50 protein-coding genes and 2 tRNA genes (1 of these 52 running past the window's edge) are annotated in these 57,671 nt (G+C 62.6%); 28 read left to right on the top strand and 24 right to left on the bottom strand.

The features are described from left to right. Positions 1–1,168, bottom strand: partial view of a DNA repair protein RecN gene (recN, locus tag ABD654_RS00515; protein WP_344701205.1) — the 5' portion only. Its footprint begins 506 nt before the window's first position; only the first 1,168 of its 1,674 coding nucleotides appear in the window; the start codon lies at positions 1,166–1,168; its stop codon lies off the left edge, out of view. Positions 1,169–1,376: 208 nt separating this feature from the next. Between recN and grpE the strand changes: the two genes are divergently transcribed. The 5 genes from grpE to dapB all read left to right on the top strand — a co-directional run bounded on the left by grpE (position 1,377) and on the right by dapB (position 7,227). After that, positions 1,377–2,039: a nucleotide exchange factor GrpE gene (gene grpE / locus ABD654_RS00510; protein ID WP_344701203.1), complete on the top strand. Its 663-nt coding sequence runs from the start codon at positions 1,377–1,379 to the stop codon at positions 2,037–2,039. 153 nt (positions 2,040–2,192) lie between these two features. Then, positions 2,193–4,121, top strand: a complete 1,929-nt coding sequence (gene dnaK, locus ABD654_RS00505) for a molecular chaperone DnaK (RefSeq protein WP_344701201.1) — start codon at positions 2,193–2,195, stop codon at positions 4,119–4,121. Between the two features lie 123 nt (positions 4,122–4,244). Continuing rightward, on the top strand, positions 4,245–5,393 hold the full coding sequence (gene dnaJ, locus ABD654_RS00500) for a molecular chaperone DnaJ (RefSeq protein WP_344701199.1): 1,149 nt from the start codon (positions 4,245–4,247) through the stop codon (positions 5,391–5,393). Between the two features lie 92 nt (positions 5,394–5,485). After that, positions 5,486–6,367 (top strand): EamA family transporter, encoded by an 882-nt coding sequence (locus ABD654_RS00495; RefSeq protein WP_344701197.1) that lies wholly within the window; start codon positions 5,486–5,488, stop codon positions 6,365–6,367. A gap of 50 nt (positions 6,368–6,417) precedes the next feature. Next, positions 6,418–7,227, top strand: a complete 810-nt coding sequence (gene dapB / locus ABD654_RS00490) for a 4-hydroxy-tetrahydrodipicolinate reductase (protein ID WP_344701195.1) — start codon at positions 6,418–6,420, stop codon at positions 7,225–7,227. A gap of 38 nt (positions 7,228–7,265) precedes the next feature. On the opposite strand, the gene ABD654_RS00485 is transcribed toward dapB, so the two are convergent. From ABD654_RS00485 to ABD654_RS00475, 3 genes are all read right to left on the bottom strand, one after another. Next, complete coding sequence (locus ABD654_RS00485; protein ID WP_344701193.1) at positions 7,266–7,730, bottom strand: hypothetical protein; 465 nt, start codon at positions 7,728–7,730, stop codon at positions 7,266–7,268. Between the two features lie 292 nt (positions 7,731–8,022). Beyond that, positions 8,023–9,678, bottom strand: a complete 1,656-nt coding sequence (locus ABD654_RS00480) for a DUF2357 domain-containing protein (protein ID WP_344701191.1) — start codon at positions 9,676–9,678, stop codon at positions 8,023–8,025. A gap of 16 nt (positions 9,679–9,694) precedes the next feature. Further along, the gene (locus ABD654_RS00475) at positions 9,695–11,548 is read right to left on the bottom strand and encodes an MrcB family domain-containing protein (RefSeq protein ID WP_344701189.1); all 1,854 of its coding nucleotides are present in this window, start codon (positions 11,546–11,548) and stop codon (positions 9,695–9,697) included. Between the two features lie 425 nt (positions 11,549–11,973). Between ABD654_RS00475 and carA the strand changes: the two genes are divergently transcribed. The 3 genes from carA (at position 11,974) to greA (ending at position 16,887) form a co-directional block, all read left to right on the top strand. Continuing rightward, the gene (gene carA, locus ABD654_RS00470) at positions 11,974–13,119 is read left to right on the top strand and encodes a glutamine-hydrolyzing carbamoyl-phosphate synthase small subunit (protein WP_344701221.1); all 1,146 of its coding nucleotides are present in this window, start codon (positions 11,974–11,976) and stop codon (positions 13,117–13,119) included. Positions 13,120–13,183: 64 nt separating this feature from the next. Beyond that, positions 13,184–16,414, top strand: a complete 3,231-nt coding sequence (carB, locus tag ABD654_RS00465) for a carbamoyl-phosphate synthase large subunit (RefSeq protein WP_344701187.1) — start codon at positions 13,184–13,186, stop codon at positions 16,412–16,414. Then, complete coding sequence (gene greA / locus ABD654_RS00460) at positions 16,411–16,887, top strand: transcription elongation factor GreA (protein ID WP_344701185.1); 477 nt, start codon at positions 16,411–16,413, stop codon at positions 16,885–16,887. Before carB ends, greA begins: the two co-directional genes overlap by 4 nt. A gap of 74 nt (positions 16,888–16,961) precedes the next feature. Here the strand turns inward: greA and yhbY are convergent, their stop codons facing one another. Beyond that, positions 16,962–17,288: a ribosome assembly RNA-binding protein YhbY gene (gene yhbY, locus ABD654_RS00455; protein ID WP_344701183.1), complete on the bottom strand. Its 327-nt coding sequence runs from the start codon at positions 17,286–17,288 to the stop codon at positions 16,962–16,964. 117 nt (positions 17,289–17,405) lie between these two features. Between yhbY and rlmE the strand changes: the two genes are divergently transcribed. The 15 genes from rlmE (at position 17,406) to pnp (ending at position 33,314) form a co-directional block, all read left to right on the top strand. Continuing rightward, positions 17,406–18,053, top strand: a complete 648-nt coding sequence (gene rlmE, locus ABD654_RS00450) for a 23S rRNA (uridine(2552)-2'-O)-methyltransferase RlmE (protein ID WP_344701181.1) — start codon at positions 17,406–17,408, stop codon at positions 18,051–18,053. A 266-nt stretch (positions 18,054–18,319) separates the two neighbouring features. Further along, on the top strand, positions 18,320–20,317 hold the full coding sequence (gene ftsH / locus ABD654_RS00445; protein WP_344701179.1) for an ATP-dependent zinc metalloprotease FtsH: 1,998 nt from the start codon (positions 18,320–18,322) through the stop codon (positions 20,315–20,317). Between the two features lie 101 nt (positions 20,318–20,418). Continuing rightward, a complete protein-coding gene (folP, locus tag ABD654_RS00440; protein WP_344701177.1) occupies positions 20,419–21,318 on the top strand; it encodes a dihydropteroate synthase in 900 nt (299 codons plus the stop codon). Next, positions 21,315–22,664: a phosphoglucosamine mutase gene (glmM, locus tag ABD654_RS00435; protein ID WP_344701175.1), complete on the top strand. Its 1,350-nt coding sequence runs from the start codon at positions 21,315–21,317 to the stop codon at positions 22,662–22,664. Before folP ends, glmM begins: the two co-directional genes overlap by 4 nt. A 74-nt stretch (positions 22,665–22,738) precedes the next feature. Continuing rightward, entirely contained in the window at positions 22,739–23,488 is a 750-nt protein-coding gene (gene tpiA, locus ABD654_RS00430) for a triose-phosphate isomerase (RefSeq protein ID WP_344701173.1), read from the top strand. A gap of 4 nt (positions 23,489–23,492) precedes the next feature. Then, positions 23,493–23,864: a preprotein translocase subunit SecG gene (secG, locus tag ABD654_RS00425; protein WP_344701171.1), complete on the top strand. Its 372-nt coding sequence runs from the start codon at positions 23,493–23,495 to the stop codon at positions 23,862–23,864. A 48-nt stretch (positions 23,865–23,912) separates the two neighbouring features. Then, a tRNA-Leu gene (locus ABD654_RS00420) sits at positions 23,913–23,999 on the top strand. 150 nt (positions 24,000–24,149) lie between these two features. Continuing rightward, positions 24,150–24,226 (top strand) — tRNA-Met (locus ABD654_RS00415). A gap of 279 nt (positions 24,227–24,505) precedes the next feature. Continuing rightward, entirely contained in the window at positions 24,506–24,967 is a 462-nt protein-coding gene (gene rimP / locus ABD654_RS00410; RefSeq protein WP_344701169.1) for a ribosome maturation factor RimP, read from the top strand. 66 nt (positions 24,968–25,033) lie between these two features. Beyond that, the gene (gene nusA / locus ABD654_RS00405) at positions 25,034–26,548 is read left to right on the top strand and encodes a transcription termination factor NusA (RefSeq protein WP_344701167.1); all 1,515 of its coding nucleotides are present in this window, start codon (positions 25,034–25,036) and stop codon (positions 26,546–26,548) included. 27 nt (positions 26,549–26,575) lie between these two features. Next, on the top strand, positions 26,576–29,095 hold the full coding sequence (infB, locus tag ABD654_RS00400) for a translation initiation factor IF-2 (protein ID WP_344701165.1): 2,520 nt from the start codon (positions 26,576–26,578) through the stop codon (positions 29,093–29,095). 18 nt (positions 29,096–29,113) lie between these two features. Further along, positions 29,114–29,527 (top strand): 30S ribosome-binding factor RbfA, encoded by a 414-nt coding sequence (rbfA, locus tag ABD654_RS00395; RefSeq protein ID WP_344701163.1) that lies wholly within the window; start codon positions 29,114–29,116, stop codon positions 29,525–29,527. Next, positions 29,527–30,477: a tRNA pseudouridine(55) synthase TruB gene (truB, locus tag ABD654_RS00390; RefSeq protein ID WP_344701161.1), complete on the top strand. Its 951-nt coding sequence runs from the start codon at positions 29,527–29,529 to the stop codon at positions 30,475–30,477. The genes rbfA and truB overlap by 1 nt, the downstream gene beginning before the upstream one ends. Positions 30,478–30,575: 98 nt before the next feature. Then, the gene (gene rpsO, locus ABD654_RS00385; protein ID WP_344701159.1) at positions 30,576–30,845 is read left to right on the top strand and encodes a 30S ribosomal protein S15; all 270 of its coding nucleotides are present in this window, start codon (positions 30,576–30,578) and stop codon (positions 30,843–30,845) included. Between the two features lie 246 nt (positions 30,846–31,091). Beyond that, positions 31,092–33,314 carry a polyribonucleotide nucleotidyltransferase gene (gene pnp, locus ABD654_RS00380; RefSeq protein WP_344701157.1) on the top strand — a complete coding sequence of 741 codons (2,223 nt, stop codon included), beginning with the start codon at positions 31,092–31,094 and terminating at the stop codon, positions 33,312–33,314. Positions 33,315–33,441: 127 nt separating this feature from the next. Here the strand turns inward: pnp and ABD654_RS00375 are convergent, their stop codons facing one another. The 11 genes from ABD654_RS00375 to dksA form a co-directional block, all read right to left on the bottom strand. After that, on the bottom strand, positions 33,442–34,632 hold the full coding sequence (locus ABD654_RS00375; RefSeq protein ID WP_344701154.1) for an acetyl-CoA C-acetyltransferase: 1,191 nt from the start codon (positions 34,630–34,632) through the stop codon (positions 33,442–33,444). A gap of 73 nt (positions 34,633–34,705) precedes the next feature. Further along, positions 34,706–35,086 (bottom strand): aspartate 1-decarboxylase, encoded by a 381-nt coding sequence (gene panD / locus ABD654_RS00370; RefSeq protein ID WP_344701152.1) that lies wholly within the window; start codon positions 35,084–35,086, stop codon positions 34,706–34,708. Positions 35,087–35,212: 126 nt separating this feature from the next. Then, positions 35,213–36,064: a pantoate--beta-alanine ligase gene (gene panC, locus ABD654_RS00365; protein WP_344701150.1), complete on the bottom strand. Its 852-nt coding sequence runs from the start codon at positions 36,062–36,064 to the stop codon at positions 35,213–35,215. Between the two features lie 73 nt (positions 36,065–36,137). Further along, a complete protein-coding gene (gene panB, locus ABD654_RS00360) occupies positions 36,138–36,929 on the bottom strand; it encodes a 3-methyl-2-oxobutanoate hydroxymethyltransferase (RefSeq protein WP_344701148.1) in 792 nt (263 codons plus the stop codon). Positions 36,930–36,996: 67 nt separating this feature from the next. After that, a complete protein-coding gene (gene folK / locus ABD654_RS00355) occupies positions 36,997–37,491 on the bottom strand; it encodes a 2-amino-4-hydroxy-6-hydroxymethyldihydropteridine diphosphokinase (RefSeq protein ID WP_344701146.1) in 495 nt (164 codons plus the stop codon). Positions 37,492–37,499: 8 nt separating this feature from the next. Continuing rightward, on the bottom strand, positions 37,500–38,831 hold the full coding sequence (gene pcnB / locus ABD654_RS00350; RefSeq protein WP_344701144.1) for a polynucleotide adenylyltransferase PcnB: 1,332 nt from the start codon (positions 38,829–38,831) through the stop codon (positions 37,500–37,502). A gap of 917 nt (positions 38,832–39,748) precedes the next feature. Then, complete coding sequence (locus tag ABD654_RS00345) at positions 39,749–41,143, bottom strand: sigma-54-dependent transcriptional regulator (protein ID WP_344701142.1); 1,395 nt, start codon at positions 41,141–41,143, stop codon at positions 39,749–39,751. Then, positions 41,121–44,057: an ATP-binding protein gene (locus ABD654_RS00340; protein ID WP_344701140.1), complete on the bottom strand. Its 2,937-nt coding sequence runs from the start codon at positions 44,055–44,057 to the stop codon at positions 41,121–41,123. Before ABD654_RS00340 ends, ABD654_RS00345 begins: the two co-directional genes overlap by 23 nt. Then, the gene (locus ABD654_RS00335) at positions 44,047–44,223 is read right to left on the bottom strand and encodes a hypothetical protein (protein WP_344701138.1); all 177 of its coding nucleotides are present in this window, start codon (positions 44,221–44,223) and stop codon (positions 44,047–44,049) included. Before ABD654_RS00335 ends, ABD654_RS00340 begins: the two co-directional genes overlap by 11 nt. 2 nt (positions 44,224–44,225) lie before the next feature. Then, positions 44,226–45,140: a tRNA glutamyl-Q(34) synthetase GluQRS gene (gluQRS, locus tag ABD654_RS00330; RefSeq protein ID WP_344701135.1), complete on the bottom strand. Its 915-nt coding sequence runs from the start codon at positions 45,138–45,140 to the stop codon at positions 44,226–44,228. An 83-nt stretch (positions 45,141–45,223) separates the two neighbouring features. After that, complete coding sequence (gene dksA / locus ABD654_RS00325; RefSeq protein WP_344701133.1) at positions 45,224–45,661, bottom strand: RNA polymerase-binding protein DksA; 438 nt, start codon at positions 45,659–45,661, stop codon at positions 45,224–45,226. A gap of 174 nt (positions 45,662–45,835) precedes the next feature. Here dksA and sfsA point away from each other — a divergent pair, with 174 nt between their 5' ends. Beyond that, a complete protein-coding gene (gene sfsA, locus ABD654_RS00320; protein WP_344701131.1) occupies positions 45,836–46,594 on the top strand; it encodes a DNA/RNA nuclease SfsA in 759 nt (252 codons plus the stop codon). A 34-nt stretch (positions 46,595–46,628) separates the two neighbouring features. Here the strand turns inward: sfsA and ABD654_RS00315 are convergent, their stop codons facing one another. The 6 genes from ABD654_RS00315 to ABD654_RS00290 are packed head-to-tail and all read right to left on the bottom strand — an operon-like array spanning position 46,629 to position 51,184. Further along, complete coding sequence (locus ABD654_RS00315; RefSeq protein WP_344701129.1) at positions 46,629–47,078, bottom strand: DUF4426 domain-containing protein; 450 nt, start codon at positions 47,076–47,078, stop codon at positions 46,629–46,631. Positions 47,079–47,135: 57 nt separating this feature from the next. After that, entirely contained in the window at positions 47,136–47,732 is a 597-nt protein-coding gene (gene metW, locus ABD654_RS00310; protein ID WP_344701219.1) for a methionine biosynthesis protein MetW, read from the bottom strand. Beyond that, positions 47,732–48,931: a homoserine O-succinyltransferase MetX gene (gene metX / locus ABD654_RS00305; RefSeq protein ID WP_344701127.1), complete on the bottom strand. Its 1,200-nt coding sequence runs from the start codon at positions 48,929–48,931 to the stop codon at positions 47,732–47,734. The genes metW and metX overlap by 1 nt, the downstream gene beginning before the upstream one ends. A gap of 42 nt (positions 48,932–48,973) precedes the next feature. Next, a complete protein-coding gene (locus tag ABD654_RS00300; RefSeq protein ID WP_344701125.1) occupies positions 48,974–49,567 on the bottom strand; it encodes a YggT family protein in 594 nt (197 codons plus the stop codon). Positions 49,568–49,613: 46 nt separating this feature from the next. Further along, positions 49,614–50,441: a pyrroline-5-carboxylate reductase gene (gene proC / locus ABD654_RS00295; protein WP_344701123.1), complete on the bottom strand. Its 828-nt coding sequence runs from the start codon at positions 50,439–50,441 to the stop codon at positions 49,614–49,616. Between the two features lie 32 nt (positions 50,442–50,473). Beyond that, a complete protein-coding gene (locus ABD654_RS00290) occupies positions 50,474–51,184 on the bottom strand; it encodes a YggS family pyridoxal phosphate-dependent enzyme (RefSeq protein WP_344701121.1) in 711 nt (236 codons plus the stop codon). A gap of 31 nt (positions 51,185–51,215) precedes the next feature. Between ABD654_RS00290 and ABD654_RS00285 the strand changes: the two genes are divergently transcribed. Beyond that, positions 51,216–52,250: a type IV pilus twitching motility protein PilT gene (locus ABD654_RS00285; protein ID WP_344701119.1), complete on the top strand. Its 1,035-nt coding sequence runs from the start codon at positions 51,216–51,218 to the stop codon at positions 52,248–52,250. Positions 52,251–52,296: 46 nt separating this feature from the next. Continuing rightward, the gene (locus ABD654_RS00280) at positions 52,297–53,466 is read left to right on the top strand and encodes a PilT/PilU family type 4a pilus ATPase (protein ID WP_344701117.1); all 1,170 of its coding nucleotides are present in this window, start codon (positions 52,297–52,299) and stop codon (positions 53,464–53,466) included. A gap of 21 nt (positions 53,467–53,487) precedes the next feature. On the opposite strand, the gene ABD654_RS00275 is transcribed toward ABD654_RS00280, so the two are convergent. Beyond that, positions 53,488–54,612: an anhydro-N-acetylmuramic acid kinase gene (locus ABD654_RS00275; protein ID WP_344701115.1), complete on the bottom strand. Its 1,125-nt coding sequence runs from the start codon at positions 54,610–54,612 to the stop codon at positions 53,488–53,490. 175 nt (positions 54,613–54,787) lie between these two features. On the opposite strand from ABD654_RS00275, the gene ABD654_RS00270 reads away from it, so the two are divergent. Both ABD654_RS00270 and tyrS read left to right on the top strand, forming a co-directional pair. Beyond that, entirely contained in the window at positions 54,788–55,912 is a 1,125-nt protein-coding gene (locus ABD654_RS00270) for an RNA-guided endonuclease InsQ/TnpB family protein (RefSeq protein WP_344701113.1), read from the top strand. 160 nt (positions 55,913–56,072) lie between these two features. Continuing rightward, complete coding sequence (gene tyrS / locus ABD654_RS00265) at positions 56,073–57,272, top strand: tyrosine--tRNA ligase (protein ID WP_344701111.1); 1,200 nt, start codon at positions 56,073–56,075, stop codon at positions 57,270–57,272. A gap of 183 nt (positions 57,273–57,455) precedes the next feature. On the opposite strand, the gene ABD654_RS00260 is transcribed toward tyrS, so the two are convergent. Further along, positions 57,456–57,671 (bottom strand): hypothetical protein (locus ABD654_RS00260; protein WP_344701109.1); only part of this gene is annotated, 216 nt, incomplete at its 5' end.

Raw genomic sequence — 57,671 nt, 5'->3', positions numbered from 1 at the left:
CTTTTTCCATGGCCAGAAACGCCAGCTGCTGCTGCACTTCGCTGGCAAACGCGCCCGCCGCGCGCCGCCGCGCCGCGCCCAGCGCCTTGGCCAGCTGCCGATAGTGCTCACCGCGCGCGTTGGCGGCTTCGTGCAGGCGATCCAGGCTGTTATCGCCGGCGTCGAGCCGGTTCAGCTCGGCGCTGAGTTTGGCATGAAGCCGGGGAATCTCTTCCGGGGCGACCTGATGTTTACGCGCAATGCGATGCGCGTCGCTCAAACGGTTTTCAACAAACGCCAGCCGTTCGGGGTCAAGCTCGGTATTGGCGGCTATATGGTTGAGCTCGCTGGCGGCTTCTTCCAGCTGGATGCGAGCGTCACCCAGCATGGTCAAGGTGTTGGCCAGCGCTCCTTTTTCGCTGCCGGGCAGCTCGCTTAGCCGGCCGTGGGCCTGCCGCAGCAGGGTGAGCGCGCCGCCGCTGTCACTTTCGCAGCAGTCGGCGGCAAACTGCGTATCGCGCAGAATATCCTCGGCGTGGGCCAGGGTTTGCTGTTCGTCTTCAAGGGCTGGCAGCTCGTCGTCGGCCAGTGCGAGCTGGTCGAGCTCTTCGACCTGATAGCGCAAAAGCTGGCGCCGAGCCTGAATTTCATCACCCTGATCGCGGAATCTCTTGAGCCGGCGCCGGGCGTGCTGCCAGTCGCGAAAAGCCGCGGCCAGCGCGTCGGCGTCGTCATTGAGACCGGCGTAGTCGTCGAGCAGCGCCAGGTGAGTGTCTTCGCGCAGCAGCGCCTGATGGGCGTGCTGGCCGTGAATCTGAATCAGCCGTTCGCCCAGCGCCTTCAGGTCGCTGATGGCGGCCGGCCGGCCGTTGATCCAGGCCTTGCTGCGCCCGGCGGCGCTGACCACGCGGCGCAGCAGGCATTCGTCAGTGGGCAGTTCGCGTTCGGCAAGCCAGGCCCGGGCGGCGGGCAGGCGCGCAATATCAAAGCGCGCGGAAAGATCGGCCCGCTGGCAGCCGTGGCGCACGCTGCCGGCATCGGCGCGGCTGCCCAAACACAGGCCAAGCGCGCCGAGCAAAATGGATTTACCCGCCCCGGTTTCCCCGGTGATGGCGGTCATGCCGCTTTGGAGGTCGAGCTCCAGGCCATCCACGATGGCGAAGTCCTGGATGGCGAGCTGCGTCAGCATAGGGCCTCCGGATGGTGTCAGTGCGCCAGTGTGAGACGCGCAAAAGAAAAGAGGAAGAAAGCGTAAGTCTTTGTTTTTTTATACAGTAGATGGCGCCGGCTCGCAATACCACAATGTGGCACTTGAGATGACGCATACCATCCCCATATAACGCCCAGACCCGATACGCCAACAAGTGACATCACAGCCGCTTTTTCAGGAGATACCCATGGCGAAAGATCCCCAGACCCCGCTCGACGACGAGCAGGCACGCCACGCCGCAGAAGACGCCCAGACGCCCGAAGGGGAGCAGCAAGCCGCCGCGGAAAAGGCAGAAGAGCGTTTGGCGGAAGGTGAACTGGAAAGCCTGATCGACGATGAAGGCGACACCGTCAGCACCGAGGCGGAAAGTGACAACCCCGAAGCAGAAATGCTCGCCGCCAAGGTAGAAGAGCTGGAACAGGAGCTTTCCGACACCAAAGACCAGGCGATGCGCACCGCCGCGGAGGCGCAAAACGTGCGCCGCCGAGCCGAGCAGGACGCCGAAAAGGCGCGCAAGTTTGCCCTGGAAAAGTTCGTCAAAGAGCTTTTGCCGGTGATCGACAGCCTGGAAAAAGCGCTTGACGCCATGGGCGAAGACGCCACTGAAGCCCATCGCGAAGGCGTCTCCATGACGCTGAAAATGCAGCTGGACGTGCTGGGCAAGTTCGGCGTGGAGCAGATCGACCCTCACGGCGAGCCCTTTGACCCGCAGGTCCACGAGGCCATGACCATGGTGCCCAACCCGGAACTGGAGCCCAACACGGTCATGGAAGTGATGCAGAAAGGGTACCGGCTCAACGGCCGCCTGGTGCGCCCGGCTATGGTCGTGGTGAGCAAAAAAGCCGAATAGAACCGCGATAAACCCCCTTGAAATGCCGCCGGCAACCCCCAGATAACGTGGCAACCCGGCGGTAAACGCCAACACGCGATTTGGCAGACGCCATTGTTTTGTCACGACGCCGTCCGCCCGGGCGGCACGTCACCAACAAATTCGAGGTTTCTTATGGGACGCATTATCGGAATTGACCTGGGTACGACGAACTCCTGCCTGTCGGTACTCGACGGCGACAGCCCCAAGGTCATCGAAAACGCTGAAGGCGGCCGCACAACGCCGTCCGTCATCGCCTACGCCGAAGACGGCGAGATTCTGGTCGGTCAGGCGGCCAAGCGCCAGGCCGTGACCAACCCGGAAAACACCATCTACGCCATCAAGCGCCTGATCGGCCGCCGTTTTGACGACGATGTCGTGCAAAAAGACATCAAGATGGTGCCCTACAAGATCGCCAAGGCCGATAACGGCGATGCCTGGGTGGAAGTGAAGGGCAACAAGATGGCGCCGCCCCAGGCCAGCGCGGAAATCCTCAAGAAGATGAAGTCCACCGCCGAAGACTACTTGGGCGAAGACGTCACCGAAGCGGTCATTACCGTGCCGGCCTACTTCAACGACAGCCAGCGCCAGGCCACCAAGGATGCCGGCCGCATTGCCGGTCTGGAAGTCAAGCGCATCATCAACGAGCCCACGGCGGCAGCACTTGCCTACGGCATGGACAAGTCCCGCGGCGATCGCACCATCGCGGTGTACGACCTGGGCGGCGGCACCTTCGATATCTCCATTATCGAAGTCGCCGACGTTGACGGCGAAACCCAGTTCGAGGTGCTGGCCACCAACGGCGACACCTTCCTCGGCGGCGAAGACTTTGATCTGGCCCTGATCAACTATCTGGTTGAGCAGTTCAAGTCCGACAGCGGCATGGACCTTTCCGGCGATAACCTGGCCATGCAGCGCCTCAAGGAAGCCGCCGAGAAAGCCAAGATCGAGCTTTCCAGCGCCCAGCAGACCGACGTTAACCTGCCCTACATCACCGCAGACAACACCGGTCCCAAGCACCTTAACGTCAAGGTGACCCGCGCCAAGCTGGAAGCGCTGGTCGAAGAGCTGGTTACGCGCTCGCTGGAGCCGTGCAAGACCTCGCTGAAGGATGCCGGCCTGTCCGCGTCTGAAGTCGACGACGTGATTCTCGTCGGCGGCCAGACCCGCATGCCCAAGGTGCAGGAAAAAGTCGCCGAATTCTTCGGCAAGGATGCCCGCAAGGACGTCAACCCGGACGAAGCCGTGGCCGTGGGTGCTGCCATTCAGGGCGGCGTGCTCGGCGGCGACGTGAAAGACGTGCTGCTGCTTGATGTCACCCCGCTCACCCTGGGCATCGAAACCATGGGTGGCGTAATGACGCCGCTGATCGAGAAAAACACCACCATCCCCACGAAGAAGACGCAAACCTTCTCCACCGCGGATGACAACCAGACTGCCGTGACCATTCACGCGGTACAGGGTGAGCGCAAGCAGGTATCGCAGAACAAGTCGCTGGGCCGTTTTGACCTGGCCGACATTCCGCCGGCACCCCGCGGCGTGCCGCAGATTGAAGTGGCCTTTGACCTTGACGCCAACGGCATTCTCAACGTCTCAGCCAAGGACAAGGCGACCGGCAAGGAGCAGTCCATCGTCATCAAGGCCTCCAGCGGTCTGACCGAGGAAGAAATCGAGCAGATGGAGCGCGATGCCGAAGCGCACGCCGAGGAAGACAAGAAGTTCGAAGAGCTGGTGACGCTGCGCAACCAGGCCGACGGCATGATCCACGCCACGAAGAAGACGCTGGAAGAAGCCGGTGACAAGGCCACCGACGACGAGAAGCAAAAGATCGAAACGGCGATCACCGAGCTTGAAGAAGCGGTCAAGGGCGACGACGCCGAAGACATCCAGAAAAAGCTGGATGCGCTGACCGAAGCATCCGGCGGTCTGGCGCAGAAGATGTACGCCGAGCAGGAAGGCCAGCAGGCCGGCGCTGAAGGCGGCGAAGACGCCAGCGCCAAGCAGGAAGACGACGTGGTTGACGCCGAGTACGAAGAAGTCAACGACGACCAGAAAAAGCAATAACGCACTTTCTGTGACGGCAAGCGGTGACGCGGGGGGCAACTCCCGCGTTGCTGTTTGCGCAGGCCGCGCTTTAGTAGCGTCCAGGCCAACCACTGCTCACGCTAACCAGGAGGCGTAGGACCCATGTCCAAACGCGATTATTATGACGTCCTGGGGGTCGATAAAGGGGCCGATCAAAAAGAGATCAAAAAGGCCTACCGCCGCCTGGCGCAAAAGTATCACCCCGATCGAAACCCGGACGACGACACGGCCGCGGAGAAATTCCGCGAGGTATCCGAAGCCTACGAAGTGCTGTCCGACAGCGAAAAGCGCGGCGCCTACGACCAGTTCGGCCATGCCGGCGTAGACGGCCAGGCCGGCGGCTTTGGCGGCGGCGGCTTCGGCGGCGGTGGCGGCGACTTCAGCGATATTTTCGGCGACGTGTTCGGCGATATCTTTGGCGGCGGCGGCCGGCGTCGCGGCCCCAACGCCCCGGCGCGCGGCTCTGATCTGCGCTATAACCTTGAGCTGGATCTCGAACAGGCCGTGGCCGGCACCAGCGTGGATATCCGCGTGCCGCGCCATATCAACTGTGACCGCTGCGACGGCGACGGCGCCGAGCCGGGCTCCACCAAGGAAACCTGCCCCACCTGTCAGGGCATCGGCCAGGTGCGCATGCAGCAGGGCTTTTTTGCCGTGCAGCAAACCTGCCCGACCTGTCACGGCGGCGGCGAGCACATCAAGGTGCCGTGTCACAAGTGTAACGGCGAAGGCCGCGTGCGCGAGACCCGCACGCTGTCGGTGAAAATTCCCGCCGGCGTGGATACCGGAGACCGCATCCGCCTCAACGCCGAAGGCGAAGCCGGCATTAACGGCGGCCCGCCGGGGGATCTCTATGTTCAGGTGGCGATCAAGCCGCACCCGATTTTCGAGCGCGACGGCCGCCACCTGCAGTGCGAGGTGCCGATCAACTTTGTCGACGCCGCACTCGGCGGCGAGCTGGAAGTGCCTACGCTGGAAGGCCGGGTGAAGCTCAAGGTGCCCGCTGAAACCCAGACCGGAAAGCTGTTCCGCATGCGCGGCAAGGGCATCAAGCCGGTACGCGGCGGCGCCCAGGGTGATCTGCTGTGCAAGGTGGTGGTGGAAACCCCGGTCAACCTCAATGAAGAGCAGAAAGATTTGCTGGGCAAGCTTCAGGAAAGCCTGAATAGCAGCAACAGCCAGCATCACTCGCCGAAGAAGACCAATTTCTTCGACGGCGTGAAAAAGTTCTTCGAAGATATGAAGTCCTGAAGGTAGCCCATTGCGCTACTCTTGGATGCCGGCACTGCGCGTGCCGGCATTTTTTTGTCTTTTTTACCGGACGTTGATGCAGGGAGCCGCGGATGCGTGAACATGTGGGGATGCTGCTGTGGGCTCTGCTGGTGGGCCTTTCTTTTCCCGTGGTCGGGCTGGTTGAGACACTGCCGCCGCTTTTGCTGACCGCGCTGCGCTTTGCCGTTGCCTGCGCTGGGCTTTGGTGGCTGGCCCGGCGCTCGCCGCATTTCTGGCCGGCGTGGCGCGCACTTCCGCTCTACGCCGGGATGGGCCTTTGTTTGGCGGGGTTTTTCAGCGCCATGTTCTGGGCGGCCCACCACGCCACGGCGCTTTCCATGGCCACGCTTTACGTGACCGTGCCGCTTTTGGCCTACGTCATGGGGCTTTTGCTGGGCGTGGAGCGCCGTGCCTGGCGCATGGCGGCGGTACTTTTGCTGGGGGCCGGCGGGGCACTGCTGCTGGCGTTGGCTGAAGCCGTGGTGCAGGGCGGCGCGCTGCAGTTTGGCCGGGGCGAGGCGGTGTTCTTCCTCGGCTGTGTGGCCTCGGCGCTGTACCCGGTCATCAGCAAATGGGGGCTTGCCAGCGGCCGGCTGGCCGACTCCGCCGCGGTGCGTACCTTTTGGAGCCTGGCAGCGGGCGGGATGCTGATCGGCGCGCTCGGGCTTGCAGTTGAACCCGTCAACGGGCTTGCCGCCATGGGCATAAAGGATGCACTGCTGCTGGTGTATCTGGGGCTGGGCTCCAGCGCGCTGACGTTTTGGCTGATGCAGCGCGCCACCGCCGCGCTGACGCCGGGCGCGGTGACCGCCTACAGCTACCTGGTGCCGTTTGTCTCCATGCTGCTGCTGTTTGTTCGTACGCCGGAGGCCATCGGCTGGGTGTGGCTGCCCGGCAGCGCCCTGGTGATGCTGGCGATTGCGCTTTTGGCCAGCGGCCGGGCCGGTCGCTGAGCGGCTTTTGCTATACTGGGCGCCCTGGTTTATTTTTTGCAGGAGCTTACATGACTCGTATTGCCATTGTCGGCGTTGCCGGCCGCATGGGCCGCACGCTGGTCCACGCCGTAGCGCAAAACGCCGAGACCACCCTGGCCGCCGGCATCGTCGCTCCCGGCAGCTCGCTGGCCGGCGCGGATATCGGCGAGCTGGCCGGGCTGGGCAAAAAAGGCGTGACGGCCGTAGACAGCCCGGCCGCCTGCGTTGACGACTTCGACGTGCTGATCGACTTCACCACGCCCGCCGTGACGCTGGAGAACCTGGCGTTCTGTGCCGAGCACGGCAAGCGCATCGTCATCGGCACCACCGGCATGAGCGACGCGGAAATCGAAACGCTGGACGGCTACCGCGAGCGCCTGCCCATGGTGTTTGCCCCGAACATGAGCGTTGGCGTCAATCTCACGCTCAAGCTTCTGGAAACCGCGGCCAAGGCGCTGGGCGATGAAGGCTACGACATCGAAGTGATCGAGTCTCATCACCGCCACAAGGTCGACGCCCCCTCCGGCACCGCGCTGAGAATGGGCGAAGTCATGGCCGATGCGCTGGGCCGCAACCTGAAAGAGCACGGCGTGTTCGAGCGCGTCGGCCAGTGCGGCCCGCGCAGCGACAAGGAAATCGGCTTTGCTACCGTGCGCGCCGGCGACATCGTCGGCGAGCACACCGTGATGTTTGCCACCGAAGGCGAACGCATCGAAATCACCCACAAGGCCTCCAGCCGCATGACCTTTGCCAGGGGCGCCGTCCGCGCCGCCCGCTGGGTGGCCGGCCAGCCCAACGGCCGCTACGGCATGCAGGATGTGCTTGATCTGGACACATAACGACGCCGCTTGGCGAGAGGAAGTGGTAAGAGGCCGATTTATAGCTTTTTAGCGGGCGCTAAGGCGTTTTGATAGACCGACTCGATATCACAAAATTCTTTCGCCTGCTCCAAGCGGGAAAGCGTGGTTAAGCGCATGGTATTGCGTATAGGGCGGTGGGGTACATGGGTAATCGGCTGCGGTAGCGTAAGCGGTTTGCCCAGCTCAAATAAATAGTAAAGCTCGGTAGAGTCGCTAACCTTGCCAGCGTGCTTTGCGTTTAGTTCATTGAGAGGTCGCAGCGTGACTTTCTTGACCGGCCATAGCTTATCTAGCTGTTTGGTGTGAGGAGTGTCGGCTGAGGTAGTGGCAAGTGCTAAAAAGCGGATTTCTTCGACGACGTGCTGTCGATATTGACCGTGAAAAGTGCGCTGTGGCATGTGGTACCACTGAGCACTGCCGTTGGCGAAAGCATCGAAGTAAGCCGAGTCGCGCCCGCTGGCCCCGCCTACGGCGGCGGTCATAGTGAGATCAGGATAGAAGATTTGCGTCATTCCGTAATGGGGGATGCGCGCAGCTTTCTGAACTAGCAGCTGCTCCTGAGTAAGCTGTCGATCGTTTTGCGATGCCTGTGTGCCAATTTGCTGCTGTAGAAACTGGGTCAGCCAATGGCGGCCGGCCGTATCGTGCTGGGACGGGAGCAGGGCAAAGGCGCCGATGCCAATTTCGTCAATGGCGTGGGCATAGGGGTTGTCTTCCTGCAGCTGGTTAAAATGTCCGGGATAGAGCGCAAATGCGGCGCATACCGGGCGATGCTTATGCGTTGCGTGCGGGGCCTGAAGCGGTACCGATCAGCGCGTCGCGGTAGCGGTGCATCTGATTAATCGCATCGTCAGGCACGTAATCTGTGTTATCGGTGCTTTTGCCACAGCGGTCAAGTGTATGGCGAATGCGATACTTAGCATCGAATACCCATAAATATCGCCGAGCATCCGGTCCCGGAAAAGTGACTTCTAGCACAATATCCGGTTTTTGATTGACAAGATACGTTTTGGGGTTTGTTGTGCTTTTCTGGAATAGCGGCTCATGAGCAAGCCGCGCGCTGATGCCGTCGGCCCGCTCAAACTCGAAGGCGCCGGCAAAGCCGTCTTTGAAGCGATATTCAAAAAGCTCGCTACGCTTTAGCCTATTTAGAGCACGAGGTTTCTCCGTGAAGCCGAGCACATCGACGACTATCTGGTGTATGGATAAAAAGCACCATATCTCGTAAATGTCCGCGACGGACTTCATGGAAATGTGAGTCATACCGTCGAATACATCGAGGTATAGTTTAAGCTTTTGCCATATCCGATAGACGGCGCTGTACCCTGCCTTTTGCTGCAGTACCAGTGATTCTTGCTGCAGCCGTGGTGAAGGGCGAACCTCGCTAAGAAAAGACTGGCCGAGCATTTTCTGCAGCGGCCGCTGCCACTGCTGTAACTCTTGCAAAAAGCTGTCTGAAATACGTTGGTTATCCGGTGCTTTATTGTGCTGGCGTAAGCGGTTTTCGAAGTGGCGCAGCCGCTTATGGCTTTGTTCAACAATGCTTTTAATGAAACGATTTTCCGGCGTATCCACGCATAAGCGGCTGCGCTGTACGCGGTAACGCTTGTAGGTTAAGCCGGCAGCTATGTTTTCTCTTACCCTTTCTGCCTGCTTGGGCGGTAGGGAGCCCTTTAGGCGGTCTGCCCGCTGAGAGACGGTATGCGGCTGTAGCCGGCGGTGAGGCGCGCGGGTGATGACGTTCAGTCCTTGCACAAACTGTTCGCGAAGCTGTGCAAAGTTGGCCAGCCACAGCAAAGGAAAATCGCCGTGCCGAGGGCTTTGCGTAGCCCCTTGCTGGGTTTTTTCGGCCAGGCTAAAGCGCCAGAGTGGAAAAGTGCGGTCAATGGCTGAATACATCACGGCCAGATCACCGTGCAGATCCATCTTGGTGGGTAAAATCTCCAAGGAAAAGCTCTGGGTGTGCGTCGTGCCATTGAGCGACGTATATGCCAACGGCAGTTTGAGCCATCCTACATGGTTGCCGGTGTGGATGCTGCCTGAAAGCATAGCCGGTATAGGGCCGCGTTTTGCGGTAAAACGAAAGCCGTTGTTGATCGAATTCAAACGGTGAAACAGCCGCGCATCTTGTATTTCGTTAAAAAATATCCATTCAAAATGGTACTGCAGGTTTTCAAAGAACAGTGGTTTTCCGAGTAGCAGCTGGCTGGCTATACCGGCTCTATCGGGCTGAGGAATGCCGATAATTGCCGCCTGCGCAAGAGATAACTCAGGTGAAAATCGAATAGCCGGTGCCGGCGTTTCGCCGTCGTTGGCGTTGACTAAGCGCTGGCGTAAAGTTTTGGCGTAGGCTTGCTGGCGCGGGGTAATGTCTTTGCACCAAACGGAAAAGGCAAAATCTTCGGTTTGCAGATGTAATAGCTCCTGCATGTTCTCTCCGCGCGCCTTAAGGCCAAAAGCTGGTAAAGCCGGTATCGTTTAGCCGGCGCTGCATCCACGCGAGTTTTTGCTGGGTGCGGCAAGCAATCGCAACCTCGCTGCGATAAAAGTCCGGGCGCGTGCTGCGGGCGACATCGCTAGCCCAAATATCCACAAGCTGCGTTGCCAAGACGCTGTGTAACTCGCTGAGCAGCGAGTCGCTGTCGAACGTTTGCCGCAGTTTTTCGGCATCGCCGTCGATGCGCGGCAGTACCTTTTGCATGAGCACGTCATCCCAAACGGCCTGTAGCTCCACCGCGTTTTGGGGCTGCTGGCAGGCCACAGCGAGCAAAAGCTCGTTTAGCGTGCGGTAGGCGAGCTCAAACGGCGTGCCAACGAAAGGAGCGTTGACGCGCTTAGCAAACTCGATAGTGGCCTTGCCGTCGGGGTCGGCGGCGCCAAAATGGGATACGTCTCTAGCGTCAGAAAGCGTGGGATAGCCCAGTGCTTCATGGGTAAAGCCGCCCTGAAAGAAACAGTCAAAATCGTTGGGGAAAAACTCGCCAAAATCGAGTGTTAGCGCCCTGTCAATCACTTTGCGCGAGAAGCCGTGGGTGGTTTCATCCATGTTGACCGTGCCGGCGACCAGCAGATTGAAAGGAATGCTAATGCCGCTGTCGAGAAAGTGCTGCCAAAGATCCTCATATTCTGCGTGGGCGAGGCCTAAGCGGCTGCGCAGCTGCTCGGGTGCATCCAGCTCTTGCAGCTGACCGCTTTTCAGCAGCGCATCGCAGGAATAGGCAAAGTCATTGCCGTTCCACTGCCAGCGGCGGGTTTCGATGACGGATAAATAATCGGCGAAATACTGCTCCACCGGTGCCAAGTTCATTTCGTCTAAACACAGCCAGTAAGGGGCCGCGGTTTTTAGCATAGCCTGAGTGCCTGTGGCAGTAGAGCGGCCGTTCTTGCCATCAACGGCTATGCCGTTATCGACTAACGCCTTCCAGGCAGCGACGATAAATCTGAGTGTATCGGTTGCCACATAGCTGACGGTGCCACTTAAGCGGGATATATAGCCCAGTAGGTCGCTAGGCTCGTGCCAGTCCGGACGCACTGACACAAGACAGTAGTTATCCAGCGAAACACCGCCGGTAGCTATAGCCTGTTCGCGCACAAAGCGAGATTTTCCTGTGCCGGAGATTCCTGCAAGCAAAATAAAAGGGTTGGGCAGTGATCTGACAGGTAACGGTGCTATGTAAGCCGCGGTATCAGTCACCTCTCCTATAATTTCTTTTTTCACTTGAAGGTAGAGAGGGGATATTTGGCGATAAGCGGTAAGTATATCCCGTAAATCGCGCTCTAACGTAATGTTGTCAGGTAGGGCGTCTGCCGGGTAGTGCTTAGCGACGATAGTAAAATCTTCGTAAGATCTGCCGCGATTGCTGTTGGCATTCAAATTGAGTTTTTCACTACTCCACTCATCGCTTAATGGGATGCGCTTGTTGATGACAGATTTTATATGCTCTGAGTGCTTTTTAGCATAGTGATGGTCAAATTTTTTCTCAAGAGATGTAACCCCTTGCATAAGAGATAAAAAGATGCCAGCGCCATCTGCCTGGAAGAGGTAAGCCGGGTAAATGCCGTCTTGAGTGGTGGTTGTTATTTCGGGGTCTAAGATAGAGAGCCAGGCTACGTCAGCCCAATTTCCTGCGCCTACGCTCGGCGTTGTCACATAGCGAGTGTCAAAATCGTTGACAATAGTGTCAACTTCTTTTTTGAAGTCGCGCTTAAAGAAAACTGCTACGGGATGTTTGGCAAATTGCTGATTTTTTGCAGATGACCAATCAGATAAAATTGTGGCTAGCGTATCGCGTAAACTCATTCTTCCCTCGGTCGTAGGCAGTTTTCCTATCTGAAAAAGCAAAAAAGGCGTTACAGCATTATTCCTCATGCAGAAGGCTCTGCATACCATTGCCGGCCAAGTGCTCCGTGTGCGTGGCAGCGAGGCCTAAGCGGCCCCTAGCCACCGCTATCCATATCCTGTAACATCCCTAAGATTTTGGTCGAGTGGTTCCAAAAGCCGCGCTTGTTGCGCAGGCCGGCCCGAACGGCAGGGGTGAGCGCCGTCGGCCAGGGCCGTTTTGGCGAAGAACAGCAGGCGGGATGAAACCGGTTTTTCCAATCGGCTTCGTCCCGCTTTTTTACGACCCGACGTTTGCACGCAAACGCCGCTAAGAATGACGGATGCCGCTGTCGTGACAGGGGTGTTAACCAGCCTTGGGAGGATTTGTCTTGAATAACCCCGCTTTGCACCAACCCGCGATTCTGGCGCTGGAAGACGGAAGCGTGTTCCACGGCATCGCCATCGGCGCTGAGGGGCTCACCAGCGGCGAGGTGGTGTTCAATACGGCCATGACCGGCTATCAGGAAATCCTCACCGATCCTTCTTATACCCGCCAGATTGTCACGCTGACCTATCCGCACATCGGCAATACCGGCGTCAACAGCGACGACGTGGAATCTGACGGCGTGGCGGCGGCAGGGCTGGTGATTCGCGATCTGCCGCTGGTGGCGAGCAGCTTTCGCTGTGAACAGAGCCTTTCCGACTACCTGAAAAGCCAGAACGTGCTGGGCATCGCCGAGATCGACACTCGCCGGCTGACGCGGCTGCTGCGGGACAAGGGGGCGCAAAACGGCGCGATTCTGGCCGGCCGCGAAGCCGAGGGCGACGATGCCGAAGCGCGCGCCGTTGCCGCGGCCAGGGGCTTTCCCGGCCTGGCCGGCATGGACCTGGCCAAGGTCGCCAGCTGCCAGACGCCCTACGAGTGGAACGAAGGCGAGTGGATCCTGGGGCAGGGCTATCAGTCCGGCGATGACATCGAGCGGCCCTTCCACGTGGTGGCCTACGACTACGGCGTCAAGCGCAACATTCTGCGCATGCTGGTATCCCGCGGCTGCCGGGTGACCGTGGTGCCGGCGCAGACGCCGGCCTCCGAGGCGCTGGCGCTCAACCCGGACGGCATCTTTTTATCCAACGGCCCGGGGGACCCGGAGCCCTGCGACTACGCCATTCAGGCCATTACCGAGCTGCTCAGGGCAAATATTCCGCTGTTTGGCATCTGCCTGGGCCACCAGCTGCTGGCGCTGGCCAGCGGCGCGCGTTCGATGAAAATGAATCACGGCCACCACGGCGCCAATCATCCGGTGCAGGATCTGGACACCGGGCGGGTGATGATTACCAGCCAAAACCACGGCTTTGCCTCGGATGAAGCCACGCTGCCGGAGACTCTGCGCGCCACGCACCGTTCACTGTTTGACGGCACGCTGCAAGGCGTTGAACGCACCGACGGCCCGGCGTTCAGCTTTCAAGGCCACCCGGAAGCGAGCCCCGGCCCGTGCGACGTGGCACCGCTTTTTGATCGCTTTATCGCCATGATGCAGGCGCGCCGCTAGGGCCGGCAGCACCGCCGTTTACGCCGTTTCTTGTTGCTCATCGTCATTTTTTGCGGGAACCGTTATGCCCAAGCGTACCGATATTAAAAGCATCCTGATTATTGGCGCTGGCCCGATCGTCATCGGCCAGGCCTGTGAATTCGACTATTCCGGCGCTCAGGCGTGCAAGGCGCTGCGTGAGGAGGGCTACCGGGTCATTCTGGTCAACTCCAACCCGGCCACCATCATGACCGACCCGGTCATGGCCGACGCCACCTACATCGAGCCGATTACCTGGCCGGCGGTGGAAAAAATCATCGAGGCTGAGCGCCCGGATGCGATTTTGCCCACCATGGGCGGCCAGACCGCGCTGAACTGCGCGCTGGAGCTGGATAAGCACGGCGTTTTGGAACGCTACGGCGTGGAGATGATCGGTGCCAACGCCGATGCCATCAACAAGGCCGAAGACCGCGACCTGTTTGACAAGGCGATGAAAAACATCGGCCTTGAGTGCCCCAAGGCCAAGGTGGCGCACACGATGGACGAAGCCTGGGAGATCCAGGCAGAGCTGGGTTTTCCCACCATCATCCGCCCGTCCTACACCATGGGCGGCTCCGGCGGCGGCGTGGCCTACAACAAAGAAGAGTTCAAGGAGATCTGCGCCCGCGGGTTTGACCTTTCCAACAACCACGAGCTTTTGATCGACGAGTCGCTTTTGGGCTGGAAAGAGTACGAGATGGAGGTGGTGCGCGATAAAAACGATAACTGCATCATCGTCTGCTCGATTGAAAACTTCGATCCCATGGGCGTACATACCGGCGACTCCATCACTGTGGCGCCGGCGCAAACGCTGACCGATAAAGAATATCAGGCCATGCGCAACGCAAGCCTGGCGGTGCTGCGCGAGATCGGCGTGGAAACCGGCGGCTCCAACGTCCAGTTCGGCGTGGATCCGGACACTGGGCGCGTGGTGGTCATCGAGATGAACCCGCGGGTGTCGCGCTCCTCGGCGCTGGCCTCCAAGGCGACGGGCTTTCCCATTGCCAAGATCGCCGCGAAGCTGGCGGTGGGCTACACCCTGGACGAGCTTTCCAACGACATTACCGGCGGGCGCACGCCGGCGTCGTTTGAGCCGTCCATCGACTACGTCGTGACCAAGATTCCGCGCTTTACCTTCGAAAAATTCCCCCAGGCCAACGACCGGCTGACCACGCAGATGAAGTCGGTGGGTGAAGTCATGGCCATCGGCCGGACGTTTCAGGAATCCCTGCAGAAGGCGCTGCGCGGGCTGGAAACCGGCGTCGACGGCCTCGACCCCATCGTCACAAACTTTACTGACGAAGCCATTGCACGGATCAAAGGCGAGCTGCAGGCGGCGGGGGCCGACCGTATCTTCTACGCGGCCGATGCCCTGCGCGCCGGGCTTAGCGTCGACGAGCTGTTTGCGCTGACCCATATCGATCGCTGGTTTTTGGTGCAGCTTGACGATTTGATCGCCGCGGAAGCGGCGCTGGCCAAGCGTTCGCTGTCTGAGCTGTCCGCGCAGGAAATTTTCCGCCTCAAGCGCAAGGGGTTTGCCGATGCGCGGCTGGCCAGGCTGCTCGGCGTGTCGGAAAAAGAGTTCCGCAAAACGCGCCAGAAAGCCGGCATCCGTCCGGTGTACAAGCGGGTGGATACCTGCGCCGCCGAGTTTGCCTCGGATACCGCTTACATGTACTCCACCTACGAGGAGGAGTGCGAGGCAGAGGTGTCCGACAAGCCCAAGATCATGGTGCTGGGCGGCGGGCCCAACCGCATCGGCCAGGGCATCGAATTTGACTATTGCTGCGTGCACGCCGCGTTTGCCATGCACGACGACGGCTATGAAACCATCATGGTCAACTGCAACCCGGAAACCGTCTCCACCGACTACGACACCTCCGACCGCCTGTATTTCGAGCCGGTGACGCTGGAAGACGTGCTGGAAATCGCCGACAAGGAGCAGCCGGTCGGCGTGATCGTACAGTTCGGCGGGCAAACGCCGCTGAAGCTGGCCCGCGAGCTGGAAGCCGCCGGGGTGCCGATCATCGGCACCACGCCGGACGCCATCGACCGCGCCGAAGACCGCGAGCGTTTCCAGCAGATGATCAACAAGCTGGGCCTCAAGCAGCCGCCCAACGCCACCGCGAGAAGCTTCGACGAGGCGTTTGCCAAGGCCGAGGCCATCGGCTACCCGCTGGTGGTGCGCCCCAGCTACGTGCTCGGCGGGCGGGCGATGGAAATCGTCTATGACGCCTCGGAGCTTGAGAGCTACATGACCCACGCGGTCAAGGTCTCCAACGACTCGCCGGTGCTGCTGGATCACTTTCTCAACGCCGCCGTCGAAATCGACGTGGATGCGGTCTCCGACGGCCAGCAGGTGGTCATCGGCGGCATCATGCAGCACATCGAGCAGGCCGGCGTTCACTCCGGCGATTCGGCGTGCTCGCTGCCGCCGTATTCGCTGCCGGCCGACGTGCAGGATGAAATGCGCGATCAGATCAAGCGCATGGCGGTGGAGCTTGGGGTAAAGGGCCTGATGAACGTGCAGCTGGCCTGGCAGGACGGCGAGATCTACGTCATCGAGGTCAACCCCCGCGCCTCGCGCACCGTGCCGTTCGTGTCCAAGTGCATCGGCACCTCACTGGCGCAAATCGCCGCGCGCTGCATGGCGGGCGTCAGCCTGGCCGAGCAGGGTTTCGAGCGCGAAATCGTACCGCGCTGCTATAGCGTCAAAGAAGCGGTGTTCCCGTTCAATAAATTCCCCGGGGTCGACCCGATTTTGTCGCCGGAGATGAAGTCTACCGGCGAGGTCATGGGCTCGGGCGATACCTTCGCCGAGGCCTTCTACAAGGCCCAGCTGGGGGCCGGTGAGGCTATTCCGCCGGTCGAGGGGCCGCGCAAGGCGTTTCTTTCCGTGCGCGAGCCGGACAAGGAAGGGATTATCGAGGTGGGGCGTTCTCTGCTAACATTAGGCTTTACGCTATGCGCCACACGCGGCACGGCGGCGGCATTGGAAGCTGCCGGGCTCGACGTTGAGCGCGTCAATAAAGTCTATGAAGGACGCCCGCACATCGTCGATTTGCTCAAAAACGACGATATTGCCTATATCGTGAATACCACCGAAGGTCGCCAGGCAATCCTTGACTCTTCGGTTATCCGCCGTACCGCCCTTGCCCGCAAGGTGGCCTATGCGACCACCCTGGCGGGGGCTAATGCCGTTTGCATGGCGCTGGCGTACGGTCGGGAAATTACGGTGCGGCGCCTTCAGGAATTGCACGCAGGAGCCAGTGAATGAACAAGGTCCCGATGACGGTTGCGGGAGAAAAGCAGCTTCGCCAAGAGCTTGAAGAGCTGAAAAGCGAAGCGCGCCCCCGGGTGATTGCGGCCATCGCGGATGCGCGTGAGCACGGCGACCTGAAGGAAAACGCCGAATATCACGCCGCGCGCGAGCAGCAGGGCTTTATCGAAGGGCGCATCCAGGAAATTGAAAACAAGCTTTCCGGCGCTCAGGTGATTGATGTCACCAAACTGCCCAAAACGGGCAAGGTCATCTTTGGCGTGACCGTTGCGCTGCTGCATCTGGACGAAGACAAGCAGGTCACCTATCGCATCGTCGGTGAAGACGAGGCGGACATCAAGGAAGGCCGTATTTCGGTGACCTCGCCCATTGCCCGGGCGCTGATCGGCAAGGAAGAAGGGGACGTTGTTCTGGTGAAAACCCCCGGCGGCGATGTCGAGTATGAAATTGAAAGCGTCGAGCATCTGTAGCGTGATGCCGGTATTCGCCCATAAAAAAACGCCCCGATCGGGGCGTTTTTTTGTGCGGTGGCCACAGCTTGATATTAGCGCCGGCCGTGATGATGCTCAAAACGCACGATGTTGGAAAGCTTGGGGTTGGCCTCGGGGTTTTGGCGGTAGAGCAGCGCCGTTTTGCCGATCGTCTGTACCGGCTCGGCGCGGCCGCCGGCGGTGAGCTGTTCCAGTGTGCGCGCACGGTCGTCGCGGTCAGGCAGGGCCAGCTTGACCTTGACCAGTTCGTGATCGCGCAGGGCGCGGTCCAGCTCGGCGAGCAGACTGTCCGAGACGCCGTTTTCCGACACCGTCACAATTGGGTTGAGGTGATGGCCGATGCTGCGTAGTGCTTTCTTTTGTGCCTGTGACAAGCTCATGGTATCTTGCGGTATCCCAAGTTTGCGCTTAACGCTCCATCTTACGGCGAAACGCCGCTGGGGGAAAGCGCTCGCCTTGCCCATTCATTTTCTCTTTCATGCGCCAGATTTCCTTACATGCAGCAAAAGCCCCAAAGCCGCAAGCGCCAGGCCAGCAAGTCCAGCGGCAGCTGGATGCAAGAGCATTTTGATGATCCCTACGTCAAGCAGCGCTGGGCCGACGGCTATCGCAGCCGGGCAAGCTATAAGCTGCTGGCGCTGGACGAAAAGGATCGATTGTTTCGCCCCGGCATGACCGTTGTGGATCTGGGGGCGGCCCCCGGCGGCTGGAGCCAGGTTGCCGCGGAAAAAGTAGGGCCTGAAGGCAAGGTCATCGCCTCGGATATTCTTGCCATGGACGCGCTGGCCGGGGTGGACTTTATCCAGGGCGACTTCACCGAAGACGAGGTGCTCAACGCGCTGCTGGAGCGGCTGGGCGGGCAGACGGCCGACCTTGTGATGTCGGATATGGCCCCCAACATGAGCGGAATGGCCGGTATTGATCAGCCCCGGGCCATGTATCTGGTGGAACTGGCGCTGGATCTGGCACAGCAGACGCTTTCCCCCGGCGGCTGCCTGGTTGCCAAGGTCTTTCAGGGGGAAGGGTTTGACGCCTATCTGAAAACCCTGCGCGAGAACTTTACCCGGGTGGTGACGCGTAAGCCGGACGCCTCACGCGCGCGCTCCCGGGAAGTGTATTTGCTGGCCGGCGGGTTTCGCGGCTGACGTTTCTGAATGGCTACCGGGCCGGGCAGGCGCTGCAGCCCCCGGGGCAGGTATAGTCGGGATTTATCATGGTCATTGCCGGACAGTCCGCGGCAAGGTGTGCCACAGTAGACAGCAAACACGCGCAAGAGCGCCACCGCGTCGGACAGCGCGATCGATTCAGCACGCGCGGGCCTTGCGCTCTAAAAACGAATGAACGCATGCTGCGCAGACGATGTCTTATGTAGCGACGTTAACTGACGGATTCTTGTAATGAGGGTAGCCCCTTGAACGATATGGCAAAGAACCTGGTTCTGTGGTTGGTCATCGCGGCGGTTCTGCTGACCGTGTTCAACAACTTCAGTACGGAAAGCTCGCCTCAATCCATGAACTACTCACAGTTTGTGGAGCAGGTGCAAAACCAAGAAGTGCGCAGCGTCACCATTGATGGCTACACCATCAAGGGTGAGCGTTCGGACGGCTCGCGGTTTCAGACCGTGCGGCCCGCCGCCGAAGATCCCAAGCTGATGGATGACCTGCTGGCCAACGACGTGACCGTGGTAGGCAAGGAGCCCGAGCAGCAAAGCATCTGGTCGCGGCTTTTGATCGCCAGCTTCCCGATTTTGCTGATACTGGCCATTTTCATGTTTTTCATGCGCCAGATGCAGGGCGGCGGTGGCGGCAGCAAAGGCGGCCCCATGAGCTTTGGCAAGTCCAAGGCGAAGCTTTTGTCCAACGACCAGATCAAGACCACGTTTGCCGACGTGGCCGGCTGTGACGAGGCCAAGGAAGAGGTCGAAGAGCTTGTCGACTTTCTCAAGGATCCAAGCAAGTTCGAACGTCTGGGCGGCACCATCCCCCGCGGCGTTTTGATGGTGGGCCCGCCGGGTACGGGTAAAACCCTGCTCGCCAAGTCCATCGCCGGCGAGGCCAAGGTGCCGTTTTTCTCCATTTCCGGCTCCGACTTCGTTGAAATGTTCGTCGGCGTGGGCGCCTCACGCGTGCGCGATATGTTCGAGCAGGCCAAAAAACAGGCGCCCTGCATTATTTTCATCGACGAGATTGACGCGGTGGGCCGTTCGCGCGGCGCCGGCATGGGCGGCGGCAACGACGAGCGCGAACAGACGCTCAACCAGCTGCTGGTGGAAATGGACGGCTTTGAAGCCAACGAAGGCGTCATCGTCATCGCCGCTACCAACCGCCCGGACGTGCTCGACCCGGCGCTTCTGCGCCCGGGCCGCTTTGACCGCCAGGTGACCGTGCCCCTGCCCGACATCCGCGGCCGCGAACATATCCTCGGCGTGCATCTGCGCAAGGTGCCGCTGGCCGAAGACGTCAAGGCATCGCTGATTGCCCGCGGCACGCCGGGCTTCTCCGGGGCTGACCTGGCCAACCTGGTCAACGAAGCGGCGCTGTTTGCCGCGCGCGGAGACAAGCGCCTTGTCGGCATGGACGAGCTGGAAGCGGCCAAGGACAAGATCATGATGGGCTCCGAGCGCAAGTCCATGGTCATGACCGACAAGGAAAAGCTCAACACGGCCTATCACGAGTCCGGCCACGCCATCATCGGCCTGGTCATGCCCGAGCACGACCCGGTGTACAAGGTCACCATCATTCCCCGGGGCCGCGCGCTGGGTGTGACCATGTTCCTGCCGGAAGAAGATCGCTATAGCCTTTCCCGCCAGCAGATCATCAGCCAGATCTGCTCGCTGTTTGGCGGCCGCATCGCAGAGGAAATGACGCTTGGGCCCAACGGCGTGACTACCGGTGCGTCCAACGACATCAAGCGCGCCACCGAGCTTGCCCACAACATGGTGGCCAAGTGGGGGCTGTCCGAGGAAATGGGCCCGATCATGTACGATGAGGACGACTCCCATCAGTTCATGGGCGGCGGCCAGAGCAGCGGCATGCTCAAATCCGGTGAGACCACCACGCGGCTGGATAAAGAGGTCCGCAAGATCATCGACGGCTGCTACCAGCAGGCCTATCAGATTCTTGAGGACAACCGTGACAAGCTGGATGCCATGACCGAGGCGCTGATGAAGTACGAAACCATCGATGCCCATCAGCTCAAGGACATCATGGAAGGCCGTGATCCGCGCCCGCCCGAGGGCTGGAATGACGACGGCTCCTCCGACGGCGGCTCGCCGGTGGATAACCGTACGCCCGCCGCCGGGACTGCCGGCGAGGCGCCCAAGGCAACCGGCGACAGCGACGGCGATGACGACGACGATAGCCGCCGGCGCCGCCCGTCCGACCCGCTGGGCGGTCCGGCAGGCTCGTAGCCGCGGCAAATTGTGTGTCAGGCGCCTCACCCTGGGGCGCCTTTTTTGCTATTCTGCCGGCCATCATTGCGCCTTATCCACCCTGCTGACTGAGCCTTTCCATGCAACCACCCTTTGCCGCGCCGCCCGGCAACGGCGCCCCGATTGTTTGCGGGCCCCACCGGCTTGACCTTTCCGTTCCCCGCGTTATGGGCATTCTCAACGTGACGCCGGACTCCTTTTCCGACGGCGGTCGCTATACCGCGCTGGATGAAGCGCGGCGTCAGGCCGAGCGCATGCTGGCCGAGGGGGCGGCGATCATCGATGTGGGCGGCGAGTCCACGCGCCCCGGTGCTGCACCGGTAACGGCCCAGCAGGAGCTGGATCGCGTGGCCCCGGTGGTCGAGGCGCTGTCCTATGAGCTGGGCGCGCTGGTCTCGGTGGATACCAGCAGTGCGGCGGTGATGCGTGAAGCAAAAGCGCTGGGCGCCGGCATGCTCAACGACGTGCGCGCGCTTGAGCGCGAAGGGGCGCTTGAGGCTGCCGCCCAAAGCGGTCTTGCCGTGTGTTTGATGCACCGTCAGGGCGAGCCGCAGACTATGCAGGACGCGCCGCACTACGAAGGCCCCGTGGAAGATGGCGTTAGCGACTTTTTGCTCCGGCGCATCGCCGCCTGTGAAGGGGCGGGCCTTGAGCGCCGGAGGCTGCTGTTGGATCCCGGCTTTGGCTTTGGCAAGACAGTCGAGCACAACTTGCGCCTGCTCAACCGCCTGCAGGCGATTGGCGAGCTGGGGCTGCCGCTGCTGGTGGGGATGTCGCGCAAAAGCATGATCGGCAAGGTGCTGGGCCGCCCGGTTGACGAACGGCTCGCCGGCGGGCTGGCGCTGTCGGCGATGGCCGTGGAGCGCGGCGCGAAAATCCTGCGCGTGCACGACGTCGCGGCAACGGTCGATGCCGTCAACATGGCCCGGGCGGTCATCAACGAAGGCGGCCAGGATGCGGCCGCGGAGGTGGGCTTGTGAGTCGGCGTTATTTCGGTACTGACGGTATTCGCGGCAGGGTAGGGCGTGCGCCGATTACCGCCGAATTTATGCTTAAGCTGGGCTGGGCGGCCGGCCAGGTGCTGCGCCGCGATGCCGACCGTGCGCGGGTGCTGATCGGCAAGGACACGCGGATTTCCGGCTACATGTTTGAATCCGCGCTGGAGGCCGGATTTTCCGCAGCGGGGGTGGACGTAGCGCTGCTGGGCCCTATGCCCACGCCGGGCATTGCGTACTTGACGCGCACGTTCCGCGCGGAAGCCGGCGTGGTGATTTCCGCCTCGCACAACCCGTTTGACGACAACGGCATCAAGTTTTTTGACGCCGACGGCACCAAGCTGCCCGACGCCGTGGAAGAGCGCATTGAGGCCATGCTGGACGAGCCGCTGACCACCGCCGATGCGGCGGCGCTGGGCAAAGCGATGCGCATTGACGATGCGCCCGGGCGCTACATCGAGTTCTGCAAGTCAACGCTGCCTGAACGGCTTAGTCTGCACGGGCTGCGCATCGTTCTCGACTGCGCCCACGGGGCGACGTATCACATCGCGCCTAACGTGTTTCGCGAACTGGGCGCTGAGGTCAGCGTGATCGGTGCCGAGCCGGACGGCATGAACATCAACCGCGATGTGGGCTCTACGCACACGGCGTCGCTGCGCGCGGCGGTGATTCATCGCGGCGCCGATCTGGGCATTGCCTTCGACGGTGACGGCGATCGAGTGCTGCTGGTAGATCCTGACGGTCACGAAGTCGACGGCGACGACATCCTTTACCTGATCGCGCGGGATCGCAAGCGGCGCGGCGTGCTCAACGGCGGGGTGGTAGGCACGCTGATGAGCAACTTCGGGCTGGCGGTGGCCCTGGAAAAGCTGGATATTCCCTTTGAGCGCGCCCAGGTCGGTGACCGCTTTGTCATGGAGCGCATGGCGGCCAACGGCTGGAAGCTGGGCGGCGAGCCTTCCGGGCATGTGGTGTGCGCTCACGCCCAGACCACCGGCGACGGCATTGTCTCGGCGCTGCAGGTCGTGGCCATCATGATGTGCGAGAAAGCGACGCTGCCCGCACTGCTGAGCGCGCTGGAAAAGGTGCCCCAGGTGCTGGTGAACGTGCGCCTGCCCGAAGGCACGAATGCGCGTCAGGTGCTGGCCGCGCCGGCCGTTATGCAGGCCGTAGCCGATACCGAAGCTCAGCTGGGCGAAGAAGGCCGGGTGCTGCTGCGCCCGTCGGGCACCGAGCCGCTGATTCGCATTATGGTAGAAGGCCGTGCGCACCTGGACGTGGAAGGTCTGGCAGATGCGCTTGCCCGGCAGGTGCAGGCGCTGCTGGCCTGACGTTGAGGCGGCTAGCGGTTGTCTTGCTCTGGCCGCTCCTATACCATTTTGCGCAATCTCGAAAAGGAGCCTTGATGCGTACGCCACTGATCGCCGGTAACTGGAAGATGAACGGCTCTGCCGAGCGTGTTCGCGCGTTTGGCGAAGCCTTTGCCGGTGACCGGCTGCCCGCCTCACTGGATGTCGCGGTTATTCCCCCGTTTCCCTACCTTGATCAAGCCCGGCGGGCCTTTGCCCGTACGCCGCTGGCGCTGGGGGCGCAGACGCTGAGCCCGGAGCCTGCCGGCGCGCACACCGGTGAGGTAAGTGCCGCCATGCTTGCCGAGTTTGGCGTTGCCTATGTGCTGGTGGGGCATTCCGAGCGCCGCCAGCATCACGGCGAAACCGATGCCGACGCCTACCGCCGGGTATGCGCGGCGCTGCACGCCGGCCTGGTGCCGGTGCTGTGCGTAGGTGAAACCCTGAAACAGCGCGAGGCCGGGGCGACCCGGGACGCGGTGCTGGGGCAGCTGGCCGCGGTGCTAAAGCCGCTGGACGCCGACCGGCGCCGGCGGCTGGTTATTGCCTACGAGCCGGTATGGGCGATCGGTACCGGGCGTACGGCAACGCCGGAACAGGCCCAGGCCACGATGAAAGACATACGCACCTGGCTTGAATCGCTGGACAGCGACCTGGCTCAGACGCTGCGGCTGCTGTACGGCGGCAGCATGAAGGCCGACAACGCAGCCGAGCTGCTGGCGCAGCCGGATATCGACGGCGGTCTGGTGGGCGGCGCCTCGCTCCAGGTCGATGAATTTTTCGCTATATGCCAATCAGCAGGATAACTCCATGCAAGCTGCAATACTCATGATTCACGTGGTGGTGGCGATCGCTCTGGTCGTTTTGATCCTGCTTCAGCAGGGCAAGGGTGCCGATGCCGGCGCCTCCTTTGGCGGCGGCTCGTCGCAAACGGTATTCGGCGCCCAGGGGAGCGGCAACTTTCTGTCGCGCTTTACCGGTGTGCTGGCGGCAAGCTTTTTTGTGACATCGCTGGCGCTTGCCTACTTTGCCAGCCAGGCCGGCGACGCACCCGATGCCGGCATTCCCGATGCCAAACTTGTAGAGCAGCAAAATACCCAAGGCAGCTCGGTAAAATCCCTTGACGAAAGCGAAGAGGGTATGGATAATGCAGCGCCAGTGCTAGAGGAGAGCGGCGAATAGCCTGTCACAACAGGCCGGCTGATATCCGCTTTGCTAGCCTCCCCTGTTGCCGAAGTGGTGGAATTGGTAGACACGCTATCTTGAGGGGGTAGTGACCTCACGGTCGTGCGGGTTCAAGTCCCGCCTTCGGCACCATCGCAAGCGTTTCGCGGCATTTTTTACCGCATGTTGCAATGGTAGACAGAACGGCAAGGCCGCACTGATAACGACACGCGCAAGCGTGTGAGAGGCGAAAGTGGCTTGACGCAAGCCGAGCAAACACTTATTATCGCACTCTCAGATTGATGCGGGGTGGAGCAGTCTGGTAGCTCGTCGGGCTCATAACCCGAAGGTCATCGGTTCAAATCCGGTCCCCGCTACCATTTTCAAGCGTGCTGCGCTGTAAAATGGTACTACAGGTTTTCTTGCAAAAAGCCCCTTCCTGTGAAGGGGCTTTTTGTTAGCCGCTCCTTTTATCGCGCTCGCCGTTTGCGGCGACAGCGATGCTACCTGCCGCACCGGCAAGCGATAAGGGGCGTCTCACTAGCGAATGTCTACCGGGTTGCCGGAGGCACGTTTCCGGTTAACGCCCATCAGCCACCTAGCTTTATTCTGTGACTCCTGGCCAGGTGCCTGATGCAACGGCTATAGGAGCCTTGTCTGTGGCCACAAAACACGCCGCACTTCACGCGCTGATCGAGCCGGTCGTTGCCGCCATGGGCTTTGAGCTATGGGGCATTGACTATCTTTCCCAGGGCAAGCACTCGCGCCTGGTCGTCTATATCGAGGGCGACAACGGCGTTAGCGTAGACGACTGTGCCGACATCAGCCGTCAGATTAGTGCGGTGCTGGATGTGGAAGACCCTATCACCGAGGCGTACCGTCTGGAAGTTTCTTCGCCGGGCATGGCACGTCCGCTCTATACCCTGGATCATTTCCGCCGCTTCAAAGGACATCAGGTAGCGCTCAAGCTGCGCTCGGCGTTTGACGGACGGCGCAAGTTTTCCGGTCTGCTTGCCGGTATTGAAGGCGACGAGGTGCTCTTGCAGCTGGACGGTGAGGAGTACTGCTTTCCCATCGAAAGCATTGACAAGGCGAACATCGTGCCTCGGTTTGACAAGTAACCGAGCGAGGCAACCGGCGCTTGGCCGGCTTGGGCACATAAGGACAGGTTTTGGCGAGGCAAATGCATGAGTAAAGAAATCTTGATGGTCGTGGACGCGATCTCGAACGAAAAAGGCGTCCCCCGGGGGGTCATCTTCGAGGCGGTCGAAGCGGCGCTGGCCAGCGCCTCGCGCAAGCGCTTTGAGCGCGAAGAGGCAAGCGTGCGGGTGCGCATCGACCGCCGCACGGGGGAATACGAAACCTTTCGCTACTGGACGGTCGTGGAAGACGACGAGTTCGAATCGCCCGATTACGAAATCAAGCAGAGCATTGCCGAGCAGCGCACGCCGCCGCTGGCGCTGGGTGATGAAGTTGAAAAGCCGATTGAAAACGCCGAGTTTGGCCGCATTGCCGCCCAGACCGCCAAGCAGGTGATCGTGCAGAAAGTGCGCGAAGCCGAACGGGCCGAGGTGGTGCGCCAGTACACCGATCGCGAAGGCGAACTGGTCGCCGGCATCGTCAAGCGCACCACCCGCGACGGGCTGGTGATTGACCTGGGTGATAACGCCGAGGCGTTTTTGCCGCGCAGCGAAATGATCCACGGCGAGCGCTACCGCATGAACGAACGAGTGCGGGCGCTGCTGGTCAACGTTGACCCGGAGGCCAAGGGCGCACAGCTGCAGCTTTCGCGCACCTGCCCGGAGCTGATCATTGAGCTGTTCAAGATCGAGGTGCCAGAAATCGCCGAGCAGCTGATCGACATCAAGGGAGCGGCGCGCGACCCGGGCTCACGGGCCAAGATTGCGGTCAAGACCAACGACCGGCGTATCGACCCGGTGGGAGCCTGTGTCGGCATGCGCGGCTCGCGCGTACAGGCGGTCTCCAGCGAGCTGGAAAACGAGCGCGTGGATATCGTGCTGTGGGATGACAACCCCGCTCAGCTGGTGATCAACGCCATGGCGCCGGCCGATGTGGTCTCCATCGTCGTGGATGAAGAGGCCGGCTCGATGGACGTTGCCGTCGCCGAAGACAATCTGGCTCAGGCCATCGGCCGCAGCGGGCAGAACGTGCGGCTGGCATCCGAGCTGACCGGCTGGCACATCAACGTGATGACCGAAGACGAGGCCGACGCCAAGCACGAACAGGAAATCGACAGCCTGGTGGACTTTTTTGTCCAACATCTTGGCGTGGACGACGACGTGGCGCGCCTGCTGGTCGATGAAGGCTTTACCACCCTGGAAGAGGTGGCCTATGTACCCCTTGACGAAATTCGCGAGATTGACGATTTCGACGAAGAGCTTATCGAAGCGCTACGCGCACGAGCAAAAGACGAGCTGCTGACGCTGGCAATTGCCTCAGAAGAAGCGCTGGACGGCGCCCAGCCGGCCGACGATCTGCTCAACATGGATGGCATGGAGCGGCACCTGGCCTTTACGCTGGCCAGCCGCGGCATTGTTACCATGGAAGACCTTGCCGAGCAGTCTGTCGACGATCTGGTCGATATCGAAGAGTTGGACGACGCGCGCGCAGCGGCATTGATCATGACTGCCCGTGCGCCCTGGTTCGAAGACGACAGCAAATCCGATTCGAGCACACAGTAAACAGGTCACGGGCTGAGGAGGGTCATCATGTCAGACATGACAGTAAAAGATTTTGCAGCAAAGGTGGGTCGCGATGCGTCCCGTCTGCTAGAGCAGATGAAAGAAGCAGGGCTTAGCCACACCTCGGAAAGCGATGCGGTGTCGGAAAGCGATAAGCAAACTCTGCTGAACTCGCTGAAAAAGCACCACGGCGGTGACGAGCCCAACAAAAACCGCATTACCTTGACGCGCAAAACCCGCAGCCGCATCAAAACCGGCGAGCGGGGCAAGACCATCGACGTTCAGGTACGCAAAAAGCGCACCTACGTTAAGCGCGCCGAAGACAAAAAGCCCGAGCAGCCGGAGCCGAGCTACACCGGCCCGCGCCAGCTGGTCGGCGACATGGCCGAAGCCGAAGCGGAACGCAAAGCCCACGAAGCAGAAGAGCAGAAGGCCGCAGAAGCCCAGCGCGCCGCCGACGAAGAGGCGCGCAAGCTCGCCGAGGAAAAAGCCAAGAGCGCCGATGTGCCGACCGAGCTTGAAATTCCAGTGCCTGAGCTCGACGAAAGCAGCAGTGCCGGCGACAACATGCCCCCGGCGCCGCCCAAGGAAGGCCGTACCGATCGCCGCTCGGCGCCGGCGAAAAAAGCCGCCAAGAAAAAGGGCCGCCGCGACGAGCAGGATTCTCGCGGCGAGCGCGAGGAGCGCCGCCGCGGCGGCAAGAAGGCCAAGCGCGCCGAGCGTCGCGGTGGCAGCCGTCGAGGCGGCAGCCAGGGCGGCGGCAAGCACGGCTTCCAAAAGCCCACGCAGCCGATCGTGCGCGAAGTCTCGATCCCCGAGTCGATCAGCGTCGCCGAGCTTGCCGACAAGATGTCGATCAAGGCCAACGAAGTGATCAAGGCCATGTTCAACATGGGGGCTGCGGTCACCATCAACCAGACCATCGACCAAGAAACCGCGGTAATCGTGGTCGAGGAAATGGGCCACACGCCCAAGCTTGTCAAGGACGACGCGCTGGAATCCGAAGTGCTGGAGAGCATTTCCTACGAAGGCGAAGAAATCGTCCGTGCCCCGGTCGTCACCGTCATGGGCCACGTCGACCACGGTAAAACCTCGCTTTTGGACTACATCCGCAAGGCCAAGGTGGCCACGGGCGAAGCCGGCGGCATTACCCAGCACATCGGCGCCTACCACGTCGAAGGCAGCCACGGCGGTGCGACCTTCCTGGATACCCCGGGTCACGCGGCGTTTACCGCCATGCGTGCGCGCGGCGCCAAGGCCACCGACGTGGTCATTCTGGTCGTCGCCGCCGATGACGGTGTGATGCCCCAGACCATCGAGGCCATCGAGCACTCCAAGGCAGCGGAAGTGCCCATGGTCGTGGCGGTCAACAAGATCGACAAGCCGGCGGCCGATCCGGACCGGGTGAAAAACGAACTCTCCCAGTACGGCGTCATCTCCGAGGAGTGGGGCGGCGATACCCAGTTCGTCCACGTCTCGGCGAAAAGCGGCGAAGGCATCGACGCGCTCATTGAAGGGGTGCAGCTGGTGGCCGAAGTGCTTGAGCTCAAGGCGGTGCCCGAGGCCCCCGGCAAGGGCGTGGTCGTGGAATCGCGCCTGGACAAGGGCCGCGGCCCGGTGGCCACGGTGCTGGTACAAAACGGTACGCTGAGAAAAGGCGACATCGTGCTGGCCGGGCTGCACTACGGCCGCGTGCGCGCGCTGACCAACGAGCTGGGCAAGCAGGTTGACGAGGTGGCCCCGGCGATGCCCGTGGAAATCCAGGGGCTGGACGGCACGCCCGAAGCCGGCGATGACTTCATGGTGGTGGCCGACGAGAAGAAGGCGCGCGAAGTCGCCAACTTCCGTCAGGGCAAGTACCGCGAAGTGCGCCTGGCTCGCCAGCAGAAAGCCAAGCTGGAAAACATGTTCACCCAGATGGAGAAAGACGAGGCGGCCAAGGTCAACATCGTACTCAAGGCCGACGTTCAGGGCTCGCTGGAAGCGATCAAGAGCGCGCTTGAAGAGCTCTCCACCGACGAGGTCGAAGTGGCCGTGGTGTCCTCCGGCGTGGGCGGCATTACCGGCACCGATGCCAACCTGGCGCTGGCCAGCGAGGCGATCGTGATCGGCTTTAATGTCCGGGCCGACGTCGCCGCGCGCGATATTATCGAGCGCGAAGGGCTGGATCTGCGCTATTACAGCGTCATCTACCAGCTGATCGACGAGGTCAAGCAGGCCATGAGCGGCAAGCTGGCCCCGGACTGGAAAGAAGAGATCGTGGGCGTCGCCGAAGTTCGCGATGTCTTCCGCGCGCCGAAGATCGGTGCGGTGGCCGGCTGTATGGTCATCGAAGGCACCGTGCATCGCCACAAAAAGATCCGCGTACTGCGCGACAACGTGGTGATCTACGAAGGTGAACTTGAGTCCTTGCGCCGCTTCAAAGACGACGTCCAGGAAGTGCGCAGCGGCATCGAGTGCGGCATCGGCGTGAAAAACTACGACGATGTCCAGATCGGTGACAAGATCGAGGTCTTTGACCAGGTCAAGGTCGAGCGCACCCTCTAAGGCCGTTCAGGAGTCCACATGCGGGAATTCAAGCGCACCGACCGGGTGGCCGACCAGCTGCAAAAAGAGCTGGCGGTGCTCATCCAGCGCGAGGTGAAAGACCCTCGCCTGGGCATGATTACGCTAAGCGGCGTCACCGTTAGCCGGGATTTGGGCTACGCCGACGTGTATTTCACCCTGCTCGGCGAGCAGGATCCCGAACGGGTGAAGGAAAACCGCCAAGTGCTCAAACGCGCGGCGGGGTTTCTGCGCAGCCAGGTGGCGCGGCGGATCAAGCTGCGCCACGTGCCTGAGCTGCGCTTTCACTACGATGAAAGCACTGTCCGGGGGCAGGCGCTGTCGTCGCTGATTGACCAGGCGGTGCAGTCTGATCGCCAGCGCGACACCGGCGACGAGGAAAACGCCCCGGATAGCGACGAGGTGTCGCACTAATGGCGCGTCGCCGTCGTGGCCTGCCGGTTAACGGCGTGGTGCTGTTGGACAAGCCTCAGGGCGTGTCCAGCAACCATGCGCTGCAGCGCGTGCGCCGGCTGTTTCAGGCGCAAAAGGCCGGCCACACCGGCACCCTTGACCCTATGGCAACCGGGCTTTTGCCGATTTGCCTGGGCGAGGCGACCAAGTTTTCTGCCCACCTGCTGGAGGCCGACAAGGTCTACCGCGCGCGGGTAGAGCTTGGCGTGATCACCGACACCGGCGATGCCGAAGGCCACGTCATCGAGCGTCGCCAGGTGCCGGTGCTCGATCAGGCCGGCATCGAGGCGATACTTGCGCGTTTTCGCGGCGGGATCGATCAGGTGCCGCCGATGTATTCAGCGCTCAAGCACCAGGGCCGCAAGCTCTACGAGCTGGCCCGGGAGGGCAAGCACGTGGAGCGTGCAGCCCGGCGTATAAGCGTGTATGATGCGCGCCTCACGGCAGTGGATGTCGATGCCTTTACGCTTGAAGTCCACTGCAGTAAAGGCACCTATATTCGCACCCTGGCCGAAGATATCGGCCTGGCGCTGGGCTGCGGGGCGCATATTTCGGCGCTCCGGCGGCTGGCTACCGGGCCGTTTACAGCGGCCGGGATGTGGACGTTGGACGCGCTGGAAGCGCTTGACGGCCAGGCCGCAAAAGAGGCCGAGCTGATGGCGCCGGATGTGCTGGTAGCGCATCTACCGGCCCTGTCGCTGGATGACGAAGCCTATCGGCGGCTGTCCTGCGGCCAGCAGGCGACGCTTGCCGGCCATTTATACGAGGATGCCTTGCCCGATGACGGCGAGGCGATCGTCAGGCTGTACCACGCGACAACCTTTGCCGGACTGGGGCGTATCGTGGAGAAAGCCGGCGGCGCGATGACCGTCGCGCCCAAGCGGCTGCTTGCCAGCGCCGCTGCTGCGTAGGGCAGGCCAGGACCTGCGCTGCGCGTGTTACCCGAGACTGCAAATATGCGTGGTCTCACCCATGCATTTTTCAGGCATATTGCTTATTGGAGAGACAGATGGCACTTACCGCTGAACAGAAAGCCGAAATCGTCAACGAATACGGCCGTGGCGAAAACGACACCGGTTCCCCTGAGGTGCAGGTTGCCCTGCTGAGCGCCAACATCAACGGCCTGCAGAGCCACTTCAAGACCAACAGCCAGGATCACCACTCGCGTCGGGGTCTGATCCGCATGGTCAACCAGCGCCGCAAGCTGCTGGACTACCTCAAGCGCAAGGACTACGGTCGCTACCAGACGATTATTCAGCGTCTGGGCCTGCGCCGCTAAGCACACCGGCTAAAAGAAAGGCCGCGCGGCGAACGGCGGCTTTTGCGCTACGGCAAAACGGGCAGCCCTTGAGGCTGCCCGTTTTGTGTTTCTGCCCCGGCCTTGGTGAGGGCCGGGTTTTTATCGGCCAGTGGAAGAGAAAGTGGAAGAGAAGCGGTGGTCGTCGCGCGGTTCAGTGCCTAGAATGGCCGCAGTGAAAACGACACGCTCGCCCCGACAAGTTGCCCAACGTGAAAGGAAGTTGCCGTGAATCCGGTTAAAAAAACGTTTCAATACGGTCGCAGCACCGTAACGCTGGAAACCGGGCGTATTGCCCGCCAGGCCACCGGTGCCGTGATGGTCACCATGGAGGACACCGTGGTGCTCTGCACCGTGGTGGCCAAAAAGGACGCCAACCCTGCACAGCCGTTTTTTCCGCTGTCGGTGCACTACCAGGAAAAAACCTACGCCGCGGGCCGGATTCCCGGCGGCTTTTTCAAGCGTGAAGGCCGCCCCACCGAGAAAGAAACCCTCACCTCGCGGCTGATCGACCGGCCTATTCGCCCGCTGTTTCCCAAAGGCTTCATGAACGAAGTGCAGGTGGTGTGCACGGTGCTTTCTGCCGAGCGCAACCAGAATCCGGATATCGCCGCCATGCTGGGCACCTCAGCGGCGCTGGGCATTGCCGGGGTGCCGTTCAACGGCCCCATCGGTGCTGCGCGCGTGGGCCTCAACGAAGAGCAGGGCTATTTTCTTAACCCCACCGTGGATGAGCTGGCCGACTCCGAGCTGAACATGGTGGTGGCGGGCACCGCCAACGCGGTGCTGATGGTGGAGTCCGAAGCCCAGGAGCTTTTGGAAGACGAAATGCTCGGCGCGGTGCTCTACGGCCATCAGGAAATGCAGGTGGCCATCGATGCCATCAACGAGCTGGTGGCCCAGGCCGGCAAGCCGCGCTGGAGCTGGCAGCCGGTGTCGGGCAACCGTCAGCTTGCCGCAGCGCTGGCGGACAGCTTCCGCGATAAAATCGGCGATGCCTATCGCATTACCGACAAGATGGCGCGTCAAGAGACGCTGAGCGAGTTGAAAGAAGAGGCCGTAGCAGCGCTGGGTGAGCGCGCTGACGCACCGGCAGACGCCCACTTTGCCGCAGACGCGATCAAAGGCGCCTTTGCCGCGCTGGAAAAGCGCGTGGTGCGCGCCCGGGTGCTTGACGGCGAGCCGCGCATTGACGGCCGTGATCATCAGACCGTACGCCCGCTGTCCATTGAAGTAGGCGCGCTGCCCAAAACGCACGGCTCGGCGATTTTCACACGCGGCGAAACCCAGGCCATTGCCGTGGCGACCCTGGGCACCCTGCGCGACGCCCAGCTGATCGAGTCGCTGGAAGGCGAGCGCAAGGATCGCTTCATGCTGCACTACAACTTCCCGCCGTACTGCGTGGGCGAGGCCGGTTTTATCGGCGGGCCCAAGCGCCGCGAAATCGGCCACGGCCGGCTGGCTCGCCGCGGCATTCAGGCCGTGCTGCCCGGGGAAGACAGTTTTCCCTACACCATTCGCCTGGTTTCCGAGATTACCGAGTCCAACGGCTCAAGCTCCATGGCCTCGGTGTGCGGGGCCTCGCTTGCGCTGATGGACGCCGGCGTGCCGCTCAAGGCGCCGGTGGCGGGCATCGCCATGGGGCTGGTCAAAGACGGTGACCGCTGTGCGGTGCTCACCGATATTCTTGGCGACGAAGATCACCTGGGTGACATGGACTTCAAGGTGGCCGGCTCTGCAGAAGGCGTCACCGCCCTGCAGATGGACATCAAGATCGAAGGCATCGACGAAGACATCATGGAGACTGCGCTGCAGCAGGCTTACAGCGCGCGCCTTGAGATTCTAAAGCAGATGAATGCGGTGATGGGCGCCAGCCGCGAGGAAGTCTCCGGCAACGCCCCGGCCATGCGCACGCTGAAAATCGCGCCGAAGAAGGTGCGCGACGTTATCGGCAAGGGGGGTGCTACCATTCGCCGGATCTGTGAGGAGACCGGTGCGTCCATTGACCTGGACGACGACGGCACCGTACGCATCTACGCCGAGGACAAAACGGCGGCCCAGGCAGCGGAAAAAACCGTGCTGGACATTACCGCCGAGGCCGAAATCGGCAAGCTGTATGCCGGCAAGGTGGTGCGCATCGCCGACTTTGGCGCCTTCGTCAACTTCATGCCCGGCCGGGACGGGCTGGTGCATATTTCCCAGATTGTGCCTGAACGGGTGGAAAACGTCCGCGACTACCTCAACGAAAACGACGAAGTCGTGGTCAAGGTGCTGGATGTGGATAACCGCAACCGGGTAAAGCTTACGCTCAAGGAAATTACCGAAGAGGAAAAGGCAGCGTTTGTGGCAGCTCAGGGCCAGAGTGAAGATCTGCCGCAAAAAGCCCCGAGCCACCAGACGCCGGCTGCCGAGCCGCCGCAGACCGAAAAAGACGCAGCCTCTGGCGACTGATTTTTCTGCTGAAATCGCGCAGCCCCGCCGCCTAGAGGTGCGGGGCTGCGCGGTGACGGTGTTTCAACGTCTTTTCGCCGGCATCACAGCGCCTTGCAGGCCGAGCAAACGGCCCGAGCACGCGGGGTTATCTGCGCTCAATGGCCAGCGCCACGCCCTGGCCGCCGCCGATGCACAGCGTAGCGAGCCCTTTGTGGGCGTTTCGCGCGAGCATCTCATGCACCAGGGTGACCAGTATGCGACAGCCCGAGGCGCCGATGGGGTGGCCCAGCGCAATGGCGCCGCCGTTGACGTTGATGCGTGAGGTGTCCCAGCCCAGCGCGCGGTTAACGGCAATGGCCTGAGCGGCAAAGGCCTCGTTGGCCTCGATCAGGTCAAGCTCGCCTGTCTGCCAGCCGGCTTTGTCCAGGCAGCGCCGGGTCGCCGGTATTGGCCCTGTGCCCATGAGCGCCGGGTTTACCCCGGCGCTTGCATAGCCGGCAATGCGCGCAAGGGGCGTAAGCCCAAGCGCTTCGGCCTTGGCCGCCGAGCACAGCATGACAACGGCCGCGCCGTCGTTGATGCCCGAGGCGTTGCCCGCGGTCACGCGGCCATCAGCCTTGAATGCCGGGCGCAGGCCGGCGAGCTTCTCGGCGGTCAGCGCTCGTGGGCCCTCGTCGGTGTCGAAGACGTGGGTGTGGCCTTTGCGCCCGGGCACGTTAATGGGCGTGATTTCGCCGCTGAAGCGGCCTTGCGCTACGGCGTCGACGGCCTTGCGCTGGGATTCGGCGGCAAAGGCGTCCATCTCCTCCCGGCTGATGCCATAGTGCTCGGCCAGATTTTCCGCGGTTATGCCCATATGGTAGTCGTTGAACGCATCCCACAGGCCGTCGTGGATCATCGAGTCCACAGCGGTCCAGTTCCCCATGCGCTGGCCGTGGCGGGAATGGGGCAGCAGATGCGGGGCGGCGGACATGCTTTCCTGGCCGCCGGCCAGCACCACCTCGGCATCGCCGCAGCGAATGGCCTGCGTTGCCAGGTGCAGCGCCTTGAGCCCGGAGCCGCAGACCTTGTTGACGGTCATTGCCGGTACGCCCTCGGGCAGCCCGCCGCCGATGGCGGCCTGCCGCGCGGGGTTTTGTCCGCAGCCGGCGGTCAGTACCTGGCCCAGCAGCACTTCGTCGACTTCGCTCGGGGCGACGCCGGCGGTGCGCATTACGTCTTCAATGACCTGAGCGCCCAGCTCGCTTGCCGGCATGCCGGCAAGCGAGCCGCCGAACGTGCCGATGGCGCTGCGCTTGGCGGCAACAATGACGACGTCTTGATGACCCGATGACATTCTGGCACCTCCTGCTCAATGCGATGATAGCGGCCAGCCGGCAAGAGCGCCGCGGGCCCGGTGGCGTCCGGTATCAGCTTAGCTGTACGGGAATGGCGTTGCTGGTGTGGCTGACCTCGTTGCCCTCTTTTAGATAAACCAGCGAAGGCTTGTGCTCGGCAAGCTCGCTTTGCTCGTAGTGCGCGTAGCTGCAAATGATGATGCGCTGCCCCGGACTTCCGTGGTGGGCGGCAGCTCCGTTGATGGAGATCATCCGCGAGCCTTCCTCGCCGCGAATAGCATAGGTGGTAAAGCGTGCGCCGTTGGCGACGTTGTAGATCTGGATCTGTTCGTTTTCGCGAATGCCGGCCAAGTCGAGAAGCTCGCCGTCGATGGCGCAGGAGCCTTCATAGTGGAGCACGGCGTGCGTAACGCGCGCCATGTGAAGCTTGGCCTTGAGCATAACGGTATGCATGGGGAAATCCTTTCAAGCAGGACAGGCCCCCGGCAAGAAGTGCCGGGAGGCTATCAAAAACGCAGTATAAACAATCGGCTCGCCGGCATAAAAGCCGCGTGGCCGGCGGGTTTTGAACGTCAACGATTACCGGTGAGGAAGCGTAAGCGTCAGGTTGTCGATCAGCCGGGCTGGCCCCAGCTGAGCGGCGGCCAGCAGTACGGCTTCTCGGGTGTCTGCGACTACCGGATTCAGCTGGCGGTCGCGCAGGGCTATATAGTCCGGCATAAAGCCTGCGGCCTGCAGCGCCCGGTGGCCGTCTAGCAGTACGGCATCGCCGTCGTCTCCAGCCGATAGCCGTTCACCCATGGCGCAAAGCGTTCGGTACAGCGCCGGCGCCTGGGCGCGCTCCTCGGCGCTTAGATAGCCGTTGCGCGATGAAAGCGCCAGGCCGTCGTCGGCGCGCACAATCGGCACGCCCTCGATATCAACAGGCAGGTGCAGATCAGCGACCATTTTACGAATCACCGCCAGCTGCTGGTAGTCTTTTTCGCCGAAGCAGGCAAGATTCGGGGCGACCAGGTGGAACAGCATGCTGACCACTGTGGCCACGCCGTCGAAGTGCCCGGGGCGCGAGCCGCCGCACAGCCCTTCGCTGACGCCGGGGACGTGAACGCGGGTGGCGGTTTCAAGCCCGCTGGGGTAAAGATCCGCCGCGCCGGGGGCAAACAGCAGATCACAGCCGGCGCTTTCCAGCGCCGCCTGGTCTGCGGCAAAGGTGCGCGGGTAGGCATCGAGGTCTTCCCCCGGGCCGAACTGCAGCGGGTTGATGAACAGGCTCGCCACCACAACGTCGGCACGGGCGCGGGCATGCTGGACAAGCGCCAGGTGCCCGGCATGCAGGTTGCCCATGGTGGGCACAAGAGCCACGGTTTGCCCTTGCTGCCGCGATGGAGTAAGCGCCGCGTTGAGCGCCTCGACGGTATACAGGGTGTGCATGATAAAACGGCCTGCCGATTAGAAGCGAGAGTATCGGTGATAAATAGCGTACCGGTTACGAATAGCGTACCGGTTAAAAACAGTGCGCCGGCGTGGGGAAGGCACGCTGTTTGACGTCCTGATGATAGCGGGCAAAAGCGTCCTGGATGCTGTCTGCCTCGGCCATGTAGTTTTTCACAAAACGCGGCGTGTGTCCGGTGCTGACCCCCAGCACGTCGTGCATGACCAGTATCTGACCGTCGGTATCCGGCCCGGCGCCGATACCGATAACCGGCACGTTCAGCGCCTCGGTAACCGCCCGGCCAAGGCTTGCGGGAACGCATTCCAGCAAAATGACCGAAGCCCCGGCATCGACCAGGGTGCGGGCGTCTGCAAGAATGCGCTCGGCCTGCTCGGCATCGCGGCCCTGCACCTTGTAGCCGCCGAGTTGATAGACGGTTTGCGGCGTCAGCCCCAGGTGCGCGCACACCGGCACGCCGCGGCGGGTCAGCTCGCGCACGCCGTCGGCCATCCACGCCTCGCCTTCTACCTTGATGATTTCGGCCCCGGCGCGCATCAGCGCGGCGGCGTCGTTGAGCGTGCGCTCGACGGTTGCGTTGCTCATGAAGGGCAGATCCGCCATGAGCAGGCTGGCCCCCTTGCCTGCCGCCGCCGCTCGGGTGTGATAGCAGATATCGTCAAGCGTTACCGGCAGCGTGCTTGAGTGCCCGTGGAGTACCATCCCCAAAGAGTCCCCCACCAGCAGCACGTCAATGCCGGCCTGGCTTGCAGCGTTGGCAAAGGAGGCGTCGTAGGCGGTCAGGCAGCTGAACGTTTCCCCGCTGTGCTTTAGCGCGCGCAGGGTGCTCAGAGTGACGGTTTTCATGGTGTGGCCTCGCGGTTGGTTGCGTAAAGAGTAACAAAACGGGCGTGGGTGAGGCGGGCAGCACCCGTTAGCCTAGCGGCGTGACGTCGTCGGCCAGAGGTGCCAGCCAGTGGTCGAGCGGTTTGCCATACAGCAACAGATCAGGGGCCACCTCGCGCAGCGGCCGCAGGGCAAATGCCCGTTCGTGCAGATAAGGGTGCGGCACCTGCAGCCTTGGGTGCGCCATCGAGAGCGCGCTGAACAGCAGCACGTCAAGATCCAGCGTGCGCGGCCCCCAGCGGCGCTCGCGCCGGCGGCGGTGACGCTGTTCCAGCGCCTGCAGCTGATCGAGCAGCGCAAGCGGGGAAAGCGCCGTTTCAAGCACGGCCACGGCGTTGACGAAGTCGGGCTGGTCCTGGGGGCCGACCGGCCGGCTGGCGTACAGCCCGGACGCCCCGACCAGGCGGCACAGTGCCAGCCCGTCAAGCGCGACCAGCGCTGTGGCAACCTGGCGGCGCGGATCGGCCAGGTTGCTGCCCAGGCCCACGTAGGCAAGCGAGGTGGATAAAGCGAAAGCCGGCATGCTGCGTTTTACTCCGAGGGAGACGGTGCGCGCCGGCGCTTGCTTCGCTTGCCCCGGCTGGCCGGGTCGCTGCCGATTTTGCTGAGCAGGCGGCGCTGCTCGTGCTCGTCGCCCTGCTGAAAGGCCGTCCACCACTCGCCCAGGCCTGAAGAAATTTCGCCGGCCTGTTCGCGCAGCAGCAGCAGGTCATAGGCGGCGCGAAAGCGCGGGTGTTCTCGGGTTTGAAAGGCGCGCTTGCCCTGGCGCTTGGCCAGGCGCTCCTGCAGATCCCAGATATCGCGTACGGGCATGGCAAAACGCTTGGGAATCGAGACGTGCTGGAGCTGGCGCGAGATGACCTGCTGGGCGGCGGCCTGCATGGCCGGTATTCCGGGCATGCCGTCCTGCTCGAACGCGGCTTTGCGCTGCATAACCGCCGGCCACAGAAAAGCCGCCAGCAGAAAGGCCGGCGTTACCGGGCGGCCCTCGGCGATGCGCCGGTCGGTATTGGCCAGCGCCGCTTCGATCAGCTGTTCAGCCCAGGCGGCATCGGCCATGGTCTCTTCGGCTTCGGGAAACAGCATGCCGAACAGCTCGTAGTGGCTGAGCAGGCGAAACGTCATCAGCCCGTGACCGGCCATGAACAGTTTGAGCACTTCGTCAAACAGCCGCGCCGGCGGAATCTGCAGCAGCAGCGGCGCCAGCTCGTAGATGGGGGCTTCGGTGGCGGCGTCCAGCAAAAAGTCCAGCTTGGCGGCAAAGCGCACCGCGCGCAGCATGCGCACCGGATCTTCGCGGTAGCGGGTTTCCGGATCGCCGATCAGCCGCAGGGTGCGCGTTTCGATATCGCGGGCGCCGTCGGCAAAATCATGCAGGCTGAAATCGGCAATGCTGTAGTACAGCGCGTTGACGGTAAAGTCGCGGCGCAGCGCATCTTCCTCGATGCGGCCCCAGACGTTGTCGCGCAGCAGCAGCCCGGCATCGGACTGCTGGGCAATGTGGTCGGCGTGGCTTTCCTGGGGCTTGCCGCGAAACGTGGTGACTTCAATGATTTCGCGGCCAAAGCGCACATGGACAATGCGAAAGCGCCGGCCGATCAGGCGTGCGTTGCGAAACAGCTCGCGCACCTGCTCCGGGGTGGCGTTGGTGGCCACGTCGAAGTCCTTGGGCATTTTGCCCAGCAGGGCATCGCGAATACAGCCGCCCACGAGATAGGCGTCAAAGCCCGCGCCGTCCAGACGATAGAGGACCTTCAGCGCGGCGTCGCTGATGTGCTGGCGCGAGATGGGGTGTTCAGCGCGCGGAATAATGCGGGGGGCAGGCAGGCCGGGCCGGCCGTCTTCATGGTGGGGGGATTTCAAATGCTCTCCGGAAATTAACAAGCAGGACAGGTTCTGCGAACACGGCAGTGGGGCAACGGGCCCCTTTGAACATGCGACGATTTTAACTTGCGTACCACAAGACACGACATGACAAATGCCCGAGTGTAGCCGACGCCCCGAGCCTTGCAAAGCGCCACCGCCAAGACAAAAAAGGGGAGCCCGGCGGGCTCCCCTTGAAAATAGGCGGTTTGCAATGGGTCATTTGGCGTCTGTGCCGCTCTTTTTTTCGTGTTGGCGCATCGCCCTGAATACGCACCGCAGTCGGCAGGCGTGAGGTGTAAACGTTTCCAACCGCCTCGTATTCAAAACAATCATCCAAGCGCGAACTTCACTCCCGGCGGTTGTTATTGTTGCCGGGGGCACGTCAATGGCCGTAGTTGCTTTTGTTGTTGTGCATGGCCTGCGTGCGTCGCGTTTTCTACCGGGCTCTTGCTTGCCGGCACCCGTTGTTATTGTTGGCGGTGCCGGCGCAAGTCGAGAACGTCTCCGTTGTTGTTGTTATGCGGGGATGTCTCTTGTTTCTCTGGCGATTGTTCTGCCGGGTTGTTGTTGTTCGGGGCAGAAGCGAGGGCGGTGATGGCACGATTGTTGTTGTGGTCTGTGCTGTTCCGCCGGGCCCAGTGTGTCCGTTTGTTTTTCTTGCTTTATGTATTGCATACTGCGTGCCAGTTCTATAAAAAATGATATTTATCAAATAGATATGAAAATATTGGGGCGTCAGAAAAAAGCCGCTACGGGTAAGTGTTACCGCTTTGTGGCCCGGTAGATACGATGACTGTGTGTCTGGGTAACAGTGCGCCACGGCCGCCGCTGCGAGAACGAACAATATGCGAACGGCCAATGCGACGTTGGTCGACGGTGGCGGGCGATAGCGGGATGGCTGACGGGAAAGTGCGTCAGGAAGAAGCGCGCCGGGCGTGTTTTTTGCGCGGAATGCCCAGCCGCTGGCGACGCTCCCAGAGGTTTTTGCGGCTGATGCCGAGCTTTTGCGCCAGCTCGGTTTCGCTCATGTGATCCTGATGTTCCAGCACGAAATGCTGAAAATAGGCTTCCAGCGAGACGCCTTCGGCGGCCTCGTCGGCGGCTGACGTGTCGTCGAAATCGGCCGTTTCCGCGGCTGTGACCGGCGCGGGCGGGGGGCGTGTAGCGACCGGGGCCAGCCCCAGATCGTCAGGATGAATCAGATGGCCTTCGGCAAGGATGACGCCACGCTCCAGCGCGTTTTCCAGCTCGCGGACGTTGCCCGGCCAGGGGTAGTCGCGCAGGTCCTGGCGCGCCGCCCGGGACAGGCGCAGGCCTTCGCGGCCGTGGCGCTTGAGCGCCTTGTCGAGGAGGATGTCGGCGATGGCCAGCACGTCGTCTTCGCGCTCGCGCAGCGGCGGCAGGTCGATCTGCATGACGTTGAGCCGGTAGTAAAGATCCAGACGGAACTCGCCGCTTTTGGACAGCGCGGCCAGATCGCGGTGGGTGGCGGCGATCAGGCGCACGTCCACGTGGCGGGTTTCCACCGAGCCGATCTTGCGGATTTCGCCTTCCTGAAGCACGCGCAGCAGCCGGGCCTGGGCGTCCAGCGGCAGCTCGCCGATTTCATCGAGAAACAGGGTGCCGCCGTCGGCGGCCTCGACCAGCCCGGTACGCGAGGCGCTGGCGCCGGTAAAGGCGCCCTTTTCGTGGCCGAACAGCTCGGATTCGATCAGCGTTTCGGGAATCGCCGCGCAGTTGACCGAGACCAGCGGGGCCGCGGCGCGCTTGCTCTGCTGGTGCAGGGCGCGGGCCACCAGCTCCTTGCCGGTGCCGGACTCGCCCAGAATCAGCACGGTGACGTCGGCCGGGGCGGTCTTGCGGATGCGGGTGTAGACCTGCTGCATGGCGTCGCAGTCGCCGATCATGGGCTGCTGGCTGCCGCCTTCGTCGGTGATGGCCGGCGGCTCGCTCTGGCGCATGGCCTGCTGGTGCAGAACGCGCGAGACGGTTTCCACCAGTTCGGCGTGGTCAAACGGCTTGGCGATGTAGTCCACCGCGCCCTGTTTAAGCGAGTCGATGGCCGAGCGCATGCTGGCGTAGCTGGTCATGATCAGCACCGGCACCGGGGCGGCGCGTTCGATCAGCGAGGTGCCTTCTTTTCCCGGCAGGCGCAAATCGCTGATGACCAGATCAAAGCGCTGCGGGTCCAGCGCCTCGGCTTCTTCGGCGTTTTCCGCTTCGCTGACCGCGTAGTCATGACGCTCCAGCAGGCGCTTGAGCGCGCTGCGGATGATCGCTTCATCTTCAACAATCAGAATCTTGTGCATAAAGCGGCGAGTCGTCCTGTGGGTAAAGCGGTAGCCATAGCGTCATGGCCGTGCCGCGGGAGTGGCCGGGAGGCGGCGAGGCGACGTCGATACTGCCCTGGTGTTCGTTGATGATCTGATAGGCCAGCGATAGCCCAAGCCCGGTGCCCTCGCCGGCGGTTTTGGTGGTGGTAAACGGCTCAAACAGGCGGTCGCGCACGGCGTCGGGAATGCCGTGGCCGGTGTCAGCGATGCGCCACCAAGCGTGGCTGCCCTGACGGCCGGCGCTGAGGGTGACCGTGCCGTCCGGCGCGCAGGCGTCCCGGGCGTTGCCCAGCAGGTTGAGCATCACCTGAATGAGCCGCTGGGCATCGCCGCGCACGACGATGCCGGCCGGGCATTCGTTGTGAAAGCTGACCGCTTCGCCGCTGCGCGCCAAGTGTAACAAATGCAGGGCCTCGTCGCTGATGCGGGCAAGCTCCACCGGCGAGCGCGGCAGGGCCACCGAGCGGCGCCCGCCGTGGGCAAATTCCACCAGCGAGTTGACGATGCGGGTAATGCGCTCGGTCTGGGTCTGAATGTGCTCGGCGGCCTGTAGCACGGCGGGGTCGTCGGTGTCGTAGCGCAGGTTTTGCGAAAGCGATGAGATCGCGGTGACCGGGTTGCCGATCTCGTGGGCGACGCCGGCGGCCAGCTGGCCGATAGAGGCAAGCCTTGCTGCGTGTACCAGCTCGTCTTCCAGCCATTTCATCTCGGTGTGGTCTTCAATGAGTACCACGGTGCCGCCGTGGCTGTCGTCGCCGTCAAGGCGTGCCTTGTGCAGGGTGAGAAAATAGTCGCGCTCATGGAGGCGTGCGGCCTGCTGGTACAGCGTTACGCTTGCGCTTTGCAGGGCGTTTTGCATCAGCGTCGGCCAGGGCTCGGGCAGGCTGTCGCGGTGCGCGCCGATCACGCTTTCCCCGCCGATGCCGGAAAGCCCGGCGAGCGCCCGGTTCCACATGACGATCTCGTCGTCGTGGCCGAAGATGCAAAGCCCCACGGGCAGGTTGGCCAGCGTCTGGCGGTGGTGGCGGCGCAGGCCGTCCAGCTCTCGGGCAAGTCCGGTCAGCCGTGAGCGATAGGCTTCCAGCCGGCTTTCCACAAAATGGATGTCGTCGGTGGCCGGGGCGTCGTCGTGGCGGTAGGGCAGGTAGCGGTCGACGATATCCCGGGCCACCGACGGGCCCATCAGCCCGGACAGGTTGGCCTGGATGCGGTCGCGCAGGCGGCGCAGGGCATAGGGGCGGTCTTCATGGCGGTCAAGGTTCAGCGCGCCAAGCGCCCGCTTGACCTCGCGTTCGGCGGCCTCGTCGCCCAGCGCCTCGGCCAGCTGGGCGCTGAAGTCGGCCACCGTGGCGGCCTGCAGCGGCAGGCGCTTGGAGCGCACAACGGCGTCTACTGAGCAGGCCTCGGCCGCGGAGCGCTCGCCCGGGGAGGTGCGGCTGAACAGCGACACGCCGATCAGGGCGACAATGTTGACGGCAAGGGATAAAAGCGTCACCTGATACCAAAGCGGCTCGCCGGGCAGCGGTGACCATAGCGCCGGCAGCGGGACGAACAGCGGCAGCCAAAGCCCCCACAGCCATATGGCGCTGCCGGCGGCAAGCCCGGTGACTACGCCCTTGCGATTGGCCCCGGGCCAGTACAAAAGCGCCAGCATGCCGGGCAGGCACTGCGCCATGCCGGCAAAGGCGGCAAGCCCCAGCGCCATGAGGTCATGGCGGCCGACGCTTTCGTGAAACAGCCAGCCGCTAAACACCACCGCCACCACCAGCCCCCGGCGCAGCCAGCGCAGCCAGCCGTAGAGATCGGCGCGGGCCTCGGGCGGACGCGCCACCAGTACGACGTGGTTGAGCACCATGCCCGAAAGCGCCAGTGCGATCATGATCATGGTGCCGCTGGCGGCGGCCAGCCCGGCAATGAACGCAAGCGCGCCGACGCCGGCATGCTCGCTCATCAAATAGGCGGCATAGGCGGTAGCGCCGATGGGCGCGTCGGTCGCTTTCTGTGCGGCCCACCAGATCAGCGGCACGGGAAGCGCCATCAGCAGCAGATACAGCGGCAGCGTCCAGCTGGCCTGCAGCAGCGTATGCCGAGACAGGCTTTCGGCAAAGGTGACGTGAAACAGGTGAGGCATCATAAAGGCAGCCGCGAAGAACAGCAGCAGCAGCGTGCGCCAGTGCGCCGGGTCCAGCGACGGGGTTTGTGCCGTCAGCGCCTGCCCCTCGCCGCTGGCCAGCCACTGCTGCAGCGGCTGCGGGCCGTCGAAGACGCCCCACAGGGCGAACGCGCCCAGCGCCAGCATGGCGCCAAGCTTGACCAGCGACTCAAACGCAATAGCCGCCAGCAAGGTGTTGTGGCGTGTGCGCAGATGGCTGGAACGGGCGCCGAAGATCACCGCAAACGCCGCGACCACCAGACAGAACAGCAGTGCCACCGAGCTGCCGGCCCGGGTGTGGGTCATGACGTTGATGGCCTCGCTCAGGGTTTTGACCTGAATGCCCAGCAGCGGCAAAACCGCAAGACTGCTGACCAGCGTGACCAGGGTGCCGGCCCAGCGCGTGCGGTAGCGAAAGGCAAACAGATCGGCCAGCGAGGCCAGCTGATAGGTGCGGCTGATCCGCTGGATGGGCACCAGCAGCACCGGGGCGAGCAAAAAGGCCCCGGCCGCGCCCAGGTAGTACGCCAGATAGCCAAAGCCGGCGTCGGCGGCAAACTCCACGCTGCCGTACACCGCCCAGGCGCTGGCGTAAACGCCGAGCGACAGCGTATAGACCGCTGGATGGCGCGTCACCCGGGTGGAAACCCAGCCGCGCTCCACGGCCAGACCGCAGCCAAACAGCAAGGCAAGATAGCCCAGCCCCAGCAGCACGATGGCCGTCAATTCAGCGTTCATCGAGCTTCCTTTTCTGTTCCAGCCACAGCGTCAGGGCGATAAGGCCGCCCCAGATCAGAAAGGGCCGATACCAGGCAATATCCGGGTCGCCCCAGCCGCTCATCAGCAGCGGCGAGAGCAGGTATCCCCCGAACACGAAAAACAGCATGATGCGATAGACGTACACGGTTAATGCTCCTGCGGCACAGGGCGCGTAGCGGCGCCGGCCAGGCGCGCCGGTGACCAGCGGGCGATACCCCAGGCCAGCTGCTCGGCGACCGGGCACCGGGCCAGCGCGGCCGGCGGCGCTTGGCTGAGTGCTTCAAGGGCGGCAAACAGCTGGCGGCGAATGCCCGCGGGCTCGGTGGCAAGCGCCGGTGCGTGATTTTGCTTGGAGAGCTTTTGGCCGTTGGCGGCAACGACCAGCGGCAAATGCAGATAGCGCGGTGCCGGATAGCCCAGCGCCCGCTGTAGCTGGCGCTGCCAGGGGGTGTTATCGAGCAGGTCCATGCCGCGCACCACGTCGGTGATGCCCTGCTCGGCGTCGTCCACCACCACGGCCAGCTGGTAGGCAAAAAGGGCATCCTTGCGCTTGAGCACCGCATCGCCAAGCGCTGCCGGGTCAAATTCAAGGCGGCCCTGAAGGCGGTCGTCAAAGCGTGCCGGGTGCTCGCCGAGATCGCTTCGCAGCCGCCAGGCCACCGGAGCATTCGGGCGGCACACGCCGCGGCGACACCAGCCGGGGTAGACGGCGTAGCTCTGCCACTGTTTGCGCGAGCAGCTGCACGGGTAGGCCAGCCCCAGCGTTTCCAGCCGCTCCAGGGCTGCCTGATAGGCGGCGTGGCGGCGGTGCTGCCAGCTGACCTCGCCGTCCCATTCCAGGCCGAAGGCCTCAAGCTGGGCCAGGATGGTATCGGCAGCACCCTCGGGGCAGCGCGGCGGGTCGATATCTTCAATGCGCAGCAGCCACTCGCCGCCGGCGGCCCGGGCATCCAGGTAGCTGCCCAAGGCCGCCACCAGCGAGCCGAAGTGCAAAGGGCCTGACGGCGTGGGCGCGAAACGGCCGCGGTAGCGGGGTGTCGCGTGTGTGTTCATGCCGGCCATGATAGCAGCGTCCCCGTGGGGATGAGGGGCAGAAAACGCCAACGGGCACCCGCAGGTGCCCGTGGGTCAAGCTTTGTCGGCGGTTAGCCGCCGAGCTGTTTTTCCTTGAGTTCGTCGAGGGTTTTGCAGTCCACGCACAGCGTGGCGGTAGGGCGGGCTTCCAGGCGACGAATGCCGATTTCAATGCCGCAGGCTTCGCAGAAGCCGTAGTCGTCTTCGTCGATTTTCTCGATGGTTTCATTGATTTTTTTCAGCAGTTTGCGCTCACGGTCCCGCGTGCGCAGCTCCAGGTTGAACCCTTCTTCCTGCGTCGCTCGGTCGGCCGGGTCGGCGTAGTTGTTGGCCTCTTCCTGCAGGTGGCGAACCGTGCGGTCCACCTCCACCATAAGCTCTTGCTTCCAGTCCAGCAGCAGCTGACGAAAATGCGCCAGCTGCTGCTCGTTCATGTATTCTTCCCCCGCCGCCGGCTCATACGGGATGAAAGTCTTGGACGCTTCCGTTTGGTTTTCCGCTACTGGCATGGGAGTGCCCCTTACGTAAATGACTGCTGAATGATCATTAGATGGCCTAATGACGTCGCGCCAAAAGCATGCTTGTTTAGCCCAAAACGTTACAAAATGCAAGTCTTTAGCCTGCTGAGGTAAACGGCGCAGGGCCTCGGACCGGCGCCGATACACCCACCATGAAGGGGAGTTATGGATAGATCGAATACGGATGAGAAGGGCGCGCTGCCTTATCCGCTGCTGACGCGCGGCACGCTGCTGCGCCGCTACAAGCGGTTTCTGGCCGATGTGCGCCTGGATGACGGCCGTGAAGTCGTGGCCCACTGCCCCAATACCGGGGCGATGACGGCGGTCAACCAGCCGGGGTGCCGGGTGTGGGTTGAGCCAAACGACAATCCCAGGCGCAAGCTTGCATGGACCTGGGAGCTGATCGAGCTGCCGCGCGAAGACGGCGGCGTGGACATGGCATCGGTCAATACCGGGCGCGCCAACCGCATCGCCGAGCAGGCGCTCGGTGCCGGGCTGATGGCACCGCTGGCCGGCTATGCCAAACTCAAGCGCGAGGCCCGAGTGGACGGCGCGCGGCTGGACTTTGTGCTTGACGATCCAACGCGAGGCCGGGCCTATGTGGAGGTCAAGCAGGTTACCCTGCGAGAGTCCGACGGTCTGGGGTATTTTCCCGATGCGGTAAGCCAGCGCGGTACTCGGCATCTGCACACCCTGGCTCGGCTGGCCGGACAAGGGCATCGAGCGGTGCTGCTGTTCTGCGTGGCCCACGAAGGGATTGACAGCGTAGGGGCGGCCGCGCATATCGATCCGGCCTACGCCGCGGCGCTGGCGGACGCCGTTGCCTGCGGTGTGGAGGTACTGGCCTACGGCGTGCGTTTTAGCTGGCAGCACGGCGCACCTTTCGCCGTAGCGCTGCGCCGGCAGCTAGGCGTGCGTCTTTAGGCCTGCAGCGCCGGGGCTGCGCGGCGGGGCGAATCTAGCGCTCCAGGTAGAAGCGCTGGACAAAGCGTACGGTTTCAGCGGCGGCGTTACGATCGGCGCGCACCTTGAGGGTAAAATGCATCGGCGCGTCGTGCGTCAGGCGGAAGGTGGCCAGCTGGTAGACCGCGCCGTTATCGCGCACGGTGCGAAAGTCGAGGCTTTTCGGTGTTTCCTTGAGCGGGCCTACGCTGCCCTTGACGCTGGCGCTTGCCGGCCGGGTGGTGCCGTCGTCCCGGTGTTCGCGAACGCTTACGTGAACCAGCCCTAGCCCGGCGCTGCGCTGTATGCCGTATTCCTCGGCGACTTCCGGGGCCAGAAAACGGGTGCCGATTGCGCTGTAGTGGATGACGTAGTCGCCGACGCGCTGCCGGTCGCCGTGCGCGCCGAAGGCGCCAAGGCACAGGGCTAAAAAGACGGTCATGCGAAGCAGCCAGCGGTTTGCCATGAACGTTTCTCCTCAATGATGCGTTCCGGGCCTTGCCCGATTCGGCCGGTAGCGGCGCTAGGACCGCCGCCGGACGCGGAAAATCGCGATTTCGCCGAACAGATTGGGCCAAAGCCGCGATGTCCAATGCCCTCGATGATTGCCCACGCCCACCGCGCGGTCAACGATCACCAGCCCCTGGTCGCGGCACAGGTGTTCAAAATCGTTAAACGTCGACAGGTGGATGTTGGGCGTGTCGTACCAGGCGTGAGGGAGCGACTTGGACACCGGCATATAGCCGCGCAGCCCTAGGTGAACGCGATGGCGCCAGTAGGCGAAGTTGGGGAAGGTGATAATGCCCTCGTCGGCTACGCGCAGCATTTCATGCAGCATCAGGTCCGGCCGGCGCAGCGCCTGCAGGGCCTGGGTCATGATCACCTGATCGTAGCTGTAGTCGTCAAAGCTTGCCAACCCGTCGTCCAGGTTGTGCTCGATGACGCTTACCCCGCGAGCCACGCAGCCGGTAATGCCGTCGGGGTCGATTTCCAGACCGTAGCCGGTCACGCCCTTGTGCCGGGCCAGCGCTTCGAGCAGCACGCCGTCGCCGCAGGCCAGGTCAAGCACGTGGCTGTTGGGGGCTACCCAGTCGTAAATAATGGTGAGGTCGGCGCGCATCACGGCGGTGTCTCCTCTGCGGTGGCCTCAGGGCGGGGCGCGGGAGCGGCGCGCTGCATAAAGGCGCGAAAAATAGCCTGATAGCGCGGCTCGGGCAGCAAAAAGGCGTCATGGCCGTAGGGCGAGACGATATTGGCGTAGCTGACCGGCTTGCCGGCGCGGATCAGCGCATTGACCAGCTCTTTGGAACGTGACGGCGGAAAGCGCCAGTCCGAGGAAAAGCTCAGCACCAGAAACGGGCACTGCGCCGGGGCCAGCGCCCGGGCCAGGTCGCCGTCGTGCTCGGCGGCCGGGTCGAAGTAGTCCAGCGCCTTGGTCATCAACAGGTAGGTGTTGGCGTCAAAGGCGGTGGAAAAAGTGTCTCCCTGGTAGCGCAGGTAGGATTCCACCTGAAACTCCACGCCAAAGCCGAAGTGCAAGTCGTCGCTGCGCAGATCGCGGCCGAACTTGGCGCCCATGGCGTCTTCCGACAGATAAGTGATGTGGCCCACCATGCGTGCAAGCTTCAGCCCGCGCTTGGGCACGGCGTCGTGCTCGGCGTACCGGCCGGCGTGAAAGTCCGGGTCCGAACGGATGGCCTGGCGGGCCACTTCGTTGAAGGCGATGTTTTGCGCCGAGAGCCGGGGCGTGGCGGCAATCACGGCCGCGCTAGCGATGCGCTCGGGGTAGTCGATGCTCCACTGCATGACCTGCATGCCGCCGAGGCTGCCGCCAATGACCGCAGCAAAGCGTGTAATCCCCAGCCGGTCGGCCAGCCGCGCCTGGCTTGTCACCCAGTCGCGCACCGTGACCACGGGAAAATCCGGCCCCCACAGGCGGCCGGTTTCCGGGTTGTGGCTCAGCGGTCCGGTGCTGCCGTGGCAGCCGCCGAGGTTGTTGACCGACACCACAAAAAAGCGCTCGGTATCCACCGGCTTGCCCGGGCCGATGTAGGCGTCCCACCAGCCGGGCTTGCGGTCGTCCGGATGATGGTAGCCGGCGGCGTGGTGGTGGCCGGAAAGCGCATGGCAGACCAGCACGGCATTGCTGCGCTCGGCGTTGAGGGTACCGTAGGTTTCATACACCAGATCGTAGGCGGGCAGCGTCTTGCCGCAGGCAAGCTCAAGCGGCGTGGTAAAGCGGGCGACGTCGGGAATGACCACCCCCACCGAGTCCGGCGGCAGCTGGCGTTCCGGGTCAGCGGAATGTAAGTCAGACATGACAGATCATCGTTTTGGACAAAAAAAGCGTAAATGCAGGCGTTATAGTCCGACCAGCCTACCGGAAATGCCGGCGGCGCGAATCAGCGCGCCGACCACCAGGCCGTCGAGCAGGTTGATGCCGATAAACACCACAATGGGTGAAAGATCGATCATGCCCAGCGGGGGAATGACCCGGCGCACCGGTGCCATGATCGGCTCGACCAGCTGCATCACCAGCAGCGCCCCCGGGTGGCTTGCGTTGGGCGCCACCCAGCTCAGGATGATCATCACGATCAGGGCAAAAAAGTAGATCTTGAGAATGGCCCCGAGCAGGGCGGCTACCCCGGCAATCAGCACGCCGCCCAGCGGCGGTATGCCCACGCCGATGATCATGAAGATGGCGATAATGCTGAGGATTTTGAGTACCGCCCCGGCGGCCAGCGTGGCCAGATCAAAGCGCCCGGCCACCGGGCCGAGAAAGCGCTGAAACGGCTGCACCACCGGCTGGGTAATCTTGACCACCGACTGGCTCATGGGGTTGTAGTAGTCAGCGCCTGAGGCTTGCAGAAGAAAGCGCAGCATGAGAATGAACAGGTAAATGCCGATAAGCGTGTTGATCAGCATCAGCCCGGCGTTGCCGAGTTGGGTGCCCATGGTGAAATCTCCGTCGTCGTGGGTCGTGCAAGGGTGGGCGAGGGGGTTAGCGTTTGTCGCGCAGTTGTTGGGCCATCTGCCCGGCGTGTTCGGCACAGGCCTGCATGGCATCCGCCACGGCCTGCCGCAGCCCGGCATCTTCCAGGGTGGCAATGGCGCGCTCGGTGGTGCCGCCCGGCGACATCACGTTCTGCTTGAGCGTGGCCGGGGCGTGCTCGCTCTGCCCGGCCATGGTGGCCGCGCCCAGCGCGGTTTGCATCGCCAGCCGGCGGGCGGTGTCGGCGGGCAGGCCAAGCTTCACGCCGGCGTCTTCCATGGCCTCAAACATCAAAAAGAAGTAGGCCGGCGCGCTGCCGGACACCGCGGTGACGGCGTCAAGCAGCGACTCGTCGTCGACCCATTCAACCAGGCCCACGGCCTGCATCAGCCGGGTCGCGGTGTCGCGCTGGGTGTCGCTGACGCGGGCGTTGGCGTACAGGCCGCAGGCGCCCTGGCCGACCAGCGACGGGGTGTTGGGCATGCAGCGCACCAGGGCGTTGCCGCCGCCCAGCCAGCCGTCGATGGTCGCGGCATCAAGCCCCGCGGCAATGGAAATGACCAGCGGGCGCGCCTTTTGCACCGCGTCGGCGAGATCATGGCAGACGTCGCGCATGATCTGGGGCTTGACCGCCAGCACCACAACCTCGGCGTCGGCCACGGCCGCGGCGTTGTCTGTGGCGGTATGAATGCCCAGGTGCTGGCTGATGGCGTCCAGCTGGTCGCGGTCGGGTGCAGCGGCGGTGATGTGTTCGGCCGGGGTGCCGCTTTTTACCAGCCCGCCGATGATGGCGCCGGCCATGTTGCCCGCGCCGATAAATGTCATCTTGGTGTCCATAGGTTTATCCTGGCTATAGGTTTATCCTAGCGTCATTGAACAAAGCGTTGGCGGGCGCCAAAGATGGCGGTGCCCAGCCTCACCAGCGTCGCGCCTTCGGCAATGGCGGCTTCAAGATCGCCGCTCATGCCCATGGAAAGCGTGTCCAGCGGGGCGTCGGGTAGCGCCGTTTGCAAATTGTGCAAACACGCGCGCAGCTCGGCCAGCGGCCGGCGCTGGGCATCGAACGTCTCGGCCGGGGCAGGAATGGCCATCAGGCCGCGCAGAGACAGCCCGGGCAGCGCCGCTACCTGGCGGGCCAGCGCGTCAAGCTCAGCGGGCATAACGCCGGACTTGGAGGCCTCGCGGCTGACGTTAACCTGCAAGCAGATATTGAGCGGTGGCATGCCTTCGGGGCGCTGCCGGCTTAGCCGGCGGGCTACCTTGAGGCGATCGACGCTGTGCATCCAGTCAAACCGCTCGGCAACGGTGCGCGTCTTGTTGGACTGCAGCGGGCCGATGAAATGCCAGACAATATCGTCAAGGTCTGCAAGTTCGGCCTGTTTGTCCAGCGCTTCCTGCAGGTAGTTTTCGCCGAAATGGCGCTGTCCGAGGGCGTGGGCACAGCGCACGGCGGTGGCCGGCTGTGTTTTACTGACCGCCAGAAGTCGCGCGTCGTCCGGCGGTCGTCCGGCGTCGCTCAAGGCATCTGCCAGGCGCCGGCGTGCGCCGTCGAGCGCGTCAGAAAGAGCATCGTTTGTCATGCGCAACACATTACCGTAGCTGGGGAAGAATATGGATATTACTGAACTGCTGGCCTTTGCGGCAAAACAGAACGCCTCTGACCTGCACCTGTCGGCGGGCCTGCCGCCCATGATACGCGTTGACGGCGACATACGCAGGCTGGACGTGGCGGAAATGGATAATGCCACCGTGCGCAAGCTGATCTATGAAATCATGAATGATAACCAGCGCCGCGACTACGAGGAGCATCTGGAGACGGATTTCTCCTTCGACTTGCCCGGCGTGGCGCGCTTTCGCGTGAACGCGTTCAATCAGTCGCGCGGCGCGGGTGCTGTGCTGCGTACCATTCCCAACGAAGTGCTGACCCTGGATGATCTGGGCATGGGCACGGTCTTTGAGCAGCTCGCTATGCTGCCGCGCGGGCTGGTACTGGTCACCGGGCCTACCGGGTCAGGCAAGAGCACGACGCTTGCGGCCATGGTGGATCATGTCAACGCTCGACGCCACGAGCATATTCTGACCATTGAAGACCCGGTGGAGTTTGTTCACACCAGCAAGCGCAGCCTGGTCAATCAGCGCGAGGTCCACCGCGATACGCGCAGCTTCGCCAGCGCTCTGCGCAGCGCCCTGCGCGAAGACCCCGACGTTATTCTCGTCGGAGAGCTGCGCGATCTGGAAACCATTCGCCTGGCCCTGACCGCGGCGGAAACCGGGCATTTGGTGCTTGGCACCCTGCACACGACCTCGGCGGCCAAGACCATCGACCGCATTATCGATGTCTTCCCCGCCGCGGAAAAAAGCATGGTGCGTTCCATGCTCTCCGAATCGCTGCAGGCCGTTATTTCCCAGATGCTGCTCAAGCGCCAGCAGGGCGGGCGCGTGGCGGCCCATGAAATCCTGGTGACCACGCCGGCGGTGCGCAATCTGATCCGTGAAGACAAGGTGGCGCAGATTTACTCGGCGCTGCAGACCGGCGCCAGTCTGGGCATGCAAACGCTTGACGCCGCGCTCACCCAGCTGGCCCGAGAAGGCGTGATCAGCCGTGAGCTGGCACAGGCGCAGGCCAAAGGGCAGCTTGCTCTTTAACACCGCAGGCAGCTGTGAAAAGCAACCAAGGTGGCAAGGAGTCATCATGAGCGAGAAGATCAACGCAGCGCCTGAATCGCTGATGCACCGCCTGCTGGAGGCGATGGTGGCGCGGCAGGCGTCGGATCTGCTGATTTCTGTCGGCGTACCGCCGAGTCTGAAAATGCCTTCGGGGCTGGAGCCGGTAACGTCTGCGCCGCTGGATGCCGAGACGGTGTCTGAGCTGGTCATGCATGCGCTGCCGGACGGGCTGCGCGAGACGTTTGAACAGGAGCGCGAAGCCAATTTTGCCCTGAGCCTTGGCGGCACGGGGCGCTTTCGAGTGAGCGCTTTTCAGCAGCGCAACCAGATGGCCATGGTCGTGCGCCGCATCGCGCTGGACATTCCCCAGCTGGCCACGCTGGGCGTGCCGGCATCGCTTGCCGATCTGGCGCAAAAAAAACGCGGTCTGGTGCTGGTTGTCGGCGGCACCGGCACGGGGAAATCAACCACGCTTGCCGCGATGATCCAAAAGCGTAACGAAACCCTCGGCGGCCATATTATCAGTATCGAAGATCCGATCGAGTATATACATCCGCACAAGCGCGGCATCATTAACCAGCGCGAAGTAGGCATCGACACCGAGTCTTTCGAAGTGGCGCTGAAAAACACGCTGCGCCAGGCACCGGATGTGATTTTGATCGGCGAGATTCGCACCCGGGAGGTCATGCAGCACGCGCTGACCTTTGCCGAGACCGGGCATCTGTGCCTGGCCACCCTGCACGCCAACAATGCCAACCAGGCGCTGGACCGTATTCTCCACTTTTTTCCCCATGAGCAGCGTGAGCAGGTGCTCATGGATCTGTCGCTCAACCTGCATGCAATTGTGGCCCAGCAGCTGCTGCCCACCCCTGAAGAGGGGCGCTGCGCGGCCATTGAAATCATGCTGCGTTCGCCGCGCATTGCCGATTTGATCCGAAAAGGACGCATCGACGACATCAAGGAGGCCATGGCCGGCTCGCGGGATAGCGGTATGCAAACCTTCGATCAGGCGCTGTGCGAGCTGGCCCAGGCCGGCCGCATCAGCGAGGAGGTGGCGCTGGCGCACGCCGATTCGGCGAACAATCTTCGCATGATGCTGAAATTCGGCAGCGAACAGCGAGCCGTGGAAGACGGGGCCACGCTGGCAAGCCGAGTGCCCGAAGGGCTGTCGCTGCGCGATGCCGACGACTTCTAGCGGCCGGCGGATCGCGGCTTCTCAGGGCGCGTAAACCCCGCCGAGAACGCGCTCGCCGGCCGCGCCGGTTACGCTGGGAAGATTGCCGGGCAGATGATGCAGGCGGCGGTACGCCAGCCAGGCAAAAGCGCCGGCTTCGATCCAGTCGGCCGGCCAGCCCCAGTCGTTCGCTGAGCGCAGGGTAGCGCGCGGGAGGTGAGCGGCCAGCCGCCGGCACAGCGCAGCGTTATGCGCACCGCCGCCGCCGATGATCAGCGTGAGAGGGCGCTCGCCCAGCAGCTGAGTGATGCCCTGCGCCACGCTGGCGGCGGTCAGCTCGGTGAGCGTGGCCTGCACGTCAGCAGCGGCTTCGCCGCCGTCCAGGTGCTTTTCCAGCCAGGCCCGATCAAACAGCTCGCGCCCGGTGCTGCGCGGCGGCGGCTGATGGAAAAACGGCTCGCGCAGCAGGCGCGTTAGCAGCTGTGGGTCGACCGTCCCCGATGCCGCCCAGGCGCCGTTAGCGTCGAATGCGCCGCGGCCGTGCTCCTGGCACCAGGCGTCCAGCAGCACGTTGGCCGGGCCGGTGTCAAACCCCAGCGGCGCGCTGCCGTCCCGGGGCAGCCAGGTGATGTTGGCAAATCCGCCCAGGTTCAATACCACCCGCTCTTCCGTGCTGTCGTGAAACAGCGCCCGGTGAAACGCCGGGGCCAGCGGGGCGGCCTGGCCTCCGGCGGCAAGGTCTCGGCGGCGAAAGTCCGCCACGACGCAGCAGCCGGTCAGCTCGGCCAGAAGGCTGGGGTTGTCCAGCTGCAGCGTATAGGCCGGCCCGCCCCGGTGGCCGCCCGGCGCGTGCTCAACGGTTTGTCCGTGGCTGCCGATGGCCTTGATCGTGCTGGCCGGCACGCCGTATTGCGCCATGACCGTTGCGACAGCCCGGGCCTGCAGCTTGCAAAAAGCCTGCTCGGCGGCGGCCAGCTCGGCAAAGTTTGCGCTATCGGCGTGGCACAGTGCCAGCAGCCGCTGGCGCAACGCCCGAGGCATGGGCTCGGCGTGTGTGGCCAGAAGGCGAGGGGGGGCATCTTGTGTGACGGCCACCAGCGCCGCATCAATGCCGTCCAGGCTGGTGCCGGACATCAAGCCGGCGTAAATATCCGCGTCGCGTTGCATAAAGCCGTTCAATTCTCCCGGGCAAGGCTCAACCATCAACGGCGAGCATGGTACCATCGTGCGCCGTTTACCAAATAGCGCGTAAAGCATCGCCCCGTGCGGGCGGTGATAAAAGCGCACACCGCAACGCGGTGCCGGGGTTGAAGGTTCCATCACCACCTGATATTTATACAAAATGACGAAACGCGCCTACAAGGAACGGTTTTATCCGACGCCCGAACAAGCCGCCTTGCTGGCGCAATCGTTTGGCTGCGCGCGTTTTGTCTGGAACAACACCCTGGCCTATCGCACCGAAGCGTATCAGCAGCGCGGGGAAACGCTCACCCACTCGGCAGCGGAAAAGCGGCTGGTGGCCCTCAAGGCGGAATATCCGTGGCTGAAGGACGTGTCCAGCGTGATCCTGCAACAAGCCCTGCGCGATCAAAAAGCGGCCTTCGACAACTTCTTCAATCCGACGCTCAAGGCGCGCTATCCGCACTTCAAGGCCAAGGATGGCCGGCAATCCATCCGACTGACCCGAGCCGCCTTCCGCTACCGGGACGGCGAGATCACTATCGCCAAAACAAAGGCGCCATTGCCGATCCGCTGGAGCCGGCCATTGCCTGGCGCTCCCTCCAGCGTCACCCTTTCACGCGACCGTGCAGGCCGCTACTTCATTAGCTGCCTGTGCGAATTCACGCCTGAGCCTCTGCCAGTTTCTCCTAACACCGTAGGTGTTGATCTAGGGCTGACCGACCTGTTCATCACCAGCAACGTGCAGAAGTCGGGCAACCCGCGCTATCTCAAGCGGTATGCCGCCAAACTGGCCTACCTGCAACGCCGACTGAGCAAAAAGCAGCGAGGCTCGAACAACCGCCACAAAATGCGCCGCAAGGTGGCGCGTCTGCACGCCAAAATCGCGGACTGCCGCCGCGACGCCATGCACAAGGCCACTCGAACGCTGGTCAACGAAAACCAAGTGATCTGCGTCGAGACGTTGAACATTGTCGGCATGCTCAAGAACAAGACACTGGCCAAAGCCATCAGCGATGCGGGCTGGGGCGAGTTCCTGCGCCAGCTGGCCTACAAGGCCGACTGGGCGGGCCGCCAGCTCATTCAGGTCAGCCGGTGGCTGCCCAGCAGCAAGACGTGCCACCATTGCGGCCACAAGATCAAAAAGCTACCGCTATCGCAGCGCCACTGGCACTGTGACGGCTGCGGCCAAGCCATTGACCGCGATATCAACGCGGCCAGGAATATCGAAACCGCCGGACGGGCGGGGGTAGCCTGTGGAGCGACTGGATCGGGGGCTGTGGCTTAATCGTCACGGTCTAGTGAAGGCGCGTGGAAGCAGGAAGGTTCTGGGGATGACCCAGCAACCCTCGCCCGAAGCGCAGTGCGCGGCGGGCGGGGAGTGTCAGAATCGTCCGCTAGCCGGCGGCCTGAGCAATCAGTCTTTAACAGTCAGGGGAGAATAATCAATGAGTGAGGTGGATCAGGCTTTAGCGCTGCTGGCGCGTGGTACCAACGAGATACTGCTGGAAGACGAGCTGAAAGAGAAGCTTGCCTCCGGCCGCACGCTGCGTATCAAAGCGGGCTTTGATCCTACCGCGCCGGATTTGCACCTGGGGCACAGCGTGCTTTTGACCAAGATGCGCCAGTTTCAGGATCTGGGCCATACGGTGATCTTTTTGATCGGCGATTTCACCGGCCGAATTGGCGATCCTTCGGGCAAGAACGTAACGCGCAAGCCGCTGAGCGAAGAGGAGGTCAAGCGCAACGCTGAGACCTATAAAGCACAGGTGTTCAAGATTCTTGATCCGGCCAAAACCGAGGTGCGTTTCAACGCCGAGTGGTTCAGCGAGCTCAGCGCCGCCAAGATGATCGAACTTGCCGCCCAGAGCACCGTTGCGCGGATGCTGGAACGTGACGACTTTGAAAAGCGCTATCGGGCCAACCAGGCCATTGCCATCCATGAATTCTTGTACCCGCTGGTGCAGGGGTACGATTCCGTAGCGCTGGAAGCCGACGTTGAGCTTGGCGGCACCGACCAGAAATTCAACCTGCTGATGGGCCGCGAAATCCAGAAGCACTACGGCCAGGCCTCGCAGGTTGTGATGACCATGCCGCTGCTTGAGGGTCTTGACGGCGTGCAAAAGATGTCCAAGTCGCTGGGGAACTACGTCGGTGTCAACGAAGCGCCAGGGACCATGTTCAATAAGCTGGTGTCCATGCCTGACAGCCTGATGTGGCGCTACTACGACCTGCTGTCGCTCAAGTCCAACGAGACCATCGACGCGCTGAAGCAGCAGGTCAACGAAGGCGCCAACCCGCGGGATATCAAAATGGAGCTGGCCCGAGAGCTGATTACGCGCTACCACGGCGAAGAAGCCGCGGCTAACGCGCACCGGTCGTCGGGCAATCAGCTGGCCGACGGCGAGCTGCCCGACGATCTGCCGGACGTGGAGGTAGACTTCGAAGGCGGAGCAAAAGCGCCTATTGCTGCTATCCTCAATCGCGCGGAGCTGACCAAAAACAGCGCCCAGGCTAAAGATATGCTGAAAAACGGCAGCGTTAAGGTCGACGGCAAGGTCGTCGCCAAAGATGCCATGCTGCCCACGGGCAAAGCCTATGTAATCCAGGCCGGGAAGAAGCGCTACGCGAGGGTCACGCTCAAGTAGGTGCGGCGGCTCTATCGCCGTATAAAAGGCTTCGGAAAACTTTTTGCACGGTTCCCTTGCCAAACGCCGCCGCAGCCCGTAGAGTACGCATCCGCTGCAGGCGACGCCAAGCGTTGCCCGCGGTGAAAGGCCCAAAAAGGCCTTGGGTGTCAACGATTTATGCGAGTTTAAAATCGTGGCGGTTTAAAGAATCGCAGTTGACAACCACTTCAAGGCGTGTAGAATACGCCTTCCTCGCAGCAGAGACGGCAAGTCATCGCCGCTTTGCAGGCCGACATAACGGCCTTGCGAGATGCTCTTTAACAAGTTGATCAGGTAATTCATGTGGGCGCTTGCCTGAGTGGGTGACAAATCATCTACTATCAAGGCAAGTGTCTCGTCAAAAACCTTCGGGTTTTG

This window comes from Halomonas cibimaris, assembly GCF_039537045.1.
In the GTDB taxonomy this organism is placed as follows: Bacteria; Pseudomonadota; Gammaproteobacteria; order Pseudomonadales; family Halomonadaceae; genus Vreelandella; species Vreelandella cibimaris.
This window is presented reverse-complemented; position numbering and strand designations above follow the sequence as displayed.

Bases quoted from the DNA above. Each gene is read 5' to 3' on its own strand.
- grpE (WP_344701203.1), top strand. From the start codon at position 1,377: ATGGCGAAAGATCCCCAGACCCCGCTCGACGACGAGCAGGCACGCCAC.
- dnaK (WP_344701201.1), top strand. From the start codon at position 2,193: ATGGGACGCATTATCGGAATTGACCTGGGTACGACGAACTCCTGCCTG.
- dnaJ (WP_344701199.1), top strand. From the start codon at position 4,245: ATGTCCAAACGCGATTATTATGACGTCCTGGGGGTCGATAAAGGGGCC.
- ABD654_RS00495 (WP_344701197.1), top strand. From the start codon at position 5,486: ATGCGTGAACATGTGGGGATGCTGCTGTGGGCTCTGCTGGTGGGCCTT.
- dapB (WP_344701195.1), top strand. From the start codon at position 6,418: ATGACTCGTATTGCCATTGTCGGCGTTGCCGGCCGCATGGGCCGCACG.
- ABD654_RS00485 (WP_344701193.1), bottom strand. From the start codon at position 7,730: ATGACCGCCGCCGTAGGCGGGGCCAGCGGGCGCGACTCGGCTTACTTC.
- ABD654_RS00480 (WP_344701191.1), bottom strand. From the start codon at position 9,678: ATGCAGGAGCTATTACATCTGCAAACCGAAGATTTTGCCTTTTCCGTT.
- ABD654_RS00475 (WP_344701189.1), bottom strand. From the start codon at position 11,548: ATGAGTTTACGCGATACGCTAGCCACAATTTTATCTGATTGGTCATCT.
- carB (WP_344701187.1), top strand. From the start codon at position 13,184: ATGCCCAAGCGTACCGATATTAAAAGCATCCTGATTATTGGCGCTGGC.
- greA (WP_344701185.1), top strand. From the start codon at position 16,411: ATGAACAAGGTCCCGATGACGGTTGCGGGAGAAAAGCAGCTTCGCCAA.
- yhbY (WP_344701183.1), bottom strand. From the start codon at position 17,288: ATGAGCTTGTCACAGGCACAAAAGAAAGCACTACGCAGCATCGGCCAT.
- rlmE (WP_344701181.1), top strand. From the start codon at position 17,406: ATGCAGCAAAAGCCCCAAAGCCGCAAGCGCCAGGCCAGCAAGTCCAGC.
- folP (WP_344701177.1), top strand. From the start codon at position 20,419: ATGCAACCACCCTTTGCCGCGCCGCCCGGCAACGGCGCCCCGATTGTT.
- tpiA (WP_344701173.1), top strand. From the start codon at position 22,739: ATGCGTACGCCACTGATCGCCGGTAACTGGAAGATGAACGGCTCTGCC.
- secG (WP_344701171.1), top strand. From the start codon at position 23,493: ATGCAAGCTGCAATACTCATGATTCACGTGGTGGTGGCGATCGCTCTG.
- nusA (WP_344701167.1), top strand. From the start codon at position 25,034: ATGAGTAAAGAAATCTTGATGGTCGTGGACGCGATCTCGAACGAAAAA.
- infB (WP_344701165.1), top strand. From the start codon at position 26,576: ATGTCAGACATGACAGTAAAAGATTTTGCAGCAAAGGTGGGTCGCGAT.
- rbfA (WP_344701163.1), top strand. From the start codon at position 29,114: ATGCGGGAATTCAAGCGCACCGACCGGGTGGCCGACCAGCTGCAAAAA.
- truB (WP_344701161.1), top strand. From the start codon at position 29,527: ATGGCGCGTCGCCGTCGTGGCCTGCCGGTTAACGGCGTGGTGCTGTTG.
- rpsO (WP_344701159.1), top strand. From the start codon at position 30,576: ATGGCACTTACCGCTGAACAGAAAGCCGAAATCGTCAACGAATACGGC.
- ABD654_RS00375 (WP_344701154.1), bottom strand. From the start codon at position 34,632: ATGTCATCGGGTCATCAAGACGTCGTCATTGTTGCCGCCAAGCGCAGC.
- panD (WP_344701152.1), bottom strand. From the start codon at position 35,086: ATGCATACCGTTATGCTCAAGGCCAAGCTTCACATGGCGCGCGTTACG.
- panC (WP_344701150.1), bottom strand. From the start codon at position 36,064: ATGCACACCCTGTATACCGTCGAGGCGCTCAACGCGGCGCTTACTCCA.
- panB (WP_344701148.1), bottom strand. From the start codon at position 36,929: ATGAAAACCGTCACTCTGAGCACCCTGCGCGCGCTAAAGCACAGCGGG.
- folK (WP_344701146.1), bottom strand. From the start codon at position 37,491: ATGCCGGCTTTCGCTTTATCCACCTCGCTTGCCTACGTGGGCCTGGGC.
- ABD654_RS00345 (WP_344701142.1), bottom strand. From the start codon at position 41,143: ATGCACAAGATTCTGATTGTTGAAGATGAAGCGATCATCCGCAGCGCG.
- ABD654_RS00340 (WP_344701140.1), bottom strand. From the start codon at position 44,057: ATGAACGCTGAATTGACGGCCATCGTGCTGCTGGGGCTGGGCTATCTT.
- gluQRS (WP_344701135.1), bottom strand. From the start codon at position 45,140: ATGGCCGGCATGAACACACACGCGACACCCCGCTACCGCGGCCGTTTC.
- dksA (WP_344701133.1), bottom strand. From the start codon at position 45,661: ATGCCAGTAGCGGAAAACCAAACGGAAGCGTCCAAGACTTTCATCCCG.
- sfsA (WP_344701131.1), top strand. From the start codon at position 45,836: ATGGATAGATCGAATACGGATGAGAAGGGCGCGCTGCCTTATCCGCTG.
- ABD654_RS00315 (WP_344701129.1), bottom strand. From the start codon at position 47,078: ATGGCAAACCGCTGGCTGCTTCGCATGACCGTCTTTTTAGCCCTGTGC.
- metW (WP_344701219.1), bottom strand. From the start codon at position 47,732: ATGCGCGCCGACCTCACCATTATTTACGACTGGGTAGCCCCCAACAGC.
- metX (WP_344701127.1), bottom strand. From the start codon at position 48,931: ATGTCTGACTTACATTCCGCTGACCCGGAACGCCAGCTGCCGCCGGAC.
- ABD654_RS00300 (WP_344701125.1), bottom strand. From the start codon at position 49,567: ATGGGCACCCAACTCGGCAACGCCGGGCTGATGCTGATCAACACGCTT.
- proC (WP_344701123.1), bottom strand. From the start codon at position 50,441: ATGGACACCAAGATGACATTTATCGGCGCGGGCAACATGGCCGGCGCC.
- ABD654_RS00290 (WP_344701121.1), bottom strand. From the start codon at position 51,184: ATGACAAACGATGCTCTTTCTGACGCGCTCGACGGCGCACGCCGGCGC.
- ABD654_RS00285 (WP_344701119.1), top strand. From the start codon at position 51,216: ATGGATATTACTGAACTGCTGGCCTTTGCGGCAAAACAGAACGCCTCT.
- ABD654_RS00280 (WP_344701117.1), top strand. From the start codon at position 52,297: ATGAGCGAGAAGATCAACGCAGCGCCTGAATCGCTGATGCACCGCCTG.
- ABD654_RS00275 (WP_344701115.1), bottom strand. From the start codon at position 54,612: ATGCAACGCGACGCGGATATTTACGCCGGCTTGATGTCCGGCACCAGC.
- ABD654_RS00270 (WP_344701113.1), top strand. From the start codon at position 54,788: ATGACGAAACGCGCCTACAAGGAACGGTTTTATCCGACGCCCGAACAA.
- tyrS (WP_344701111.1), top strand. From the start codon at position 56,073: ATGAGTGAGGTGGATCAGGCTTTAGCGCTGCTGGCGCGTGGTACCAAC.